41 protein-coding genes and 1 pseudogene are annotated in these 45,381 nt (G+C 64.8%); 25 read left to right on the forward strand and 17 right to left on the reverse strand.

What is annotated here, in order from left to right:
* The coding region (locus AC1DR1_RS18505) for a ferredoxin (RefSeq protein WP_476993057.1) at nucleotides 1–351 on the reverse strand (351 nt) is incomplete at its 3' end.
* A 438-nt stretch (nucleotides 352–789) separates the two neighbouring features.
* On the opposite strand from AC1DR1_RS18505, the gene AC1DR1_RS18510 reads away from it, so the two are divergent.
* The 7 genes from AC1DR1_RS18510 (at nucleotide 790) to AC1DR1_RS18540 (ending at nucleotide 6,045) form a co-directional block, all read left to right on the forward strand.
* Entirely contained in the window at nucleotides 790–1,065 is a 276-nt protein-coding gene (locus AC1DR1_RS18510) for a hypothetical protein (protein ID WP_229993063.1), read from the forward strand.
* Nucleotides 1,066–1,521: 456 nt separating this feature from the next.
* Nucleotides 1,522–1,824 carry a DUF4193 domain-containing protein gene (locus tag AC1DR1_RS18515; RefSeq protein WP_229993062.1) on the forward strand — a complete coding sequence of 101 codons (303 nt, stop codon included), beginning with the start codon at nucleotides 1,522–1,524 and terminating at the stop codon, nucleotides 1,822–1,824.
* 376 nt (nucleotides 1,825–2,200) lie between these two features.
* Complete coding sequence (locus tag AC1DR1_RS18520; RefSeq protein ID WP_229993061.1) at nucleotides 2,201–2,524, forward strand: hypothetical protein; 324 nt, start codon at nucleotides 2,201–2,203, stop codon at nucleotides 2,522–2,524.
* 129 nt (nucleotides 2,525–2,653) lie between these two features.
* Complete coding sequence (locus AC1DR1_RS18525; RefSeq protein ID WP_476993058.1) at nucleotides 2,654–2,920, forward strand: DUF1876 domain-containing protein; 267 nt, start codon at nucleotides 2,654–2,656, stop codon at nucleotides 2,918–2,920.
* Nucleotides 2,921–3,147: 227 nt separating this feature from the next.
* The gene (locus AC1DR1_RS18530) at nucleotides 3,148–4,611 is read left to right on the forward strand and encodes a protein adenylyltransferase SelO (protein WP_229993059.1); all 1,464 of its coding nucleotides are present in this window, start codon (nucleotides 3,148–3,150) and stop codon (nucleotides 4,609–4,611) included.
* Nucleotides 4,612–4,727: 116 nt separating this feature from the next.
* The gene (locus AC1DR1_RS18535; protein ID WP_229993058.1) at nucleotides 4,728–5,144 is read left to right on the forward strand and encodes a hypothetical protein; all 417 of its coding nucleotides are present in this window, start codon (nucleotides 4,728–4,730) and stop codon (nucleotides 5,142–5,144) included.
* Between the two features lie 76 nt (nucleotides 5,145–5,220).
* Nucleotides 5,221–6,045: a VOC family protein gene (locus tag AC1DR1_RS18540; protein WP_476993059.1), complete on the forward strand. Its 825-nt coding sequence runs from the start codon at nucleotides 5,221–5,223 to the stop codon at nucleotides 6,043–6,045.
* Between the two features lie 27 nt (nucleotides 6,046–6,072).
* Here the strand turns inward: AC1DR1_RS18540 and AC1DR1_RS18545 are convergent, their stop codons facing one another.
* Nucleotides 6,073–6,885: an alpha/beta fold hydrolase gene (locus AC1DR1_RS18545; protein ID WP_229993056.1), complete on the reverse strand. Its 813-nt coding sequence runs from the start codon at nucleotides 6,883–6,885 to the stop codon at nucleotides 6,073–6,075.
* Nucleotides 6,886–7,034: 149 nt separating this feature from the next.
* Nucleotides 7,035–7,916 carry a LysR family transcriptional regulator gene (locus tag AC1DR1_RS18550; RefSeq protein ID WP_476993060.1) on the reverse strand — a complete coding sequence of 294 codons (882 nt, stop codon included), beginning with the start codon at nucleotides 7,914–7,916 and terminating at the stop codon, nucleotides 7,035–7,037.
* 69 nt (nucleotides 7,917–7,985) lie between these two features.
* On the opposite strand from AC1DR1_RS18550, the gene AC1DR1_RS18555 reads away from it, so the two are divergent.
* Nucleotides 7,986–8,969, forward strand: a complete 984-nt coding sequence (locus AC1DR1_RS18555; RefSeq protein ID WP_356815702.1) for an EamA family transporter — start codon at nucleotides 7,986–7,988, stop codon at nucleotides 8,967–8,969.
* On the opposite strand, the gene AC1DR1_RS18560 is transcribed toward AC1DR1_RS18555, so the two are convergent.
* On the reverse strand, nucleotides 8,966–9,304 hold the full coding sequence (locus AC1DR1_RS18560; protein WP_229993054.1) for a hypothetical protein: 339 nt from the start codon (nucleotides 9,302–9,304) through the stop codon (nucleotides 8,966–8,968). The genes AC1DR1_RS18555 and AC1DR1_RS18560 overlap by 4 nt on opposite strands.
* Before the next feature lie 124 nt (nucleotides 9,305–9,428).
* On the opposite strand from AC1DR1_RS18560, the gene AC1DR1_RS18565 reads away from it, so the two are divergent.
* The 7 genes from AC1DR1_RS18565 to AC1DR1_RS18595 all read left to right on the forward strand — a co-directional run bounded on the left by AC1DR1_RS18565 (nucleotide 9,429) and on the right by AC1DR1_RS18595 (nucleotide 19,067).
* Nucleotides 9,429–10,247 (forward strand): pyruvate, water dikinase regulatory protein, encoded by an 819-nt coding sequence (locus AC1DR1_RS18565; RefSeq protein ID WP_229993053.1) that lies wholly within the window; start codon nucleotides 9,429–9,431, stop codon nucleotides 10,245–10,247.
* 151 nt (nucleotides 10,248–10,398) lie between these two features.
* Nucleotides 10,399–12,804 carry a phosphoenolpyruvate synthase gene (gene ppsA, locus AC1DR1_RS18570; RefSeq protein ID WP_229993052.1) on the forward strand — a complete coding sequence of 802 codons (2,406 nt, stop codon included), beginning with the start codon at nucleotides 10,399–10,401 and terminating at the stop codon, nucleotides 12,802–12,804.
* Between the two features lie 241 nt (nucleotides 12,805–13,045).
* On the forward strand, nucleotides 13,046–13,465 hold the full coding sequence (locus AC1DR1_RS18575; protein WP_229993051.1) for a YciI family protein: 420 nt from the start codon (nucleotides 13,046–13,048) through the stop codon (nucleotides 13,463–13,465).
* A 7-nt stretch (nucleotides 13,466–13,472) separates the two neighbouring features.
* A complete protein-coding gene (locus AC1DR1_RS18580) occupies nucleotides 13,473–14,726 on the forward strand; it encodes an RNA polymerase sigma factor (protein WP_476993067.1) in 1,254 nt (417 codons plus the stop codon).
* Nucleotides 14,727–14,971: 245 nt separating this feature from the next.
* Nucleotides 14,972–16,096 carry an S-(hydroxymethyl)mycothiol dehydrogenase gene (locus AC1DR1_RS18585; protein ID WP_229993050.1) on the forward strand — a complete coding sequence of 375 codons (1,125 nt, stop codon included), beginning with the start codon at nucleotides 14,972–14,974 and terminating at the stop codon, nucleotides 16,094–16,096.
* Entirely contained in the window at nucleotides 16,093–16,713 is a 621-nt protein-coding gene (locus AC1DR1_RS18590; RefSeq protein ID WP_229993049.1) for an MBL fold metallo-hydrolase, read from the forward strand. Before AC1DR1_RS18585 ends, AC1DR1_RS18590 begins: the two co-directional genes overlap by 4 nt.
* Nucleotides 16,710–19,067, forward strand: a complete 2,358-nt coding sequence (locus AC1DR1_RS18595) for an FdhF/YdeP family oxidoreductase (RefSeq protein WP_229993048.1) — start codon at nucleotides 16,710–16,712, stop codon at nucleotides 19,065–19,067. Before AC1DR1_RS18590 ends, AC1DR1_RS18595 begins: the two co-directional genes overlap by 4 nt.
* Before the next feature lie 223 nt (nucleotides 19,068–19,290).
* On the opposite strand, the gene AC1DR1_RS18600 is transcribed toward AC1DR1_RS18595, so the two are convergent.
* The 4 genes and pseudogenes from AC1DR1_RS18600 to AC1DR1_RS18615 form a co-directional block, all read right to left on the reverse strand.
* Nucleotides 19,291–21,798, reverse strand: coding sequence for a GcvT family protein (locus tag AC1DR1_RS18600; protein WP_229993047.1), 2,508 nt, complete (start codon nucleotides 21,796–21,798; stop codon nucleotides 19,291–19,293).
* A gap of 20 nt (nucleotides 21,799–21,818) precedes the next feature.
* A pseudogene (gene purU, locus AC1DR1_RS18605) lies at nucleotides 21,819–22,816 on the reverse strand (formyltetrahydrofolate deformylase).
* Between the two features lie 23 nt (nucleotides 22,817–22,839).
* Nucleotides 22,840–24,783, reverse strand: coding sequence for a BCCT family transporter (locus tag AC1DR1_RS18610; protein WP_476993061.1), 1,944 nt, complete (start codon nucleotides 24,781–24,783; stop codon nucleotides 22,840–22,842).
* Nucleotides 24,784–24,817: 34 nt separating this feature from the next.
* Nucleotides 24,818–25,168 (reverse strand): bifunctional 3-phenylpropionate/cinnamic acid dioxygenase ferredoxin subunit, encoded by a 351-nt coding sequence (locus tag AC1DR1_RS18615; RefSeq protein ID WP_229993045.1) that lies wholly within the window; start codon nucleotides 25,166–25,168, stop codon nucleotides 24,818–24,820.
* 245 nt (nucleotides 25,169–25,413) lie between these two features.
* Between AC1DR1_RS18615 and AC1DR1_RS18620 the strand changes: the two genes are divergently transcribed.
* Entirely contained in the window at nucleotides 25,414–26,649 is a 1,236-nt protein-coding gene (locus tag AC1DR1_RS18620) for an NAD(P)/FAD-dependent oxidoreductase (RefSeq protein WP_476967161.1), read from the forward strand.
* A 77-nt stretch (nucleotides 26,650–26,726) separates the two neighbouring features.
* A complete protein-coding gene (locus AC1DR1_RS18625) occupies nucleotides 26,727–27,863 on the forward strand; it encodes an aromatic ring-hydroxylating oxygenase subunit alpha (protein WP_229993043.1) in 1,137 nt (378 codons plus the stop codon).
* A gap of 193 nt (nucleotides 27,864–28,056) precedes the next feature.
* Here the strand turns inward: AC1DR1_RS18625 and AC1DR1_RS18630 are convergent, their stop codons facing one another.
* From AC1DR1_RS18630 to AC1DR1_RS18640, 3 genes are all read right to left on the reverse strand, one after another.
* Nucleotides 28,057–28,869 carry an IclR family transcriptional regulator gene (locus tag AC1DR1_RS18630; RefSeq protein WP_229993042.1) on the reverse strand — a complete coding sequence of 271 codons (813 nt, stop codon included), beginning with the start codon at nucleotides 28,867–28,869 and terminating at the stop codon, nucleotides 28,057–28,059.
* Nucleotides 28,870–29,017: 148 nt separating this feature from the next.
* Nucleotides 29,018–29,590 carry a GNAT family N-acetyltransferase gene (locus AC1DR1_RS18635; RefSeq protein WP_476993062.1) on the reverse strand — a complete coding sequence of 191 codons (573 nt, stop codon included), beginning with the start codon at nucleotides 29,588–29,590 and terminating at the stop codon, nucleotides 29,018–29,020.
* A 27-nt stretch (nucleotides 29,591–29,617) separates the two neighbouring features.
* Nucleotides 29,618–29,749, reverse strand: a complete 132-nt coding sequence (locus AC1DR1_RS18640) for a hypothetical protein (RefSeq protein ID WP_290369340.1) — start codon at nucleotides 29,747–29,749, stop codon at nucleotides 29,618–29,620.
* Between the two features lie 58 nt (nucleotides 29,750–29,807).
* On the opposite strand from AC1DR1_RS18640, the gene AC1DR1_RS18645 reads away from it, so the two are divergent.
* The 3 genes from AC1DR1_RS18645 to AC1DR1_RS18655 all read left to right on the forward strand — a co-directional run bounded on the left by AC1DR1_RS18645 (nucleotide 29,808) and on the right by AC1DR1_RS18655 (nucleotide 31,613).
* Complete coding sequence (locus AC1DR1_RS18645) at nucleotides 29,808–30,011, forward strand: hypothetical protein (RefSeq protein ID WP_229993040.1); 204 nt, start codon at nucleotides 29,808–29,810, stop codon at nucleotides 30,009–30,011.
* Nucleotides 30,012–30,239: 228 nt separating this feature from the next.
* A complete protein-coding gene (locus AC1DR1_RS18650; RefSeq protein ID WP_229993039.1) occupies nucleotides 30,240–30,845 on the forward strand; it encodes a DUF1326 domain-containing protein in 606 nt (201 codons plus the stop codon).
* Between the two features lie 105 nt (nucleotides 30,846–30,950).
* Complete coding sequence (locus AC1DR1_RS18655; RefSeq protein ID WP_476993063.1) at nucleotides 30,951–31,613, forward strand: DUF2182 domain-containing protein; 663 nt, start codon at nucleotides 30,951–30,953, stop codon at nucleotides 31,611–31,613.
* A 107-nt stretch (nucleotides 31,614–31,720) separates the two neighbouring features.
* Here AC1DR1_RS18655 and AC1DR1_RS18660 read toward each other — a convergent pair whose 3' ends face one another.
* The gene (locus AC1DR1_RS18660) at nucleotides 31,721–32,350 is read right to left on the reverse strand and encodes a TetR/AcrR family transcriptional regulator (RefSeq protein ID WP_476993064.1); all 630 of its coding nucleotides are present in this window, start codon (nucleotides 32,348–32,350) and stop codon (nucleotides 31,721–31,723) included.
* 138 nt (nucleotides 32,351–32,488) lie between these two features.
* On the opposite strand from AC1DR1_RS18660, the gene AC1DR1_RS18665 reads away from it, so the two are divergent.
* Together AC1DR1_RS18665 and AC1DR1_RS18670 are read left to right on the forward strand one after the other, a co-directional pair.
* Nucleotides 32,489–32,902 (forward strand): carboxymuconolactone decarboxylase family protein, encoded by a 414-nt coding sequence (locus tag AC1DR1_RS18665; RefSeq protein WP_229993036.1) that lies wholly within the window; start codon nucleotides 32,489–32,491, stop codon nucleotides 32,900–32,902.
* Nucleotides 32,903–33,024: 122 nt separating this feature from the next.
* Nucleotides 33,025–33,816 carry an NAD(P)-dependent oxidoreductase gene (locus tag AC1DR1_RS18670; RefSeq protein ID WP_476967157.1) on the forward strand — a complete coding sequence of 264 codons (792 nt, stop codon included), beginning with the start codon at nucleotides 33,025–33,027 and terminating at the stop codon, nucleotides 33,814–33,816.
* A gap of 42 nt (nucleotides 33,817–33,858) precedes the next feature.
* Here the strand turns inward: AC1DR1_RS18670 and AC1DR1_RS18675 are convergent, their stop codons facing one another.
* From AC1DR1_RS18675 to AC1DR1_RS18685, 3 genes are all read right to left on the reverse strand, one after another.
* Nucleotides 33,859–35,205, reverse strand: coding sequence for an MFS transporter (locus AC1DR1_RS18675; RefSeq protein WP_476967156.1), 1,347 nt, complete (start codon nucleotides 35,203–35,205; stop codon nucleotides 33,859–33,861).
* Between the two features lie 296 nt (nucleotides 35,206–35,501).
* The gene (locus tag AC1DR1_RS18680; protein WP_476967155.1) at nucleotides 35,502–36,701 is read right to left on the reverse strand and encodes an acyl-CoA dehydrogenase family protein; all 1,200 of its coding nucleotides are present in this window, start codon (nucleotides 36,699–36,701) and stop codon (nucleotides 35,502–35,504) included.
* A complete protein-coding gene (locus AC1DR1_RS18685) occupies nucleotides 36,701–37,948 on the reverse strand; it encodes a CaiB/BaiF CoA transferase family protein (RefSeq protein WP_229993032.1) in 1,248 nt (415 codons plus the stop codon). The genes AC1DR1_RS18680 and AC1DR1_RS18685 overlap by 1 nt, the downstream gene beginning before the upstream one ends.
* 111 nt (nucleotides 37,949–38,059) lie before the next feature.
* Here AC1DR1_RS18685 and AC1DR1_RS18690 point away from each other — a divergent pair, with 111 nt between their 5' ends.
* Nucleotides 38,060–38,956 carry a LysR family transcriptional regulator gene (locus AC1DR1_RS18690; RefSeq protein ID WP_229993031.1) on the forward strand — a complete coding sequence of 299 codons (897 nt, stop codon included), beginning with the start codon at nucleotides 38,060–38,062 and terminating at the stop codon, nucleotides 38,954–38,956.
* Nucleotides 38,957–38,960: 4 nt separating this feature from the next.
* Here the strand turns inward: AC1DR1_RS18690 and AC1DR1_RS18695 are convergent, their stop codons facing one another.
* Together AC1DR1_RS18695 and AC1DR1_RS18700 are read right to left on the reverse strand one after the other, a co-directional pair.
* Entirely contained in the window at nucleotides 38,961–40,787 is a 1,827-nt protein-coding gene (locus AC1DR1_RS18695) for a sigma-54-dependent Fis family transcriptional regulator (protein WP_229993030.1), read from the reverse strand.
* Nucleotides 40,788–40,793: 6 nt separating this feature from the next.
* On the reverse strand, nucleotides 40,794–41,870 hold the full coding sequence (locus AC1DR1_RS18700) for an alcohol dehydrogenase (RefSeq protein WP_476967154.1): 1,077 nt from the start codon (nucleotides 41,868–41,870) through the stop codon (nucleotides 40,794–40,796).
* Between the two features lie 530 nt (nucleotides 41,871–42,400).
* Between AC1DR1_RS18700 and AC1DR1_RS18705 the strand changes: the two genes are divergently transcribed.
* Both AC1DR1_RS18705 and AC1DR1_RS18710 read left to right on the forward strand, forming a co-directional pair.
* Nucleotides 42,401–43,327 (forward strand): alpha/beta hydrolase, encoded by a 927-nt coding sequence (locus tag AC1DR1_RS18705; protein WP_476993065.1) that lies wholly within the window; start codon nucleotides 42,401–42,403, stop codon nucleotides 43,325–43,327.
* 60 nt (nucleotides 43,328–43,387) lie between these two features.
* A complete protein-coding gene (locus tag AC1DR1_RS18710) occupies nucleotides 43,388–45,022 on the forward strand; it encodes a flavin-containing monooxygenase (RefSeq protein ID WP_476993066.1) in 1,635 nt (544 codons plus the stop codon).
* Nucleotides 45,023–45,381: the final 359 nt, after the last annotated feature.

Below are 45,381 nucleotides of genomic sequence, written 5' to 3' on the forward strand. Positions count from 1 at the left end.
GGTGAACCCTTCCTCGCGCAACCGCTCCGCCGCGCGCAGCCCCGCCATCGATGCCCCCACGATGACGATCCGTCCAGTCCTCTTAAAAGTTCTCCCGCTGTCTTCGACCGGAGTAGCCGTCGCCGGTCGTGGGGCCGGGTGCAGCGACGTGTCCTGCCCGTCCGGCTGTTCAAGCCGGATGGCCTGAACCGGACACGCAGCGGCGGCCCGCCGAAGCCTCGTGAGATGCGCCCCGTCAGGGTGCGGGTTGTAGGTCAGTGCCTCGTCCCCCTGAATCGTGAAGACGTCCGGGGCGAGGAAGGCGCACTGGGCGTAGCCCTGGCATTTAGTGAGATCGACGAGGATCCTCATGCCGCACTTCTCCCTTTTAGCGCGCTTGCGTCGGCCGTCCGCCAACCAGTCGGCGCCTCTTCCGATCCAACCGGGCGGCCCCGGGCCTGTCAAAACTTCCGCTCCCCAAAGCTGGGCAGCGGAACGGAGCCTGCACTCGATTCGATTTCAAGAGTGTAGGCCCCGTGGGCACGCGGCGGAAGAGGCCTGCGACCGGACAGGGCGGGGCAGGGTCTGCGGCTGAATCCGGTCGCGAACGTTCCGACGTCAAGGCGATCGTTGACCAGTCGGCAGATCGTCAGGTGCCCGGGCAGCCCGGTTTCGCGCTCAAGGTAGCGGGGCGACTATTCCTGCGCCGTGATTCTGGACTCGTTGGCTGCTGACGAGGAATAGCCGGCGCTGCAGAGGTCTTGTCTAGATTGGGGCGTCGATGAACGGCTGCCTCGTGAAAGGACCTCCTTGCCCACTCCCTTTATCCCGTTCACCATGCGCGCTACCGTCCGCGAAGACCACAGGCGTTCCTTCCGCACGGATATAGAACGTCTTACAGGCGGCCACCGCGGGTGGGCGCCGCTGGACGTCGTCAAGTCCACCGACACCCAGGCGGTGCTGTGCGGAGCGATCGCGCAAAGCGTGCACACCGCCACCGACGCGAGCCTTGCCCGCTACCTCCAGGACCGCTTTGTCGCCGATAACGACATCTATCTGGATCTCACTGTCAGCATCGGGCGCTAACAGACGCCCAGGCAAGCCCCGGACCATGCTGGTCCGGGCTTTTCCATGCGACCAGCGGCCGCCCTTTATCGGTCGATCAACCGGCCAGGGACTATATCTTCTGGTCGAGGACGTCGATGGATTTCATCAGAAGGCCCGAGCCGCGGGCGGAACCTCCGTGATCGAGCCCGAAGACACGCAACCGGGCACGTGGCCGTGCGCGGCACACGGGGGGAGCGATGGCGATACGCTGGCACTGCGGCGACTGCGGCCGCGGCACAGGCAACACCGCCTTGGTGCGCGAGTCCGCATATCGATCGCTCTCCCACATCTGCAGGGTCGCATCTGGGGCGGGTCGGGCCAGCGAGTCGCCGGGCTGCAGGACGCGGCATGTCGGTCCCGCGACCCGGGAATAGGGGAGCCGTGGTGTGCGTTAAAGTCTGGTCAGAGAAGAACACCCGAAAAGAGAAGACTCAAGTGGCAACCGATTACGACGAAGTCCGGTCCGACGTCAAGGAATCACAGGACCGGTCCCTGGAGGCGTTGCAGTCCGCTAACGCACCGGATGCCCGCAGCGTCGTCCGTGAGCTGGACGAGTCCGACGCGCTGGATGAGGCCATGACCCCTGGCGGGGAGTTTGTCGCCGAGGAACTGACCGTTCAGGTCATTCCCCAGGCCGAGGACGAGTTCACCTGCTACTCCTGTTTCCTGGTCCGGCACCGGTCCCAGCTGGCGCGCGAAAAAGACGGCCACTCGTACTGCCTCGAGTGCGAAAGCTAGGACGCCCTCGCTCCAGATGACGGGACGCAACAGCGGCCTCAACAGCGTGACTTGATCCGCCCTACCGCAGTATTCGAAACGGAGAAGAGCGGAGCAGCAAGCGTGCGCGGAACGCGGCTGTCATTGCTGACTCGTTGGAACCAATGCGCCAAAAGCGTTGGCCGCATGAGGTTGGCGGTCATGAATATATTGATTAGGGACAGCGAAGTCACGGGGGTGACAGGATGGGCATGCCAGGGCTTTGTCATTTTCAGCAGACCATTGCACTGGTTGATTCAAAGCCTGCGGCACAGCTGACTTTAGGACGAGCCCCATAAGCTGGTCCGCAGGCATAATCCACGACAGAACGCTTTCTTCCAACGCCGGGGAGCTCAGCATGGACACCGAATTCGCTGATGTCATAGATCATGACGTCACCACCATCACCTGCGTATGCGGCAATACCGTCAGCAACGAGGGATTGATTCAGGCCAACTCACAAGGCATCCCCGTTCACATCGGCGGAAACGCGCCAGCGCCCGCAGGACTGGCTACGTGGCCTGACGACGAGGATCTCTACACCCTGTGTCCCTCATGCGGCCGCGTTTACCATGACGTGGTCATCGAAGAGACAGGGACCGCGCCCGTTGCTTTCCGAGTCGATATCACTGCTGGACCGATTGCAGAGGCGATCCGTGTCCACTGGGACCTCAACACGTAGTCCTGTGACCCTGTCCCACGTATGCCGGGGACCGGTGCGGGGGAACCCCCTCCACAGGGGAAGTTTGTGTACCTTGACGGCCGGCCTCGAGCTTGGCATCGTGGAAGTCGGATCGGGGAGGCGAGCACCATGCAAGAGAAGAGTTGGTCGGTGAACATCGTTATCGACGAACATGAAAACCAAACGCGGGCCACGGCACGATTGAGGGCCGAGAACCGGGCCGAACTGGAAGGTGTCGGGTTGGCCAGGCTGAATCCGATAGACTCCGATGTCCCGGAGATCGGGGACGAGTTGGCGACCGCACGCGCCCTGGCCGACTTGGCGCATCAGCTGATCGAAGTCACCGCGGCCGATATCGAGAAAATTACCAAAGAACCTCCGCATCTCCGCGCTTAGCCCTGCTTTGCTGAGCGCTGGTCCTGCTGGCCAGCTGGAATCCCCGTGATGAACTCGGCGACGCACCCGGCGATCCTGCTGACGACTGGGACATCGACCCCGCGATCGTGAACCGGCGCGGCGGCACAATCGCGTCGGCCTCGTTGGCGGTTCTCTCCTGTCAGGATCCCGGGCGAGTGGAGGTGGCCAAGCGACATTGCTGACGGCGTCGCCCGTATCCTTGATAGATGAGTGACATCGCGCATTCAACCGCCACATTTGATGGCCGCTTCGCCCGGGAGTTCAAGGAGATGGCCATTCCTTGGCGCGCGGAGGAAGCTCCCGACCCGCACCTTCTGGTGCTCAACGAGCGCCTCGCCACCGAGCTAGGTCTCGATCCGGCTTTTCTCCGGAGCCCTGAGGGTCTGCTTCTGCTGATCGGCAACGCCATCCCTGCGGAGGCCCGCCCGGTGGCGCAGGCCTACGCCGGCCACCAGTTTGGCTGGTACGCACCCCGTCTGGGCGACGGGCGCGCACTCCTGCTCGGCGAAATCGGCCACGCGGACGGGCAGCTCCGCGACATCCACCTCAAGGGATCAGGGCGCACGCCGTTTGCGCGAAACGGCGACGGCCAGGCAGTGGTCGGCCCTATGCTGCGCGAATATATCGTGAGTGAGTCGATGCACGCGCTGAATATCCCCACCACACGATCCCTCGCCGTCGTCGCGACGGGGCGTCCGGTGCAGCGCGAGACGCTCCTGCCAGGCGCCGTTCTTACCCGGGTTGCCAGCAGCCACCTGCGCGTGGGCAGCTTCCAGTACGCCCGGTCCACGGGCGACATCGGCCTTCTTCGCCGCCTCGCGGAATACGCAATTTCCCGTCACCACCGGGCCGCCGCGGAGGCCGAGAACCGTTATCTCGCACTATTCCAGGCGGTCATATCAGCCCAGGCTTCACTGGTGGCCCGGTGGATGCTCGTAGGGTTCGTTCACGGGGTCATGAATACCGACAACATGACGATTTCGGGTGAAACCCTCGACTACGGGCCGTGTGCCTTCATGGAAGGCTTTGACCCTGCCGCCGTCTACAGTTCGATCGACGAGACCGGACGCTACGCCTACCGCAATCAGCCGGTGGTGGCGGAGTGGAACCTTGCCCGGCTCGCGGAGTCCCTCCTGCCTCTGCTTCACGATGACCAGGAGCAGGCGGTGGACCTCGCGGTGGAAGCGCTCAGTGAGTTCCGCCTGCAGTACAGTGCGGCCTGGTCGGCAGGCATGAAGGCCAAGCTTGGGTTCCGTGAAGGGCCCGACGACGAAGTGACGTCGCCTCTTGTGGACGAACTTGTGGCCCTGATTCAGGAGTCACGGGCGGACTACACATCGTTCTTCCGGCACCTCGGCAAAGCCGCCCGCGGCCAGGCTGAACCTGCGCGGGGCCAGGTTCTGGACCCGGCAGGGTTCGATGCCTGGGTAAGGCGCTGGCGCGCCTTGGCGCCAGATGCTGACGCCATGGACGGAGTCAACCCCGTCTACATCCCGCGGAACCATCTGGTGGAGGAAGCCCTGACCGCCGCTACCGGCGGGAACACGGGTCCGCTGGAACGGTTGATGGACGCGGTAGCCTTACCCTTCGACGAGCGGCCCGGTCTCGAGCATTACGCCGCTGCCGCCCCGGAAAGCTTTGGCCCTTACCGGACCTTCTGCGGAACCTGAATGCTGAGGCAGGCAAATTACTCCAGTCCTCCCTTCCGGCAGACCCCATGGATGACCAGAGCTCAGGAGGCCCTGTGGCCCTACTCCAAGGGGACGCCAATAAATAGCATGGCGTCATGGAACAGCTGCAGGACACGGGTGCTGAAGAACCGCCGTTGTCTGCCACCACCGTTTTCGCCAGTCTCGCGGAGTTGAGGGACGCCCCTGGCTATAGCCCGGCAGCAATAGCCGAACGGCTAGTAAACTCGCTGGGCATGGATGCTGCGGCACCCCTGCTGGGCGTCGATGTGGAACTTCTGGATCGCTGGACATCGGGCCAGGATGCGCCGAATGCGGTTGGCCGGCTCCAGCTTGCGGACCTGGACGCCCTCATAGGGCACCTCCACTGTGCTTTCACGCCGGCCCAGGCCATGCTCTGGATGTGCAGCCCCAACGTGCAGCTTGGCTCCAGACCAATCGATGTTTACCGCACGCAGGGATCGGCGCCGGTGATCGGCGCCATCCGGGCCCATGTGCAGGAGGCCTTCGGCTGATCCGCTCACCAGATGGCGGGTGGGTACCCGGCCGGATCGTGGCTCGCTAGGCTTTGTCCATGGACGGGAGCGAGACATGACCCAACGGACCTACCCGCAGGGCGTTCCGTGTTGGATCGACACCGGGCAGCCTGACGTCGAGGCGGCCGCCGTGTTCTACGCCGGAATTTTTGGCTGGACGTTCGAGGACGCCATGCCGGCGGGAGCGCCGGGCCGTTACTTGATAGCAAAGCTCGACGGCCAGGACGTCGCTGGGGTGGCCAGCACTCAAGGTGCCGCGGCGTGGAGTACCTACGTATCCGTCGAGGACGCGGATGTCGCAGTGCAGCGACTGGTCGCTGCCGGCGCTGCGGTGCGAACGGCGCCTGCTGATGCGGGAGAGGGCGGCCGCAGTGCGGCGCTGACCGATCCGGAGGGCGCCGAGTTCCGCATCTGGCAGGCCAGGCGACGCTTCGGGGCACAAGTGGTCAATCAGCCAGGGGCCTGGAATTTCAGCGATCTCCACACGCCAACCCCCGGCGCGGCCATAAAGTTTTACGAGGACGCGTTCGGCTGGCAGGTCGACGACCTCGGCTTTGCGATGATGATCCGCAGGCCCGGTTATGGTGATCACCTTGAGGCGACAGTCGATCCGGGCATCAGGGCCAGACAGTCAGGGCTGGCCGCCCCGCCTGGCTTCGAGGATGCGATCGCCTGGATCGCGACCACCGCCCCCGCGGAACTGTCGCGCTGGCACGTCTCCTTCACCGTTGCCGACCGGGACCAGACGGTGGTTGATGCGGAGCGACTCGGCGCCCAAGTCCTTAGCCAAAACGACACCGAGTGGACGCGCACGGCACTGATCCGGGACCCCCAGGGAGCGGAGTTTACCGCCAGCCAGTTCACGCCCCCGTCGGGATGAGCGATCCTTGACGGCCGGCCGACTACTTCACGTCGTGGAGTGCTCCCGCACGCGCGCGAGCCATTCGACCACTAGGGCCTGCGTGAGGGCGGGCTGCTCGTGGAACAGAGCGTGGCCGGCGCGATCGAGTACAGCAAAGGTGGCGCGGGGGTAGTGCTCGGTCAGCTCCCACGGACCCGTGTGCCCGGCAGTTGCATCCTGTCGCCCTGCAAGTATTAAGACAGGATGAGGATAAGTAGTCGCCGCGTCCGGGCGATCCTGTAGCTCCCAGTTCGAAAAGATTCGCATCAGGCCCGATTCGTCAACGAGTGACGCTGCGGGAGCCACTAACTCCTGGAACCGGCTCAGCGTTTCAGACGTCTGCACCACGAAGTAGTTACGGTAAGAGGCCTCGAGCTCCGGGCCCAGTTCGCCGGTCGGGTCGGCCGCCGAAACAAGAACCTCGTGCTCAGGCACGTTGCCCGTATGCGCGCCCACCGGGCAGATTAACGCCAGTCCCACAACCTGCTCGGGTCGCCGATCGGCAATCGCACGGGCTAAGTACCCACCGTACGACTGGCCCATCACAAGCAACGGTTCGTCACCAATGGTGCTATCGATCAGGCCGAGCAGAATGTCCAGGACGTCATCGTTGCTCGTGATCGTCTCGGGCGCCGGGGTTCGGCCCATCCCCGGCAGGTCCGGATACAGCCGCCGAAAGCCGGGAACGTTGCAGAATATCGGTTCAAGAGCGCCGGCGATCTCGCGATGATCCACCCCCGCGCCGTGCAGGGCGAGAACCGGCGTGCCCCTGCCGTACTCGGCATATTGCACAGGCACTCCGCCGACCGTAGCTTCCATCCAGATAGTGTAGATCGCGCCGGCCCGCTAACCAGAGGGGTTTGAGAACATGGCGGGTACCGGTACAGAAGCGTCGGCGTCGAATGCCCAGGGACTGGCTACCCGCGCGTCGAATTTTTGCATGTTCGGGCCTTGCCCGGCTGACGGTCCTAGTCCGCTGCGAGGTCCGGCGGCACTTCGTTCACCATGAACTTCACGAACTCCGGCACCGCCGTGTGGGGCACCGGTTCCAGCCATGCCAGTGACACGGTGACCGGTGGCGCGTCGACAAGCGGCCGGTACACCACCCCAGGGTGCTGGTAGGTTTCCGCAGTCGAGATGCCGCTGATGCCAATGCCACGGCCGGAGGAAATCGCGAGCAGCCAGTCGTCAGTATTGTCCGTGGCCACCGTGTGCTTCGGACGTATCCCCACCGGCCACAGGTCCAGCCTTGTGAGCCCGGTGAGCGTATTGACGACCACAACCTCGTGGGACAGGTCAGCCAGGCGCACCTCGTCGCGGCCGGCCAGTTCGTGGTCGGCAGGCAGGACAGCGAAGCGGGGCTCCTCGGCCAGTTCGCATTGCCGCATGCCGGCCGGGCCCCCGGCCACGGGTGTATCCCCCCGTATCAGGGCGACGTCGGCACGCCCGGAGGCCAGACCGCCGAACCGGTCATCCACGCGGTGCAATTCCACCGGCGTTCCAGGGTGCAGTTCGCGCCAGCGGCGTAGCAGGGGTCCAGTCCGGCGGCCGAGCGCGGACCACGGATACCCCAGCAGCATCGGCCGGACAGGTGTCCCTGCGGGGTCCAGTGCCGCGTCGAGGGCGGCGATCGCGGCGGCGGCGCGCGGACGCAGGGCCTCGCCGGCAGGGGTGATGGCGACGTGTTGGGTCGAGCGGTCAAACAGAGTGGCGCCAAGGTGTGCTTCCAGTTGCCGCAGCGTCCGGGACAGCGCTGGCTGGCTGACCCGCAACACGGCCGCAGCGGAACTGAATCCGCCCTCTTCGGCGATTGCCAGGAATGCCCTCAAGTGCCGCGCCTCAACGCTCATGCGTCTAGGTTATAACAGCAACTCAAATGGCATTTCCCGCCGCCTGCTGACTTTCCTAACGTTGGAACCATGCAAATGACGACTTCCCGGGCCTTGCCCGGCACGCCGGCCCCCGGTTACGCCCCGGCGACCGTGCTGGTGATGGCCGCGGTGCTATGCCAGCAGCTCGGTGCAGCGGTGGCTGTGCTCGTCTTTCCCGCAGCCGGGCCGTTAGGCATCGTGACGCTGCGCCTGGCGTTCTCGGCCATCATCCTTCTTGCTGTTGCCCGGCCTAGGCTGCACGGGCACAGTGGAAGGGCCTGGCGGGCTGCAATCGGGCTCGGAGTGACCATGGCAGCGATGAACTCACTGTTCTACGAAGCCATCGCACGGCTGCCCCTGGGCACGGCAGTCACCATCGAAGTGCTGGGCCCGCTGGTCCTATCCGTCGTGGCCAGCCGACGCGCCAAATCCATGCTGTGGGCGGCGCTGGCCTTCATCGGGGTCGCCCTGCTGGGACAGGAAGGGCTGGCCGATCTCGACGTCGCCGGTGTCTGCTTCGCCCTCGGTGCGGCGGCGTGCTGGGCCTTATTCATCCTGTGCAACGCCAGAACCGGAGCAACGTTCCCACGGCTCGGCGGCCTGGCCCTCGGAATGGCCGTCGGGGCGATCGTCTCGCTGCCTGGCGCGATGCTAACGGCGGGGACTGCCCTGTTGGAGCCGGCGATCCTTGGCCTTGGCCTCGGCGTCGCGCTGCTCTCGACGGCTGTCCCATACTCCTTCGAGCTCATGGCCCTGCGCCGAATCCCGGCCGCCACGTTCTCGGTGCTGACCTGCACGGCACCGGCCGTGGCGGCGCTGGCAGGCTTTGTGGTTCTCGGGCAGCAGTTCGGATATATCGACGTCATAGCGGTTGCCCTTGTAGTGGCTGCCAGCATAGGCGCCGTCCGGTCAGCAGGGCCGATCAAAGCTCCTGGGCCCGCCGAGACATGTTCACCGCAGCAGCATTCCGGCAAGGCGCCGGTTCGAAGGGACCGCGCGGACCAGAGAAAGGCCACACGGAAGGATCCCTAGACGGCGTCGGGCCGCTGGTCTCCCTTGTGGCTGCGCAGATTCTCCTGCACCTTGCCAAACAAGTCCTTGATGGTCGACTCCGTATTGGTGAGCATGTCCGGCTGGACGTAGACCTGTTGGGCGGGAGGCAGACTGAAGTGGGAAGGCAGGCCACCCGTGCCGTCCACTCCTGCAAGCGCGATGGTCACGCCGCCCTCCTTGCGCGCAATGGCGCCGATCCGGCCGAAGACCACGGTGAATTCGTCCGGCTGGAAGCTCACGGTCAGTCCGATATGTGTCCGGTTAAGGTCGCTTGCTGCGACGGCCTTCTCGTTACCGGTGCCCGCATAGCTCATGTCCATCTCCTGCGACAGTTGGTGGCGTTGTACGCGAGCAGTCTACGTCTGTGTCCGGAAGCCGGGTAGGGACCCGCCGGCTGCCCGATGCCGGGCGGGACCGTTCCTGGTGGAGAATGCGTTCATGACCAATGACGATCTTCGGCCCGTCTACTTCCTTTCGGACAGTACCGGCATCACCGCGGAAACGCTCGGCAACACCTTGTTGACGCAGTTCCCCGCTAATAACTTTGACCGCATTACGGTCCCCTTCATCACGACGGTCGAACAGGCCAAGACCGTGGTAGGTACCATCGACACGCTGGCCGCAACCGGCCCGCGGCCGATCGTCTTTTCCACGGCTGTCAGCAGCGACATCCGCCATGTCCTGGCGACGTGCCAGGGGATTATCGTGGATCTCATCGGGACCCATGTCGGACAGCTGGAGCAGGCCCTCGGCTCACTGGCCAGCGGGGAACCCGGCAGGGCCCACGGCCTCGGCAATGCCGAGCGGTATCAATCCCGGATGGCCGCCGTCGAGTACGCCATGGAGCACGACGACGGCCAGAGCCTGCGCGCGCTGGAAAAGGCCCAAGTCATCTTGGTGGCACCCTCCCGCTGCGGCAAAACACCCACCACCATGTACCTGGCGCTGCAACACGGAATCTTCGCCGCGAACTTCCCGCTGGTGGACGAGGACTTTGAGCGGGAGGGGCTCCCCAAGCCGCTGAGGCCTTTCGTTGAGAAATGTTTCGGTCTCTCCTCCAACCCCCTGCGCCTGAGCCAAATCCGCACCGAACGGCGCCGCGGCTCACCCTACGCGTCGCTGCGGCAGTGCGGCTTTGAGCTTCGCAGCGCCGAGCAGCTGTACGTCTCCCATAGGATTCCGTACCTGAATTCAGCCACGGTGTCCGTGGAGGAAATGGCCGCGACCATCTTGCAGCGGATGAATCTCAAGCATTAGGGAAAAGTTTCACAAACCCAGTGTGGCGCACGTCATATGGAAAGAGCGCTGGATACCTGTCAGTGTGGACAGGACTTGCGCCCAGCAACCGGCCATCGCCGCGAGCGGGGCGGCGCACTTGCGTGCCATCATCTGCAAAGGAGCAGTAACTATGACGACAGACATCCTGTGGTTCTCAGAACTCGGACTCAAGGACCTGGACCGGGTGGGCGGAAAGAACGCTTCCCTTGGTGAGATGGTGCAAAATCTGACCTCTGCCGGCGTCCAGGTTCCCGACGGCTTCGCCACCACCGCGGATGCCTACCGCAACTTCCTGGCAGATTCCGGCCTGGACCAGAAGATCGCCGACCGGCTGGTCGGCCTGGACACCGATGATGTCACCGCCCTGGCCGCGGCAGGGCAGGAAATTCGGGCCCTCATGCGCGAGACGCCCTTCCTGCCGGACTTTGAAGCGCAGATCCGGGACTCCTACCGGAAGCTGGTGGACAAGCACGGCGGTTCTGAGGACCTCTCCTGGGCCGTCCGTTCCAGCGCTACCGCGGAAGACCTTCCCGATGCCTCCTTTGCCGGGCAGCAGGAAACCTTCCTGAACGTCCGCGGCATCGAGAACATCCTGCTCGCCATCAAGGACGTGTTCGCGTCCCTCTACAACGACCGGGCCATCGCTTACCGCGTGCACCACAAGTTCGAGCACGCCGAGGTGGCGCTGTCGGCCGGCATCCAGCGCATGGTGCGATCGGACGTCGGGGCCTCCGGCGTCATGTTCACCATGGACACGGAGTCCGGGTTCCAGGATGCCGTGTTCGTCACGTCCTCCTACGGCCTGGGCGAGGCGGTCGTCCAGGGCGCCGTGAACCCGGACGAGTTTTACGTCTACAAGCCCGCGCTGCAGGCCGGCCGGCCCGCCATTCTCAAGCGCGGTCTGGGCGAGAAGGCCCTCCAGATGACCTACACGAGCAGCCGCGAGATCGGCCGCACCATTGACTTTGTGCCGGTTGAGGCCTCGTTGCGGAACCGCTTCAGCCTCAGCGACGACGACGTCGAGCAGCTCGCCCGGCACGCCGTCGCCATCGAGAACCACTATGGCCGCCCGATGGACATCGAATGGGGCAAGGACGGGATCGACGGCGGCCTGTACATTCTGCAGGCGCGCCCTGAGACCGTGCAGTCGCGCCGGGCCCCCGGCAGCCTGAGCCGCTTCCGCCTCAACGGAACCGGCCGGGTGCTGGTCGAGGGACGCGCCATCGGCCAGCGCATCGGCGCCGGCAGCGTCCGCATCCTCACGGCCATCGACCAGATGGCCGCCTTCAAGACCGGCGATGTCCTCGTCGCCGACATGACCGACCCGGACTGGGAACCGATCATGAAGCGTGCCTCCGCCATCGTGACCAACCGCGGCGGACGCACCTGCCACGCGGCCATCATTGCCCGGGAACTGGGGATTCCGGCCGTCGTCGGCACCGGGGACGCCACGGACGCCCTCTCCGACGGCCTCGACGTGACCGTCTCCTGCGCCGACGGCGAGACCGGCACCATCTACGAAGGGCTCCTGGACTTCAGCGTCGAGGAAACCGAGATCACCCAGCTGCCCGAGGCCCCCGTCAAGGTCATGATGAATGTCGGGACACCGGAGCAGGCGTTCACCTTCGCGCAGCTGCCCAACCACGGAGTGGGCCTGGCCCGGCTGGAATTCATCATCAACCGCCAGATCGGCATCCACCCCAAGGCACTGCTGAACCTGGACGAGCAGCCGGCAGACGTCGCCGCGGACATCCGTGAGCGGATTGCCGCGTACGACAGCCCGCGCGATTACTACATCAAGCGACTGGCCGAAGGCGTGGCCACCATCGCGGCGGCCTTCGCGCCGGAACCCGTGATTGTGCGCATGTCCGACTTCAAGTCCAACGAGTACGCCAACCTGATTGGCGGACCCGCCTACGAGCCGCACGAAGAGAACCCGATGCTCGGCTTCCGCGGGGCCTCACGGTACCTGGAGCCGTCCTTCCGGGACTGCTTCGACCTTGAGTGCGAAGCCCTGTCCTTCGTCCGCAACGAAATGGGGCTGACCAACGTCAAGCTGATGATCCCGTTCGTGCGGACCCTGGACGAGGCCCGCGGCGTCATCGAACTGTTGGCGGAAAACGGCCTCAACCGCGGCGAGAACGGGCTCGAGGTGATCATGATGTGTGAGATTCCGTCCAACGCGCTGCTCGCCGATGAGTTCCTGGACTACTTCGACGGATTCTCCATCGGCTCCAATGACATGACCCAGCTGGCCCTCGGCCTGGACCGGGATTCCGCGATTGTCTCCGGCGGCTTCGACGAACGCGACCCCGCCGTCAAGAAGCTCCTGAGTATGGCCATCAAGGCCTGCAGGGCGCGAGGCAAATATGTGGGCATCTGCGGCCAAGGTCCCAGCGACCACGAGGACTTCGCCGAGTGGCTGGTCGAGGAAGGCATCGATTCCGTCTCCTTGAACCCCGACACCGTGGTGGATACCTGGCTCCGGCTCGCCGGTGCGGCCGTCGGGGCAGGGGTCGGCGCCGAGGCGAACTGACAGCACGGCGCCGAGGAAAGGACAGCAGGACACCCGACGGGCAGCACGGTCTCGAATTCCGGACCGTGCTGCTGGGGCCGCATCGGCCGCTGGGCGGGGGAGYGCACACGTGGCATTAGGCCGCCTGGCTCCATTGGCCACAGTCAATGAAGTTTCGCGGCCTGTGTCGATTAACCCTCCCGTTGTTCGACCTGTGGGTGGGAAGGTCGGAGGGCGACCTTCCAAAACCTAGGAGATTGAAATGGCAAAGTACATGTTGATCATGCGCGGAACCGACGAGTCGTACGCCAATCTTGAGAAAGCCGACTTCAACGAAATCCTCGAGACCATGGGCAAATTCAACGACGAATTGATCCGCGCCGGAGTCCTGCTGGCAGCCGAGGGCCTGGATGATCCGAAAGAGGGCGTCGTGGTGGACTTTACCGGCGAAACCCCGGTGGTCACTGACGGACCCTACGGCGAAACCAAGGAACTGTTCGGCGGCTACTACATCCTCGATGTCGCATCCAAGCAGGAAGCCATCGAGTGGGCCAAACGGGCTCCCCTCACGGCGGGAACCAAGACCGAGATCCGCCGTGTGCCCGCCATCGACGAGTTCCCGCAGGACAACGAATGGATCCAGAAGGAACGCGCGTGGCGTGAGCAGACCGGCCAGCTCTGAACCGGCAGTGAGCAGCAACGAGGCAAGGGCCGCCGTCGAAGCGGTGTGGCGCATGGAGTCCGCCCGCGTCGTCGGCGCCCTTGCCCGCTATACGGGCGATTTCCTGTTGGCCGAGGACCTGGCACAGGAGGCGCTGGCCGAGGCCCTCGTGTCCTGGTCGGTGAACGGGATCCCCGCGGAGCCGGTGGGCTGGCTGCTGACCACCGGCCGGCGCCGAGCGGTGGACACCTTCCGGCGCCGTGCCGCCCGGGACGAAAAGTACGCCCTGCTGGCCCGCGACCTCTCCGAGGAGCTTCCGGGAGCCGATTCCCTGTTCGACCCCGACGCGATCGACGACGACGTGCTGGCGCTGATGTTTATCTCCTGCCATCCGGTGTTGTCCAGGGAAGCGCGGATCGCCTTGACGCTGCGCGTGGTGGGCGGCATGGGCACCGACGAGATCGCGAGGGCGTTTCTGGTTCCGGTGCCGACCATCCAGGCACGGATCACCCGGGCCAAGAAGACCCTGGCGGCCGCCCACATTCCGTTCGCCGTGCCAGAAACGCGCGACGTGCCAGAACGGCTGGGGTCGGTACTCCAAGTCGTGTACCTGATCTTCACGGAGGGTTCCTTCGCGTCCGGCGGTGACTCCTGGATGCGCACGGACCTGGCCGGCGAAGCGCGCCGCCTGGCCCGCGTGCTCACGCGGCTCACGCCGGAACCCGAAGTGTTCGGCCTGCTGGCCCTGATGGAACTGACAGCCGCGCGCTTCCCCGCGAGGCTCGATACGTCCGGCCGGCCGGTCCTCCTGGAGGACCAGGACCGACGGTTGTGGGACCAGTCGGCGATCCGGCGCGGCCGCGCCGCGCTGGCGAAGGCTGTGGCTGCCGGCCGCGGGCTCGGCGCATACGGGCTGCAGGCTTCGATCGCCGAATGCCACGCGGTGGCCCCGTCCGTTGCGGAAACGGACTGGCAGCGGATCGTCATCCTGTACGAGGCCCTGGGAAGGCTGGCGCCGTCGCCGGTCGTCGAACTGAACCGCGCCGTGGCCGTGGCCATGGCATCGGGCCCGGCGGCCGGGCTGGAACTGGTCGACGCGATCGCATCCCGGGGCGAACTCAACGGCTCGCACCTGCTGCCTGGGGTCAGGGGCGAGTTGCTGACACGGCTCGGCCGGCTTGGGGAGGCGGAGTCCGCCCTGCAGCAGGCGGTCGCACTGTGCACGAACGCGGCCGAACGCGCTGCGCTGGAACGAAAGATCGACGAGCTTGCCCGCCCGTAGTCCCGATGTGGGCATCTATTGACACCCCGATGTCGTGACTGCCATATTTCAAGTACGCGCTATGTGAATCGCGTTGTGTAATACGCAATTCACGAAGGCGTATGCGGGACGTGCCGTCACCCTCGAAGCCTAAAGCTTCGAGCGACGGGCAGAGGATTCCGAACCGCAACGAGTCGGCCAGACTGGCAACGCGTGTCCGTCGCCAAAGAGTCCCCCCGGGGACTCAGGAAAGGAACACAGGAACTATGGTTCACAAAGTAAGAGCGGTCATCGCCAAGGAAAAGAATGCCCCTGTTTCGGTCGAGAACATTCTCGTGCCGGATCCCGGACCCGGTGAGGCGCTCGTGGACATTCTGACCTGCGGCGTCTGCCACACTGACCTCCACTATAAGCAGGGCGGAATCACCGATGATTTCCCCATCCTGCTGGGCCATGAGGCCACCGGCGTGGTCAGCGCCGTCGGCCCAGACGTCACCGAAGTCGCCCCCGGGGACCGCGTGATCCTGAACTGGCGCGCCGTGTGCGGCGAATGCCGCGCCTGCGCCAAGGGGCAGCCGCAATACTGCTTCAACACCCACAATGCAACGCAGAAAATGACCCTTGAGGACGGCACGGAACTCTCGCCCGCGCTCGGCATCGGGGCCTTCGCCGAGAAGACGCTCGTCGCCGCCGGGCAGTGCACAAAGGTTGACGAGGACGCCGATCCCGCCGCCGTCGGGCTGCTCGGCTGCGGTGTGATGGCAGGCATCGGCGCCGCCATCAACACCGGTGAGGTCAAGCGCGGCGAATCCGTCGCCGTCATCGGCTGCGGCGGCGTGGGCATCGCCGCGATCGCCGGCGCGAAGCTGGCCGGCGCCACGACGATCATCGCGGTGGATATCGACGCCAACAAGGTGGAAATGGCCAAGTCCCTCGGTGCCACTCACGGCGTGGACTCCAGCAAGGAAGACCCGATCGAAGCCATCCGGGCGCTGACCGGCGGCAACGGTGCCGACGTCGTGATCGAGGCGGTGGGACGCCCCGAAACGTACAAGCAGGCGTTCTACGCCAGGGACCTCGCCGGTCGCGTGGTGCTGGTGGGCGTGCCGACGCCGGAGATGAAGCTTGAGCTGCCGCTGCTGGATGTCTTTGGCCGCGGCGGGTCCCTGAAGTCCTCCTGGTACGGCGACTGCCTGCCGTCCCGCGACTTCCCAATGCTCGTGGCGCAATACAAACTGGGCAATCTGGACCTGGACGCCTTCGTCACCGAGCGCATCACCATCGACCAGGTAGAAGAGGCCTTTGGCAAAATGCACGAGGGCAAGGTGCTGCGTTCCGTGGTTGAAATAGGCCCGGCCGTTGCCGGCGCGGACGGGGCGGCGTCCGCATGAGCGTCGTCATCGAGAACCTGGTCACCTCGGGCACGTTTTCGCTCGACGGCGGCACCTGGGACGTGGACAACAACGTCTGGATCGTGGGAAACGACGACGAATGCGTGATCATCGACTCCCCGCACGACGCGGAACCGATCATCCGCCAGGTCCGCGGCCGGAAGGTCCTGGCCATCCTGCTCACGCACGCGCACAACGACCACATCGGCGCGGCCCGGGCTGTGGCGGAGGCCGTGAAGGCACCGATCTACCTGCACCCCGACGACCTGGTGCTCTGGGAACAGGTCTATCCCGGCGTCAACCCGGACCGGTACCTCGCCGACGGCGACGTGTTCCAGGTGGGCGGGGCTACCCTGCGCGCCATCCACACCCCCGGCCACTCGCCGGGATCCACGTGCTTCCACCTCGAGGACGAAGGGACGGTCTTCACCGGCGACACCCTGTTCAACGGCGGCCCGGGCGCCACCGGCAGGTCCTACAGCGACTACCCGACCATCCTCACTTCCATCCGCGAACGGCTGCTGACGCTGCCTGCAACGACCGTGGTGCGCACCGGCCACGGGGACAGCACCACCATCGGGGCGGAGCGGGACACGCTGGCCAAGGTCAGCCAATGAAGGGCGTTCCCAAGCTCGGCCGGCAGCCCGCTCCCGTCGCGGACATCAACGAGGACGAGCTCGAAGTCCACGCACCGAAGAAGCAAGCCGCTGGCGTCAAGGCGGTGATGGTGGCGCTGGAGCGCGCCGTGGCCCAGGCCGGGGTATCCCGGACGGCCCAGTCGCTGCTGCGGCTGAACCAGCGCGGCGGGTTCGACTGCCCGGGCTGCGCGTGGCCGGAATCGGACAGGAAGCGCAAGACAGCCGAGTTCTGCGAGAACGGCGCCAAGGCGGTGGCCGAGGAAAACACCCTGCGTACCGTCGGGGCGGAGTTCTGGGCCCGGCATTCCATCGCCGAGCTGGCGGGGAAGACCGAATACTGGCTGGGTAACCAGGGCCGGCTCAGCGAGCCCGTGGTGATCCGCGAAGGGGAGACGCACTACTCGCCGATCTCCTGGGCCGACGCGTTCGACCTCATCGGCGAGCACATCCGGGCCAGCACGCCGGACCGCTGCGTCTTCTACACCTCGGGCCGCACGGCCAATGAGACCGCGTTCATGTACCAGCTGTTCGCGCGGGCCCTGGGCACCAACAACCTGCCGGACTGCTCCAACATGTGCCACGAATCTTCCGGCTCCGCGCTGAACCCCACCATCGGCATCGGCAAGGGCACCGTGTCCCTGGACGATATCCACGACTCGGAGCTCATCTTCGTCGTCGGGCAGAACCCCGGCACCAACCATCCCCGGATGCTGTCGGCGCTGAAGGAATGCAAGGACAACGGCGGGAAGGTGGTGGCGGTGAACCCGCTGCCCGAGGCCGGACTGTTCAACTTCAAGGATCCGCAGACCTTCTCCGGGGTGCTCGGAAACGGCACACCTCTGGCCGACGAGTACCTGCAGATCAAGGTCGGCGGGGACCTGGCCTTGTTCCAGGCCCTGGGCCACCTGCTGCTGGCGGAGGAAGAGCGGAACCCCGGCACCGTGGTGGACGCCGCGTTTATCGAGGCGCAGACGGACGGCTTCGACGCCTACCGAACCGCCCGCCGGGAGCTGGACTGGGCGGAGACCGAGCAGGCCACCGGCCTGGCCCGGGCCCAGATCGAGGACGTCGCCGGAATGCTCATCCGGTCCAAGGCCACAATCTTCTGCTGGGCCCTGGGCGTTACGCAGCAGCCGCACTCGGTGGACACCATCAAGGAAATGGTCAACGTCCTGCTCCTGCAGGGCAACTTCGGCAAACCCGGGGCCGGCGCCTGCCCGGTCCGCGGGCACTCCAACGTCCAGGGCGACAGGACCATGGGCATCTGGGAGAAGCCCAAGGAATGGCTGCTCGAAGCCCTGGACAAGGAATTCGGGATCACCTCACCGCGCGGCCACGGATTCGACGCCGTGGAGGCCATGGAGGCCTTCGAACGCAACGACGTGGATGTCTTTGTGTCCATGGGCGGCAACTTCTCCCTCGCGTGTTCGGACACGGAGACCTTGGAAGCCGGGATGCAGCGGATCGGGTTGACGGTGCACGTGTCCACCAAGCCGAACCGTTCGCACGTGGTGCACGGGCGCACCTCGCTCATCCTGCCCACCCTGGGCCGGACGGACAAGGACGACAAGCACGCCAACGGCGCCCAGTTCCTGTCCGTGGAGGACTCCATGTCCGTGGTCCACTCCACGCAGGGCCGGCTCCAGCCGGTATCCGAGCACCTGCTCGCCGAGCCGGTGATCATCGCCCGAATGGCCGACGCCACGTTCGGCGAGGACCATCCGGTCAACTGGAAGGCCATGGCCGGGGACTACGACGTGGTCCGGGACCACATCTCCCGCGTCATCCCGGGCTTCCAGGACTTCAACGCCCGGGTCCGGACCAGGAACGGCTTCGTGCTGCCCAACCCGCCGCGGGATACCCGGTCCTTCAAGACGGACATCGGCCGCGGCCGGTTCACGGTCAGCCCGCTGGAGTACCTGACTGCGCCGGACGGCCACCTGGTCCTCCAGACCATCCGCAGCCACGACCAGTACAACACCACGTTCTACGGCGTGGATGACCGCTACCGCGGGATCTCGGAGGGACGCCGGGTGATCCTGGTGCATCCGGAGGACCTGGCCGAACTCGGCTTCCGCGACCGGGACCTGGTGGACGTGGTGAGCACGTTCCGCGGACACGACCGGCAGGCGGACAAGTTCCGGCTGGTGGCCTACCCGACGGCCAAGGGCTGCGCCGCGGCCTATTTCCCGGAAGCCAACGCCCTGGTCCACAAGGAGAACGTGGCCAGGGAATCGAACACCCCCGGCTTCAAGGCGATGTTCGTCCGGTTCGTGCCGCATCCTGCGGAAGCTGAGGCCGCCGGCGTGCTCGGGGCGGCCACGGTGGGCTAGGCACTACCAGAGCGGCCCCGCTTCCCGGTTGGAATCCAGTCCGGGAGGCGGGGCCATTCTGTTGCGCTTCTTTTGCTCCAGGTGGCAGATGACGGCAGTGTCCGACGCCGGGACTGCCGTCAAGTGCCATCTGGCGGCGGGAAGCGGGGCCTTTGCCTGTTCGCGCGAACGGCCCGCCGGCCTGGGGGTTGCCGGTCTTCTAGCCGGCAACCCCCGGTTCGCGTCAGCCGCGGAGCCGCTCCATGCCGGGATCGAAGAGCGGCTCGGCCGTGACGGTCGCCGCGATGCGCTTGCCGAAGTACTCAACTTCCACGGAATCACCGATCCCCACGGCGGCAGGCAGCCAGGCGTAGGCGATCGGCTTGCGCACCGAGTAGCCGTACGCCGCGCTCGTGACGTATCCGGCGGCTTCACCGTTGACGTACACCGGTTCCTTGCCCAGCACCACCGACGTGCCGTCGTCCACGGTCAGGCACCGAAGCGCCCTGGTGGCCGGCTGTTCCTTGCGGGCGGCCAGCGCCTCGCATCCCACGAAGCCTTCCTTGTCCTTGGCGATAGAGAAGCCCAGGCCGGCCTCGTGAGGGTGGTGCTGGGAGGTCATGTCCGTGCCCCACAGTCGGTAGCCTTTCTCGAGCCGCATGCTGTTGAACGCGCCGCGCCCGGCCGCGATGATGCCGTGCTCCTTTCCGGCCTCGAAGAGGAGATCCCAGAGCTTCAGCCCGTAGTCCGCCGTGGTGTAGAGCTCCCAGCCGAGCTCGCCGACATAGGAGAGCCGCATGGCCGTGACCGGGAGGCCGCCCACCGAAATCTCCTTGGTCCGGAAGTATTTCAGGCCGTCGTTGCTGAGGTCGTCCCCGCTGACCTTGCCGATCACCTCACGGGCCAGCGGGCCCCACAGCCCGATGCAGCACGTGCTGCCCGTGATGTCGGATACGTGCACCCACCGGGCCGGATCCGCTGACGATTGCTTCCTGGCTTCGACGCGCAGGTAGTCGAAGTCCACATTGCTGTTCGCGCCCAGCTGGAATTTTTCCTCCGCGAGGCGGGCAACGGTCACGTCGCTGCGGATGCCGCCGTCGTCCGCCAGCAGGAGGCAGTACGTCACGGCACCCGGCTTTTTGGCGATGTTGCCAGTGCTGAGCCGCTGCAGCAGGCCCATGGCCCCGGGGCCGGTGACCTCGAGCCGCTTCAGCGGCGTCATGTCATAGAGGCCGACGGCGGTGCGCGTCTTCCACGCTTCAGCCGCCGAGATGGGGGAGTGGAACATGGCGGACCACTCGTCCCGCTCCGGTGCCTGCCATTGCGGCGGCAGCTCATCGAGCAGGCCGCGGTTGGCCTCGAACCAGTGCGGGCGTTCCCAACCGGCGGACTCCAGGAAGAACGCTCCCAGCTCCTTCTGCCGGACGTTGAAAGGGCTGACGCGCAGGTCACGGGGGGATTCCTTGGGCTGCAGCGGATGCAGGATGTCGTAGATCTCCACGAAGTTTTGCTGGGACGTTTCGCTGACGTACTGGTCGCTGGTCTGGACCTTTTCGAAGCGCGTGAGCTCGCAGCCGTGCAGGTCGGTGCGGGACTGTCCCTCGATGAGCAACTCGGCCATTGCCCTGGCGACACCGGCCGAATGCGTGACCCAGACGGCCTCTGCCACGAAGAAGCCCTCGACGTCGGGGGACTCGCCCATGAGTGGCCCGCCGTCGGGAGTGAAGGAGAAGATGCCGTTGAAGCCGTCGTCGATCTGCACCCCGCGGAGGGCGGGAAGGAGGTCCTTGCTGTCCTCCCACGCCGGCAGGAAGTCCTCCATGGTGAAGTCCAGGCGGGAGGGCATGCGGTGATCGGACATCTCCTCCGCGCCGACGCGGGGCAGCTGTTCCATGTCCACGGGCATGGGGCGGTGCGCGTAGCTGCCGATGCCGATCCGGTCGCCGTGCTCGCGGTAGTACAGGTCCTTGTCCTGGTAGCGCAGGATGGGCAGGCGGGCGCCGTTGGGCAGTTCGTTCCGGCCCTCCAGCTCCGGAAGTGACGTGGTCTTCACATACTGGTGCGCCAGCGGCAGCAGCGGCACCTTCAGGCCCACCATCTTGCCGAGTTCGCGGCCCCAGAATCCGGCGCAGGACACGACGATGTCCGCCGGGATGACGCCGTCGGCCGTTTCGACGCCCGTGACCTTGCCTGCGGTCTGTTCGATGCCCGTCACGGTGGTGGAGCCGAGGTACGTCACGCCGGCTTCGCGGGTGCGGCTGATCAGCAGCTGGACGGCGCGGGCCGCGGAGGCCAGGCCGTCCGTGGGGACGTAGAGGCCGCCGAGGACCTTGTTGCCGCCGGAAAAGCTGCCGGTGTTCAACAGCGGGTAGTGCTTCTCGCACTCGTCGGGGTCGATGATCCGGCCTTCGATGCCCCAGGAAGTGGCGTACCCCAACTTGCGCTTGAGGTCCTGCAGCCGCGCCTCGGTGGTGGCCAGCTCGAGCCCGCCCAGCTGGTTGAAGCAGGACTCTCCGCCGGCGCTGAGGGAGAGCAGCTTGTCCACCGTGTAGCTGGCGAACTCCGTCATGGTCTTGGAGGGGTTGGTCTGGAAGACCAGGCCCGGGGCGTGCGAGGTGGAACCGCCGGCCAGTTCCAGCGGCCCCTGTTCGACCACCGTGATGTTGTTCCAGCCTCGGCTGGCGAGTTCATCCGCAAGGTTGGTGCCGACGATGCCGGCGCCGATGATGACGACGCGTGGTGATGCGCTCATAGTGTTTCTCCTGGTTCGCGTTAGCGGAATACGACGGTGCGGGTGTTGTTGAGCAGGACACGGTGCTGGCAATGCCACTTGACCGCCCGGGACAGAGCCTGTGATTCAGCGTCCCGGCCCACCGTCACCAAGGCATCGGGGTCCAGGCTGTGGTCCACGCGGAAGACCTCCTGCTCGATGATCGGGCCTTCATCGAGGTCTGGCGTCACGTAGTGCGCGGTGGCCCCGACCAGCTTCACACCGCGGTCATAGGCCTGGTGGTACGGCTTGGCGCCCTTGAATCCGGGCAGGAAAGAATGGTGGATGTTGATGGCCCGGCCGCGCAGGCTAGTGCACAGATCGTTCGACAGCACCTGCATGTAACGTGCCAGGACCACCAGGTCGGCGCCGTACTCGGCGACGAGTTCCAGCAGCCGCGCCTCGGCTTCCGGTTTGGTTCCGGGCGTCACCGGAACGTGGATGAAGGGCAGCCCCGCGTTTTCGGCCATTGACCGCAGGTCCTCGTGGTTGGAAACCACGACGGCGATCTCCGCACCCAGGCTGCCCGCCCGCCAGCGGAAGATCAGGTCGTTCAGGCAGTGGCCGAACTTGGAGACCATGACCAGCAGCCGCTTGGGCCGGCCGTCGTGGAAACTGAAATCCATGCCAAACTCGTCGGCCGTCGCCCCGAAATCGGCCGTGAGGAGTTCCACGTCCTTGTTGTCGGGCTTGTAGTCGAGACCGTCGAAACCGGGCTCACGACGGACCCGATCACCGTTGCCGGAACCCCTCCAGTGAAGGCCGTGCGCAGGAAGAGGTTCCCGCTGACGTGGTCATCGAACTGCTGATGCTCCACGATGTCGAAGCCGCGGTCGGCCAGGAAACCGGTGACTGCCCGGACGATGCCGGGTCTCTCCGGGCAGGCCAGGGTGAGGACGAAATCGGCCGTGCGGGTCCCGCGTGCTGAGCGGGCGGCAGCGGCCTCGGCCGTCACGGGGGGAATGGCGCCGGCTTGGCGGCTTTCAAGAATTGTGGTCACGATTGACTCCTAGTTGGTGTCGACTAGTTGGTGGCGCCGGCGGATTCGCTGCGCTGGGCCTCGTTGACTTGGGCCTCGTTGACTTTGGCCTCGCCGGGGCAGCGCGTGTCCTCGGCACACCGTCCGTCGCATTCATGCTTGGTCACCAGATCGAACTGCACGCCTCCGTGCTGTTCCACGCCGGTACGGATGGCGCGTTCGACGACGGTTGTGGCGAGCCGCTGTCGCAAGGCCAGCGGATCGCGGCGCAGGTCACGGGCCAGGGCGATGCAAAGCAGCAGCATGACCACCACGAAGGGCAGGGCGGCTACGATCGTGATGCGCTGCAGGCCGGACAACGCTTCGGACGGTTCATCTCCGCCGGCAAGGAGCATCACTGCGGCCACCCCACCGGTCAGCAGGCCCCAGAAGATCACCAGCCCGCGGCGGGGTTCGCTGGATCCGTTGGAGCTCAGGGAAGCCATGATGATGGAGGCTGAGTCCGCTCCGGTGATGAAGAAGATCGCCACCAGGACCATGGCCAGGACGATGACTGCAGCGGTGGCCCAGCCGGGCATGTTCAGGTTCTTGATCAAGTCAAAGAGGGCGCCATCGAAGGATATGGAGGGTGCGCCGTCGACCATTTTGACGAGGCCGTCGGCGGGGTTCTCCGTCTTGTCGGCTTGCTGCTGGATGCCAAAGGCAGTGCCGCCGAAGATGCCGAACCAGATCACGCTGACAATGCTGGGAACCAGCAGTACTCCGGTGACAAACTGCCGGATGGTGCGGCCCCGGCTGATGCGGGCGATGAACATGCCAACGAACGGTGTCCATGACAGCCACCAGGCCCAGTAGAAGATGGTCCAGCTGGACATCCAGCTCCGCAGTGCCTCGTCTCCCACAGCCTCGGTCCGGGAGGACATTTCCGCCAGGTCCCTGGCGTAGTCTCCCACCRCGGCGGGGATCAGGTTCAGGATGAAGAGGGTGGGGCCGGCAACAAAGACGATGAGGGCCAGGACGACGGCCAGGACCATGTTGATGTTGGACAGCCACTGGATGCCGCGGCTGATGCCGGATACCGCAGAGGCCACGAAGCAGGAAGTCAGGATGGCGACGATCACCACGAGCACAGGGGTACCGATTTCCCCGACCCAGCCGTTGGACGTCAGGCCGCTGCCGATCTGGAGAGCGCCAAGGCCCAACGAGGCAGCGGTGCCGAACAGCGTGGCGAAGATGGCCAGGATGTTGATGAACTTGCCGACAGGGCCTTCAACCATCCTGATGCCAAAGAGCGAGGTGAAGGCCGCGGAGATGAGCTGCTTGCGGCCCAGGCGGTAGGTGCCGTAGGCCATGGCGATGCCCACCACGGCGTACATGGCCCACGGGTGCAGGGTCCAGTGGAAGATGGAGGTGGCCATGGCGGTCTGGATGGCTGCGGGGGTCCGTCCATCCACGGTTCCGGGCGGCGGCGAAACGTAGTGGTAGAGGGGTTCGGCCACGCCGTAGAACATGAGCCCGATGCCCATGCCGGCGGCAAACATCATGGCTACCCAGGAGATGGTGCGGAATTCGGGTTTTTCGCCGTCTTTGCCCAGCGGGATGTTGCCGAACTTGCCGAGGGCCAGCCACAGGACAAAGACCACGAAGAGCGAGGCCAGGACCATGAAGAGCCAGCCTGTGTACTCCATGACCCAGTCAAGAACGCCTTGCGATGTGGCAGAGAGGCTGTCCCTTCCGAGGAAGCCCCACAGCACGAAGGCGACGGCGCACGCTCCCGTGATTCCGAAAGTGACCTTGTCGAGGGTGAGCTTGCGGTTCCGGCGTTCCGTCACCGCCCGCTCGGTCTTGGTATGACRCAGCTCCTGCAGGAGCTGCTCACAGTCTTCCGTGTCCAGGGTTGCGGGAGGGAGGAGGGCGGGGGCGTTGGTGCCGGTGTCCGCGTCGATGTCGATGTCGCTGTCTATGCCGATGTCACTGTTCAATGCCATGAGGAAGTCCTTTGTTCGGATTCATGGGCTGGTGCTAGACGTGGCCGTCCACGGTCAGGCCAGGAGGGAGGTTGGGAACCTCGTCGGATTCGGTGATCATGATGTCGCCGTCGATCACGCTGACTTCGTGCCGGCGGACGGGCAGTTTGGCGGGCGGGGCGTCCACCCCGCCTGTGCGCAAATTGAACCTGGAGGCGTGCAGCGGGCATTCGACCCAGCAGTCCTCCACCCAGCCGTCGGCCAGGGAGGCGTCCTGGTGGGTGCACGTGTCGTCGAGGGCAAAAAGTTCGCCGTCTTCCGTGTGGAACACCGCGATGGGCGGCGACGTGTTTAGGCGGAGCGCTTCCCCGGGTGCCAGTTCGCTGAGCGGGCATGCCTTGTGCATGGATGGACCTCTTTTCCGGTAGGGGGATCCTGGGCAACCGCCGGAGCGTTGTTCCGCAGGGATCAACAGCGATCGCAATAAGCAACAGAGTGCGGTAGGTCACAGGGGTTGTCAAGACTTTTCCTCTCTATTGCGGACCCTTGTCTTCTCGGCAGGAAGACCCTTGACAGTGCCCGTGGCATAGATCACTCTGTTGCATATAGCGATTCTTGTTGCGTAAGAAGCAATTGAAAGGAGGCGTCGAAGTGCAGACGCTTGCGATTGTGGGAGCCTCCCTGGCAGGCCTTTCGGCCGCACGGGCAGCCCGCGCCCAAGGCTTCACCGGACGGCTGGTCATCATCGGCGATGAGCCGCACCGTCCGTATGACCGGCCGCCGCTGTCCAAGGACTTCCTACTCGGTGCCATCACTGCCGCGGACCTCTTCCTGGAATCCGACGCCGACGAGCTTCAGGCTGAATGGCTGCTCGGTGCCGAGGCCGTGTCCCTGGATTCCTCCTCTCGGACCATCGTCCTTAAGGACGGCCGCACCGTTGAGGCCGACGGCATCGTCATTGCCACCGGCGCGAGGGCCAGGCAGCTGCCCACCCTGGCCGGACTGAGCAATGTGTTCACGCTGCGCACGCTCGCGGACGCGCAGAGCCTCGCCCCGGAGCTCGTGCCCGGCAGCAGGATGGCCGTGATCGGCGCCGGCTTCATCGGCGCGGAAGTTGCATCGGCCGCCGCATCGCGTGGCATGGAAGTCACCATGATCGACACCAAGCCGGTTCCGTTCGCGGCCCAACTCGGCACAGAGATGGGCGGCGCCGTGGCCGGGCTGCACGCCGCCAACGGCGTGGAACTCATTTCCTCCGCCGTTATAGAGGACTTCCATAGCGGCGAAAGCAACGTCACCGGACTCCGGCTGGCCGGCGGACGCTATGTGGCCGCCGACGTCGTCGTGGTGGGCATCGGCGCCGAACCGAACACCAGCTGGCTGGACGGTTCGGGAATTGCGCTCGACGGCGGCGTTCTGTGTGACTCAATGGGCCGCACCAATATTCCGGGAATCGTGGCCGTAGGGGACTGCGCCGCCTGGTTCGACCAAGTAGCGGGCACTCACCGCCGGGTGGAGCACTGGACCGGCGCCCTGGAACGTGCGGCCCTGGCCGTTGAGGCGCTGCTGGACGCTGACGCCGCGCCGAAGCCGGCCAAGCCACACTATTTCTGGTCCGACCAGTATGGCGTCAAGCTGCAGTTCGCAGGCCACTGCGCCGGCTACGACCGTCTGGAGGTCGAAGTCGGCGACGTCCTGACGCACAGCTGTCTTGCCGTGTATTACCGCGGTGATGTCCCGGTGGCGGTCCTCGGGATGAACCAGCCGCGGCTGTTCACCAAGTGGCGGCGCCTGCTCGCTGCACCCGTCCGGCCGCTCGGCCCGCCCAGCGGGCAAGCTGCCTGTGCGGACGCCTCCGCGCTGGTGGGGGCCGCCGTCGTGTCCTGAATACCGTGTTCCTGAGACCTGTCCCTACAATTTCCGCTGCGTTGTTTCGTTGATCTTTTGTTCGTTAGGAGGACATATTGTCTGTTGAGGTAAGTGCCCCGAGTCTGATTCCCACGCTGCCCGGTTACACCTACGTGGATGAGGCCGTGTTCCGGGCCGAGCAGGAGCGGATCTTTGAGCAGATGTGGTTCTGCGCCGTGCGGTCCGCCGACCTGGACAAGGCAGGCGCCTGGCGGACAGTCCAGATCGGGCGGGAGAGCGTGCTGATCAGCCGCACCCGCAAGGGCGGAATCCGTGCCTTCTACAACATCTGCCGGCACCGGGGCGTCAAGCTGTGCATGGAAGAGCAAGGCGAAGCCGCACGCTCGTTCCAGTGCCCATACCACGCCTGGACCTATGACTTCGAGGGCAAGCTCATCGCGGCCCCCAACCTGACCAAGATGCCGGACATCGACCGGGACGAGTACGGCCTGGTGAAGGTCCATATCCGTGAATACCTGGGTTACGTATGGGTGTGCCTGGCCGATGAGCCGCCGTCATTCGAAGAAGAGGTTATGGGTGCCATCGAGGAACGGCTCGGTGACCTCAAGGCGATCGAAGGCTACGACGTGGCCAACCTCAGCCTGGGCCGCCGCATCCGCTATGACGTGAAGGCGAACTGGAAGCTCATCATCGAGAACTTCATGGAGTGCTACCACTGCGCCACTATCCACCCGGAGCTGACGGAGGTCCTGCCGGAATTCGCTGACGGCCTGGCTGCGCAGTACTTCGTGGGCCACGGGGCCGAATTCGGCGAGGATGTCAAGGGCTTCACGGTGGACGGTTCGGAAGGGCTGGACCTGATTCCCGGGGTGAGCGAGGACCAGGACCGCCGGTACTACGCCATCACCATCAAGCCCACAGTGTTCGTGAACCTGGTCCCGGACCACGTGATCATCCACCGCATGTTCCCCATGGCCGCGGACCACACGATCGTGGAGTGCGACTGGCTGTACGTGCCCAGCGTTGTGGAGAGCGGCAAGGACGTCAGCGCTTCTGTGGAGCTGTTCCACCGCGTCAACCAGCAGGATTTCGACGCCTGCGAGCGGTGCCAGCCGGCCATGGGCTCGAAAGTCTACGCCAAGGGCGGGGTGCTGGTCCCGAGCGAGCACCACATCGGCGCCTTCCATGACTGGGTGCAGGAGAAGGTGGGGGACATCGTGCCCCGTTCCTGAAGCTTCACCGGGTTGCGGCGCTTCGCCGTCGCTTAGCGCGGAAGTCCCTCCCCGACACTGGCAAGCTCGCGTCGGGGCCCTCGGGACGCCGCTTCGGCCGAAAGGCGTCACGAAGGTCGCTGGGCGACCTTCGTGGCGCGTTCGACCGCGATGCGCTCCTACGCGAAGGACCGCAACCCGGCTTGGGGCTCGATCACCGATGCCCGGTGTAGCCCATCTTCGCGCTGATCTGCAGCCCCGCCTGTTTCAGCGCTTCGAGGAGTCCCGGCGCCGTCTCCGGATCAAAACGGAAGGCCGGCCCGGAAATGCTGACTGCGCCGATCACGGCCCCCACATGGTTGTACACCGGCACAGACATCGAGTTGAGCCCGATTTCGAACTCCTCCCGGACCACTCCGTAGCCGTCTCGGGCCACGTCCAGGAGCTGGGTTTCGAGCTTGTTCCTGTTGGTGATGGTCCGCGGCGTCCGGGCCGGAAGCCCGGTCTCCTTCAGGACGCGGTCCCGCTCGTCCGCGGACAGTGCTGCCAGCAGGACCTTTCCGCTGGAGGTCGCGTGGAGCGGCGTCAGGCTGCCCACCCAGTCGTAGGTGGCTAGTGTTGACGGGCCCATGGCCTGGTCCACGTTGACGGCGTAGTTGGAGCGCAAGACGGCGAGGTTCACGGTCTCCTTGAATTCCTCAGCCAGGCTTTCCAGTATGGGACGCGCCTCGCGGACCAGGCTGAGCCGCCCGGGAATCGAGCTTGCCAGCCTCAGGATGCCGAAGCCCAGCTGGTACTTTCCGCGCTCAGTGTTCTGGTGGACCATTTCCCTGCTCACCAGCGAACCCAGCAGCCGGGAGACTGTGGACTTGTGGATGCCCATCTCGTCGGCGATTTCGCTCACGCCCGCATGGCCGTCCCGCGCCAGGATTTCCAGGACCATAAGGGCCCGGTCCACCGACTGGACGCCGCCGTGCTGGCCTGACTCCCCATCGATGTCGGATTCGGGGTCATTTTTCGAAGCCATGATCCATACTCTCAAGTAGTTTCTGCGGCTTGCTTACCCGCCACAAGGCCGCCTGTAGCGTCCTCTCGGTTAGTTCCACAGTTTCGATCCTATGCCGTGAGGTGTGACGGGGCCGACATTGCGTTAAGTGGATTGACGCGTCCTGCAATCAAGGCAGTTCCAGGTGCATGAGCACGCGGGGAAACCCATTAATCACGGAGTCGGTGTCGGCAGCCTTCGTGAACCCGGCCCGTTCGAAGAGCTTCCGGGTGCCAACGTAGGCCATGGTCAGGTCGACGTGGCTGCCCTGGTTGTCGACGGGGTAGCCCTCGATGGCAGGCGCACCGTGGCTGCGGGCAAAGTCGACCGCACCGTGTAGCAGCTGATGGGCGATTCCCTCGCCGCGGTGCCCGGGCCGCACCCGGATGCACCACACCGACCACACGTCGAGGTCGTCCACGTGGGGGATTTTGCGGTTGCGGGCAAAGTTGGTGTCGGAGCGTGGATGGACGCCGGCCCAGCCCACCACGTCGTCGCCGTCGTACGCGAGTACCCCGGGCGGCGGATCCTGTCCCACGAGTTGCTTCATGAGCGCGCCGCGCTCCGTGCCATGCAACTGCACGTTCTGCTTGGAAGGGATGCGGTAGCTCAGGCACCAGCACACGGTCGCATCGGGCCGCTTGGGTCCAACCACTGTTCGTACGTCCTCGAACTGCGTCGCCGGACGAATCTCGATTGCCAATATCGTGGATGCCTCCCGGTCCCGGGCCTAACGCAGGCCGTCGCTGTGGGCCATCGCGATGGCTTCGGTGCGGGAGGTGGCGCCATGCATCCCCTGCAACAGGTCCTCGCGCAGGCGTTGGAAGGCGGTGGCGGTGGATGCGTCGGTAAGGATTACCACCTGCCCAGTTTATGCATTCTCAGGAGTAGGGTTTGCCTTGGCAGACGAGGGGGTCCAAATGAGCTATAAATATCGAACCGTCCGGGTTCGCGGCACCGACTTGATTGGAACCATTGCGCGAAAGCACGGGAGCGCGCCCGAGATCTACGAGACCTCGAAGGACGCGAACACTTCAGTAGTTCCAGTGTTTTTCCAGGCGACGGGCGAGCTCCGTTTCTTCGACAGGTCAGTGCTGGAGGACGTCGTGACGCCGGCCAGTTAGCCGCGGTGGCGCATCGTTGGAACTGACCGAGAGGGTCGAAACCCGGGTCAGTCGGTGCCGGTTTCCGGGGGAGCGATGCCCCGGTATCTTGTGGCTCGTCGCACCCCTCCGTTCGAAGCGCAGGGCGGCCCAGAATGGCCTTTTGCATAGGCCGCCGCCCAGCGTTGACACTGCTCAGGGCCGCGAGGAGACTTTCTTTTGGGGGTGCCACTTCGAAAGGAGCCCCAAATGCCGTGGCATGTCGAGGGTACATATTTTGAGAATTGCAATTGCGACATGGTCTGCCCGTGTTCGACTTCAGGGCTGACCGCACCGGCGGATAACGAACGCTGCAACGTGGCTTTGGCCTTCCACGTGGAAACGGGCGAAGTAAACGGTGTCGACGTCGGCGGTCTGACAGTCTGYGTCGTAGCCGATACTCCGGCCGTGATGAGTGACGGGGGCTGGAAAGTCGGAGTTCTGATGGATGCCGCTGCCTCAGCTGAGCAGGCCGAAGCGCTCGGTGGAGTCTTCGGTGGTCAGCTCGGCGGACCCATGGAGGGCCTCGCCCCTTTGATCGGTGAAATGGCGGGAATGGAGTCCCTGGAAATGGCCTACGCCGACGACGGGCGTATCCACCAGGTCCGTATTGGCAGCGCCGTCGACATGGCGGTCGAGGACTTCGTGTCTCCCCTGGATCCCACAGGACGAGGAGTGAAAGTCAGCGGGATCGGATTCCCGGCCGACACTCTGGCAGCCGGCACATCCAGCACCGCCCGCGTCGACGTGTTCGGGATGACTTGGGATAATGCCGGGAAGAACTCTTTCTCGGCTCCCTTCGCCTGGTCCGCTTAGGTGGCGGGCAGGAGTGGCCTGACAGTTAGCCACCATGCCGGTGAGTTGGCGTTGATCGGGTGCGCTGCACTGGCGTGGTACCTCACTTTCGTAGGCCTCGCCGACATGTCCACAGGCCCGGGAACCATGGGACTGAGGCTCTGGGGTTTCCTGGGCGTGTGGGCGCTGATGATGGCAGCCATGATGTTGCCGGCGCTGGCACCTCTCACTTCGGCGTACCTCAGGTCCATCCGTGCCGTACGCAGCAGCAGGGTCAGGGCCATCCGGACAACTGCCTTGGTCGGCGGTTATCTTCTGACATGGATCGGATTTGGAGTCGTTGCCTACGCGGCCGCGGCGTTGTCTGCGCTGCTGGCTGAGGATGCGCCGGATCTAGCACCTTGGGTGGGGGCTGGAGTGCTGGTGGCGGCGGGCGTGTACCAGCTGACCCCGCTGAAGGATTTCTGTCTCCGGCACTGCCGGTCGCCCATAGCATTCCTGTTGCACGTATCCGGATACAAGGGCCGCCTGCGGGATGTCCGCGTGGGCGTGTACCACGGCGTGTACTGCGTCGGATGTTGTTGGGGGCTGATGGTCGTGCTGATCGCTGTCGGCGTGATGAACCTGGCATGGATGGCGGCGATCACGGTGGTCATCTTCCTGGAGAAGACGTGGAAATACGGACCCGCCTTCAGCCGGATCACTGGAGTCTCGCTGATCGTCTTCGCGTTCTTCGTCCCGGCGCACCCTGAGCTGCTGCCCGGGCTCCACATGGCTGCGCCCATGTGAGAGGGAGGCGGCGGGGGAGCGTGTCAGGTGATCTGAGTGGTGGGCCCCTTTCGAAGGGAGGACACCGTCGACGTCGGCCTCGCCCCCGCACCATCGGCGAATCTCAGCTATGCACCCTGGGCGGGGCCGCGCGAAAACAGCGTGCTGACGAGCCGGACCCCAAAGCTTTCATCCAGCGGTGAACCACTCAGGAAGAATCGATAGTAGATCGGCCCCAGCAGGAGATCGGTGAGCATCTCGGCGTCGACGTCCGGCCCCAGGTCTCCCCGGGAGATGCCCCGCTCCACCAGACGGCGCACATCCGCCACCCGGCGGTTCACCACCCGCTCCCGGTAAGCAAGGGCGAGCTCAGGGTCCGCAGCGATCTCCGATACGAGGCCCTGCATGATGCGGCCTATCAGGGTGGAGCTAAGAAGCTCGATGGTGCGGTCAACTACTTCCGCCAGTTCGGCGTAGGTATCCCCAACATCCGGCGTGGTCCCCAGGTATTCGACCGAGTCAAGCAGGACGGCCAGGGCGAGGTCGGTTTTTGACCGATACCGGCGGTAGATGGTCGTCTTGGCCACGCCGGAACGGTTCGCCACGCCCTCGACAGTCAGGCCGTTGACTCCGACCTCCGCGAGCATCTCCCGCGTGGCGTCAAGAATCAACTTCTCCGTCCGTGCGCGCCGACCCGTGTCTGCGGGTCGGGCGGCCTCGACGATTCCGTCTTCGCCCGCCCCTGTGGGACTAGCCACATCCACGCCCCTTCCAGTTGTGCGCCTGAAGCGCTAAAGTTAATACTAACGCTACGCAACGTAGCGTTGCTAAATTGGTTGAAGCAGGCCGGCACCCGACACGCCCACAACCACCCTACGCAATTTAGGAGCACCGACATGGCCACAGATCGATACCAGCGCGGACTCGACCGCATGATGGAGCTCGTCTCCTCCGAGCACACCAACACCTTCGACCACGTCAAGCTCGTGGAGTCTTACAAGAGCTTGGACGAGGACCTGTCTGACTACATCGTCTCCTTCGCCTTCGGAGACATCTACTCCCGGACCGGCCTGACCCAGCAGGAGCAGACGATGGTGACCATCTCCACGCTGGTCGCCCTGGGCACCGAGCCCCAGTTGAAGCTGCACATCAACACCGGCTTCAACGTGGGCCTGACAAAAGAGAAGATCGTTGGTGCCCTGATCCACTGCATCCCCTACATCGGGTTCCCGCGCGTGCTCAACGCCCTGACCCTCGTCAAGGAAGTCATGGCAGAGCGCGGCCTGACCCCGGAGACCCCCACGGACTGAGGCGGTTCCCCCGCTCCGACGTCCTCATGACACCCGCCGATCCAGCTGGCAACCTGGATAACCCGTCAGTCCGGCCCGGCATCCCCCCGCACAACCTCAACTCCCACACATAAGGAACGCTCATGCATCTGGTAATTGGACTCGGACCCATCGGTGGAAACATCGGCGCACACCTCGCCGAACTGGGACAGACGGTCTACGGCTACGACTTCAACCAGGACCGCATCCGCGAGTGGTCGGAGGAGAACAAATCGCCGGCCGGCAGTGACCTGGCGGCTGTGGACTGGCCGTCCGTGGACAGTGTCCACATTGCGGTGCGGTTGGCGGACCAGGTCTCGTCCGTGTTCGAGGCCCTCCAGGCCCACACCGAGCGGCCACTGACCGTCTTCGTCCACACAACGCTCGCGCCGGCGGACGCCCGCAGGATCTTCTCCTCGGCCCCCGGCTCCTGGCGCGCGTTCGAGGCCCCGGTCTCAGGCGGCCCCCAGGGGGCACGCCACGGCACGATGACCATCTTCCTCGCAGGACCCGCCCCCACTGAGGCCGAGGACAAACTGCTGGCCGACATCTCCGGCCGTGTCTTCCGGATGCAGTCCTACGGCCAGCCCGCACTGGTGAAACTCCTCAACAACGCCCTGGCCACCTACAACCTGGCCGCCACCGCACGGATGCTCAACCTCGCAGCCGAGCACGGAGTACCCGCCTCGGACCTCTTCGAGGTGGTAGGCGTGTCGACCGGACAGAGCTGGATGAGCGATAACCTCGTCGACGTCCAGTACGATCTGCTGCTCAAGGATGTCGGGCTGCTCCGCGGTGAACTCGGCTCACTGCCCACCGGAGACCTCAACGACGACGTCGAACAGGCAATCCTCCAGGCGCGTTCACTGCTGGGAACCGATTCTGCAGACGGGTGAGCCGGATGATGGCCAGCGGGGACACGCCGCGGGGGAGCGGGATCAGGAGGCTGTGGCGGAGTCCAATTGACGCGCGTGGTCCGCCGCTCGTGGGCCACCGAGCAGTTCCGTCGGGGTCTTGGACGTCTCGCGCAGTCCGATCACCGCGATCGCGGCGATTCCGGCGGCTACGGCGCCAAAAATTGCCACCGGAAGCCAGCCCGACGGGCCAGGCTTAAGGAGAATTGCAGCGACCATCGGAGCGAAGCCGGCCAGGAGGTTGCCGAGCTGGTTGCTGACGGCCATGCCAGTGAACCGAACGGGTGCCGGGAATTGCTCGGCGAAGAACGACGTCCACACGCCGTTATAGCAGCTAAAGAACAGTGACATGTTGAGGAACGCGAAAATCGCGATCAGCAAGATATCCGTCGTCGAGATCGCCCAAAGATACCCGAAGATCGTGAGCGAACAGCCCGCAGAGGCGATCAGCATGGTTCGCTTCCGGCCGATGACGTCGGAGAGGTAGCCGGCCGCCGGGATGGTGACAATCGACAGGGCAATTGCTCCGGAGATGATGGCGAGCATCGCGCTCCGGTCCACCCCGACTGAAGTTGCGTACGAAAGGCTGAACACAGCGAACAAAGTCTGCATCGCTGCCATCAGTGATGCTCCGGCGACACGGATCACGTCGCGCCAGTGATGCTTGAACACGTCGTTCAGCGGCAGCTTGCGAACAGCGCTTTCTTCCTTCGCCTCGGCGAACACCGGCGTTTCGTCCAGGTGGCTCCGCACGTAGTAGGTAATAACGACGACGACGGCGCTGAGCCAGAACGGAATCCTCCAGCCCCAGCTGTAGAGCTGTTCGGCGGGCAGGAGCGCCACCGGCAGGAATACGATGGTCGCCAGCGAGCAGCCGACTGCGTAGCCAACCATAACGAAACTGGTGAAGAACCCACGGCGCCCGACCGGGGAATGTTCAACGGTCAATGTTGAGGCTCCCGCCGACTCGGCCCCCGCGGAGAAGCCTTGAACCACGCGCAGGACCACCAGCAGTGCCGGAGCCAACAGGCCTACCTGGTCGTACGTCGGGAGACAGCCGATGGCGAAGGATGCGATGCCCATCATGACGACTGTGGCAAGCATGACGCGTTTGCGGCCGATTCGATCGCCGAAGTGTCCCATCACCACCGCACCGACAGGCCGTGCCACGTAGCCCACCGCGAAGGTGGCGAACGATGCGATCAGCGCAACGGTGGGGTCGCCGGATGGAAAGAACAGCACGTTGAAGACGAGGGCGGCCGCGGCGCCGTACACGAAAAAGTCGTAGTACTCGAGGGCGCTGCCGAGGAGCGCGGCTATCGCTGCTCGGCGGGGAGTCATCGCGGGCCGCGATGCTGTTGTGCTTGTCATTTGCTTCTCCTTTGAAACAGAACCGTTGGGGGGAATTGCCGGCCAGTGTGGCCTCGTGCCTTTGGGGGAGCGCACGACGCAGGCGTCGTTTGCGCGGTGTTTCGTGCGGCAGCGGGCTCTGGTGTAACCGCCGCGCTGTGCCTTCTTCCACCATAGAAGTGTGGTGTAGCTCACAGGTGTTCCACTTTGAAACACCGGCGGCATCCAGGCCTGCTTACAACCCGTGAGCCCTTAACGACAAAGCACGGCCATCCAGTGCGGATGGCCGTGCTTTGTTCTAGAGAAAACGAAACAGATCAGGAGAAGGCCGAGACGCCTGTGATTTCCCGCCCCAGGATCAGTGACTGGATGGAGTCGGTACCTTCGTAGGTATGGACCACTTCCATGTCGGTCAGGTGGCGGGCCACATGGTTTTCCAGCAGGATTCCATTCCCGCCGAACATGTCCCGGGCATCCCGGCAGAGCGTTCGTGCCTTGTCCCCGGTGAACATCTTGGCCAGGGAAGCCTGCTCGTTGCTGAGCCGGCCCTCGTCCTGAAGCGCCGCCGTGCGGAAGCAGATCAGCTGCATGGCTGTGAGGTCCGCGAGCATGTTGGCGAGTTTGTTCTGCACCAGCTGGTAGCTGGCAATCGGGTGACCGAACTGGACGCGTTCCCGGGCGTATTTGACCGCCATCTCGTAGGCGGCAGTGGCATGGCCGAGCGATTCCCAGGCCACGGTGCTGCGGGTGGTGTTGAGCACCGCTCCGACGTCGCGGAAGGACTTCGACTTGGCCAGCAGGTTTTCCGCAGGGATCCGCAGGCCCTCGATCTCGATCTGTGCCTGCTGGATGGCCCGCTTCGCCATCTTTCCCGTGATGGCCTCGGCGTGGTAGCCGGCGGGGTAGGTGCCGTCGTCGTTCTTTTCCAGGACGAACGCCTTCACCTTCTGGTCCGCGGTGTCCCGGGCCCAGATGATGACGAGGTCCGCAACATGGCCCAGCCCGATCCAGCGTTTGGATCCGTTGATGACGTAATGGTCGCCGTCCAGCCGCGCTGAGGTTTCCAGCGCCACAGAGTCCGAGCCGTGCGCCGGTTCCGTCAGCGCGAATGCGCCCAGCTTTTCCAGTTTGGCCATGGGCGGCAGCCAGCGCTGTTTCTGCTCGTCGCTGCCGAGCAGGTTGATGCTGCCCATCGCCAGGCCTGAATGGACCGCGTTGAAGGTGTTGATGCTCCCGTCCCCGCGGGAGAGTTCCATCGCGACGAGGCCGGTCTGCAGCCGGGTGAGGCCCGGGCAGCCGTAGCCCTGGATGGCGGTGCCGATGATGCCCAGCTCCGCGAACTTTGGTACCAGCTGATACGGGAAGTCCGCTTTCTCCCAGTATTCGTTGATGATGGGGGTGACGTCCTGCTCGACAAAGGAACGGACCCGGGCGATCAGGGCACGGTCTGTGTCGTTGAGGTAGTCGTCCAAGACATAGAAATCGGAATTGACGGACAGGTCCGTTGCGGTGGTCATCAGTGCTCCTGTGGGGATCGTGTGGGAGTGCCGGCAATGGCGCCGGCCAAAACGTGTTCGTCCGCGCCGAGCCAGGTCCGCACCAGCTCCGCGCCGCTGTCCAGGTCGGGCGGTGTGAGGTCGTAGCTCACCGGGGTCTTGGACAGCCGGATGGGGTTGCGCACGCCGGGCTGCGCATTCTCTCCGTGGCCCACCGTCACAACGGGCTCAAGGCCGATCCGCTCGGCGAACTCGATCCCGGCCTTCAGATCCTGGATCGGTGCGCAGGGCAGTTTCGCTTCGGTGAGGATGTCGAACCACTCGGAGGCGGTCCGGGTGGAGAGGCACTCCACCAGGAGCGGCCGCAGTTCCGTTCGGTTGGCGCTGCGCAGCGGCGCCTTCTCGAAACGCGGATCCACGGCCAGCTCCGGCCGGCCGATGGTGGCACAGAAGGTGCGGTACTGGGAGTCGTTGCCGATCGCAATGACAAGCTTCCCGTCGCCGGTGTCGAAAGGTTCGTACGGGTAGATGCTTGGGTGTTCGTTGCCCAGCCTGGCCGGAGCGGTTCCACCCAGCACCACTGCCGCTGTCTGGTTCACCATGCCGGAGAGCGCGGAGGACATCAGGTTCATTTCCACCAGCTGGCCTTCCCCGATGCGGTCCCGGTGCCGCAGGGCAGCGAGGATGCCGATGCAGGCATGAAGGCCGGTGATGACGTCGAACACCGCAACTCCGGATCGGAAGGGCTCGGTGTCCGGCGCCCCGGTGAGGTCCATCAGTCCGGACAGCGCCTGGATCAGCAGGTCGTAGCCGGGGAGCTGTGCGCCGCCGGCGGTCCCGAAGCCCGTGATCGAGGCGTAGACAACGTCCTTATTGGTCGCGGCGACGGTGTCGTAGTCCAGCCCGTAGCGCACCAGGTCACCTGGCTTGAAGTTTTCGACCACGACGTCGGCCCGTTCCGCGATGCGCTGGGCCGTCCTGCGGTCGTCCGGATCGCGAAGGTCGAGCTTGATCGAGGTCTTGTTGCGGTTGATCGAGAGGAAGTACGTCGAGTCATTTCCGCGGGTGGGCGGGCGCCATGCCCGGGTCTCGTCACCGGCCGGGCTCTCAATCTTGATGACGGTGGCGCCGAGATCGGCCAGCAGCATGGTGCAGTACGGCCCGGCCAGCACCCTGCCGAAATCTGCGATCAGGATGCCGCTGAGCGGACCATCTGAACTGCGGCCGAATGCCGACGTCTCAGAGGTGGCGGAGTGTTGGCTGTCCATCAATGGGCTCCTCGCATAGTGTTCTCTCCATCCACCATGACGGACGGCATTGCTATCCGTCCAATACTTATTAATGGCCCTTTTGTTGCGTCAGGTGCAATAATCACTTGCATGGAAATCCAACAGATCCGCGCCTTCCTGGCGGTGGCAGAAGAGCTGCACTTCGGCCGTGCCGCAGAAAAACTGCACATGGCGCAACCTCCGGTCAGCCGCAGTATCCAGCAGCTGGAACGTGAGCTGGGAACCCGCCTGTTCGACCGAAGCACCCGCAGCGTCAAGCTCACGGGCGCCGGAGAAGCGTTCATCGGACCGGCAACGGAGATCATCGATGCCACGCGCCGGGCGAGCATCGCGGTCCGTGCCGCGGACAAGGGAGAAGTCGGGCGCGTCCGGGTTGCCTATGCCGGCGCCTCTACCCACACCCTCGTGGGCCGGCTCGCCCGGGAGGTCCGGCGCGACCACCCGGGTATCCAGATCGAGCTCTTCAGCCAGAATTTTGCGCAGCCCGCCATGGACCGTGTCCTCAGTGGCGACATGGACATCGCCCTCGGACGCTGGGACTACATTGCTGCCGGTATCGAAACGCGGCTGCTTGCGGCGGAGGACCTCGTCGTCGCCGTACCGGCAAGCCACCGCCTGGCCGATGCCGCCGAGGCCCGGATGGCTGACTTCCAAGGCGACACCTTTGTTTCGCTGCCGCCGCATGCAGGGGCCGTGTTGAACGACCGGCTCCGCCGGCTTACGCACGCCGCCGGGTTCGAGCTCGACATCGTTCAGATAGTCCCGGATTCCTGGACGGCACTCTCACTGGTAGCGGCGGAGGTGGGCTGCACGCTCACGCTGTCCTCCGTGGCTGAATCGGTGACGGATTCCCATGTGCGTTTCGTGAAGCTTGTGGACAAGACGATTCCGGTGGAGCTGCGTATGGCCTGGCGCCGGGATAACTCCAGCCCTGCCTTGCGGGCGGTCCTGGAGTTGGCTGAGAGGATCCTGCCCCGCGCCGGATGACACGTCAGGTCGCCATGGACTCGGGTGTCTCGATCCCCAGAACGCGGAGTTTCCGGTAAAGCGTGGTTCGGCCCATGCCTAAGGATTCCGCGGCGACCGAGCGGTTCCCCCCGCTGTGTTCGAGTGCGGCTACGATCGCGTCGCGCTCAAGGGATTCGAGTTTGGAGAGCTTGCGCCTGCCCGTGTTCCTGAGATGTTCAGGGAGGTCATTGGCTTGCAGTACGCGTCCGGGATGTGCTCGCGACAGCGACTCGAGGGTGGCTCGCAGTTCGGCAACATTCCCAGGCCACCGCCAGCGCATGAGTCCCTGCAGTGCCACTGCGGAGAGTGTGGACCTGTCTGCAGGTGCGGCCGCGTCCAGGAAATGTGCTGCCAGCACGGGGATGCGTTCCTTGGTCGCGGATAGGGACGGCACATCCACACGCGCAGCGATTTGGGACACCACGTCCGAGACGAAGTCCGGGCACGCCTCGGGATTCATAGTAAGAACCAGGCGGGCCGGAGAAGGAGCGGCAGTGGCTGTCGGCGGCCCATCCGGCCGCTGGCGCACCGCCGCATCCAGGGCCTTGAGCCTGTTCAGCTCGCTCCGGGGAAGATCCTCAAGGTGCCGCAGGACAACGCTTCGGCCTACTGCGATGGCCTCGCGGCAGTCAGAGAACCAGGTGGCGTCCTTTTCCCCGGGAAGCAGGCAGGCATCGAGGATGAGCGGGTTCGGACCGGAGTCCTGCCCATTGAGCCAGGCGAGTGTGTGGTGGAGCTTGCCGGAGCCGCCCTGCCCGCAGACGGCAATCGCCCCGGGCCCCTGACCTGCCCGGTCAAAGGCATTGCGCATGACGTGTGGAAACGCTGCTCCCACGCCCGAGGAATTGCCGCCGGACCCTTCTGGCTCGGCCTTCCGCGGATTACTGGCGGCGTCCGGAATGCGGGAGAGCTCCAGGGCGAAGGCCGAACTCCCGCCGGAATCGTCAATTCGCTGGACCGTGGCATCCACGTTCAGGGACGGAATTTCGATGGTTTGTTTGGCGCCGGTCCACTCAAGGCCACGCAATTGTTCCCACAAGGTGGTGTGCAGTTCGCTGCTCATAACGGCCAGGCCGGAGACGTTGGTCATGACTGCCTGGGCGTCGAGCATGATGACCGGGGCCGTGGAGGAGCTCAGACGCAGTTGCGACATCCCCAGGGCGAGTCCCGTTGCGCTGCCGAGATCGAGCAATCGACGTTCGATCTGGCTGCCGGCCTCCCGGGCCATGGCCAGCATGAGCGGGTTGTCCAAACCGGTATCGCAGGCGAAGGAAATGGACCCGATCACCCGGCGTGTGACGGGGTGCAGGATCGGTGCCCCGGAACACGACAGGGGTGCCAGTGCCTCGTTGAAATGCTCGGCTCCGCGGACAAACACGGCTTGGCGCCCTTCGATGGGGGTACCCAGCCCATTCGTGCCGACAGAGCGTTCCGAGAAACTGAATCCTTCGGCGGCAAATGCCTCGTCGAACCGGTTGCCGTGCGCCCTGTCACCGAGCCTGCGGGCAATTATCTGACCGGACTGGTCACTGAGGAATAGGGAAATGCCCATACCGTTGAGGCTTTCCAGCCAGTGGTCCATCACGCTCTTGGCCGCCCGGATAAGGATTCCGTCCGGATCGAAATCGTTGACGAACAGGAATGCCTCAGGCCTTGCCGAAGCCTCCACACCGATAGAGCGGCGCCAGCTGTTTTCAATATCAGGGGAGACGATTTCCGTCAGCTGGATCCCATCCCGGAGGCCACGGCGGATGAGATGTTCCCGGGCAACGCGCAGGGCATCATCGGGCACCTTCCGGGGATTTTGCATGGCTGGTCAGCCCCGGGCTCCGACTGCCGCACGCAGCACAACGCGTCCGGGGACGCTACCGTGCGTCAGCTTGTCCAGGCTCTCGCCAACAGATTCGGCGGAGAGCTCGGCATCGATGATCGGGATGTGGGGAATGGCGTCCTGCTTGGCCAGGGCGATGAGCTGGTTCAGCTCCTCCGGGGTCCCCACGAAGCTGCCCTGGATCGTGAGCATCTTGAGGGCCATGAGCGCGGTGGGTACCGTCAGTTCTCCGCCGAAGAGCCCGACCTGGATCAGCCGGCCGCCCTTGCGCAGGGAGTCGAAGGCTACCGGTGCCGTCTGGCTGTTGTTCACGAAGTCAATCACCGCTGCCACGGGGCCGTCGGTGGCCGCGACGATCTTCGCGCTGAGGCCTTGATCTGTGGTTTGGACCGTGATCGTGGCGCCAACCTGCCGCGCCAGCTCGAGATTCCGTTCGGAAAGGTCGACGGCGCAAATGGCCTTGTGGCCCAGCGCGCTGAGGGTCGCGATGGCAGTGAGCCCCACTCCGCCGGCGCCGATCACCACGACGGGTTCGTCGGGTCCAAGCGGAAGGACCTTGTTCACGGCGCTGAAGGCCGTCAGCCCGGAGCAGGCCAGCGTGGCCGCCCAGCTGAGGTCCAGGCCCTCGATATCCACCAGGTACTTTTCGTCGCGGACCAGGATCTTCTCGGCGTAGCCTCCGTGCTCCGCGACTCCGAGGTTGCGACCGTTGGCGCAGACGTTGTCGCGGCCGGCAAGGCAATCCCGGCAATGGCCGCAGCCGATCCACGGATAGACCAGCCTGATGTCCCCGGCTTTGGACCCGTGCACGCTGTCCCCGACCTGCTCGACGACGCCGACGACTTCGTGCCCCATGACCAGCGGGTAGGTGACGCCGCGGTCAACCAGCTTCAGGGCCCCCCGGCTGCCTAGATCGTAGGAGCCCTCGCGAAGGTGGGTGTCCGTGTGGCACACGCCGGAACGGATGACCCTCAAGAGGACTTCGGTTCCTGTCGGCACGGGGTCCGGCAGTTCGATGTCCTGGATCTCGGGGCTGTCTTGGAAAACGGCAAAAGCGTGCATGGTGACCTCGCATCGTTGCGCAGACTGTATTGATTCAAGAATGACACCGGTTCTGATAAGTATCCAATACTAAATCGCGGCCCCTTTTATGCGCAGGCGGCAATAGTCCATGGGCAGGTCGCACGCACTTCTCGTCGGTACCGAAGAGGCTGCTAGTCGCCGCCGAAGAGGCCAAAGTCGTTGTCACCGACGTCAGGGAAGCCGCCGGGAAGGCAGTGGCCGAGGAGATCAGCGGACGCCGGAGGTTCCGCTCACTTCATCACGCATGACGTCACCCGGTCAGCCGACTGGCAGCAGCCATCTACGGGCTCATTGGGGCACCCGGTACAGCGGCTTCCCAGGCTTCCAAGGGCGCAGTGCGCCTGCTCTCCACGGGCTGCAACCGTTGACCCGGCCCGGTGTTTCAAAGTGGAACACTGAGCCGGCACAGATGTGATCCACGCTATATCTAGCGGCAAATCGCACCAGGATTCCGATCCACTTCACCTCCGGGCCACTCCCGGGATGTTTTCCATACGAAGGAGTATGAGATGTCAATCTCAACCGACGCAGACGTCACTGAAACAGTTCAGGCGACCGACCCCCTCCGTGACCTGTACGCCGACTGGTCCGAAATCATGGCCACCACCCCGGATCTGACCATGCGGCTTTTCCGCAGCATGTTCGACGAGTGGCACCAGCCCACCCGGGAACCCGAAGCGGTCACGTACAAGGAAGACGTCGTCGGCGGCGTTCCGGGCATCTGGGCATTCCCGGAAGGCGCGGACCGAACGAAGGTGCTGCTTTACACCCATGGCGGCGGCTTCGCGGTCGGGTCCGCCGCAAGCCACCGCAAGCTGGCCGGCCACGTTGCCAAGGCAGTCGGCGTCGTCACGTTTGTCCTTGACTACCGCCGTGCACCCGAGCACCCGCACCCGGCCCAGGTTGAAGACGGCGTGGCCGTGTTCAAGGCCCTCGTCGAGAGCGGAATCCACCCGCAAGACATCACCACAGTCGGCGACTCTGCCGGAGGCAACCTGGCGATCGCCATTGCGTTGGCGCTCAAGGAGCAGGGCGAACCGCTTCCCGGCCAGGTCATCGCTTTCTCACCATGGCTGGACATGGAGAACAAGGGCGAAACGTTGGTCACCAACGACGCCACGGACGCACTGATTAGTGCTCCGCTGCTCGAGGGCATGATTGCCGGTGTCCTGGGAGCTTCCGTGAGCCCGCAGAACCCTCTGGCCAACCCTCTCTATGCCGACTTCACCGGGTTCCCCCGCCTGTACCTGACCGCAGGCTCGGCCGAATCCCTCCTCGACAACGCCACCCGGCTGAACGCACTGGCCGAAGCGGCCGGCGTCGACGTGACCCTCTCCATCGGCGAAGGCCAGCAGCACGTCTACCCGTTCCTGGCCGGTAACTCCGGAGTCGCCGACGCCGAACTCGCCCGCATCGCCGGCTGGCACAAGTACTGAACCGTACTGAGCCCGGCCACTTCACAACACAAGACTTGAAACACAAAGGAGTATTTCATCATGGCTGAAGAGCAGGGGCGCACTGCCCCCAGCACTGAACTCGACGCCGTCGTCGTTGGCGCAGGCTTTGGCGGCATCTATATGCTGCACAAGTTGCGCAACGAACTGGGCCTCAGCGTCCGCGCCTTCGACCGCGCCGGTGGCGTGGGCGGCACCTGGTACTGGAACCGGTACCCGGGTGCCCTGTCGGACACCGAGAGCTTCGTGTATCGCTACTCGTTCGACGACGAACTGCTGAACGAATGGAACTGGAGCCACAAGTATGTGACCCAGCCGGAAATCCTCAAGTATCTGGAACACGTCGTGGACCGGTACGAACTGCGCAAGGACATCCAGCTCAATACCGGAATCACTTCGGCCCGGTACGACGAATCGACTAACCGATGGGTGATCGGCACCGACACCGGCGAAACCATCACCGCGAAGTACATTGTCAACGGCCTCGGCCTGCTCTCGGCCACCAATGTTCCCAAGATCCCGGGCATCGACTCGTTTGAGGGCAAGATCTACCACTCAGGTGCGTGGCCCGAAGGAGTGGACCTTACAGGCAAGCGGGTCGGAGTCATGGGCACCGGATCCACCGGCCTGCAAATCATCACCGCAATCGCGCCCAAGGTGGGACACCTCACTGTCTTCCAGCGCTCCCCGCAGTACAGTGTGCCGGTCGGCAATACCCTTGTCACGCAGGAGTACGTCGATTCCGTCAAGAAGGACTACGGAAAAATCTGGGAGCAGGTCCGAGGTTCCGGCGTCGCCTTCGGATTCGAGGAAAGCACCGTGCCGGCCATGAGCGTCTCCGAAACAGACCGCCGGGCCGTCTTCCAGAAAGCCTGGGAAGAAGGCGGCGGGTTCCGCTTCATGTTCAACACGTTCGGCGACATCGCCACGGACCGGGAAGCCAACGAAGCCGCCGCATCATTTGTCCGCGGCAAGATCGCCGAGATCGTCAAGGACCCGGAGACGGCCCGCAAGCTTACTCCCACCGATCTTTACGCCAAGCGCCCCCTCTGCGACAGCGGCTACTACGCCACGTTCAACCGGGACAACGTCGAGTTGGTATCGGTGAAGGAGACGCCGATCGTCGAGCTGACGCCCAAGGGCATCAGGACCTCGGACGGGGTGGAGCACGAGCTCGATGTGCTGATCTTTGCCACCGGCTTCGACGCCGTCGACGGAAACTACACGCGGATGGACATCCGTGGCCGCAATGGTGAGACCATCCAGGAGCACTGGAAGGACGGTCCCACCAGCTACCTCGGTGTCACCACCGCAGGATTCCCGAACATGTTTATGATCCTGGGCCCCAACGGCCCCTTCACCAACCTGCCGCCGAGCATCGAGGCCCAGGTTGAGTGGATCTCCCAGCTGATCAACGACGCCGAAACCGGCCAGGTGGCGTCCGTGGAGCCGACGGCCGAGGCCGAAGAAGCCTGGACCGTCACCTGCCAGCAGATTGCCGACATGACGCTCTTCCCGAAGGCCGACTCCTGGATCTTCGGTGCCAACATCCCGGGCAAGAAGAAGACCGTCATGTTCTACCTCGGCGGCCTTGGCAACTACCGGAACAAGCTTGCCGAAGTCCGCGACGCGGGCTACGAAGGCTTCGATCTGAAGGTGCTCGTTCCGTCGGAGTAACCACAATCAAACGCTAGCGACGGCGGCTGCCACACCTTGGGGGAGTGGTGGCCGCCGTTCTGCGTTGGGCGCTACCTCCGATAGGCATTTCCCGGATCTGCCGGATCATGACGGGGAGCTCAGCGACCCGGCCTCAGCCTCTAGACCGTAAACCAGTCTCGGTGCCTTGGCCGGGGCCGGCGTCGCGCTGCATTGCAGACAGTGTCATCTTTATTGTCGGTGCGTCCTGAGATGCTGTGGGTATGGACAGCAGGACAGCTCACAGCAGGACAGCTCACAGCAGGACAGCATGGAGTGCGGAGAGCAGGGCGGCCGTGGAGGCCGTCGCCGCGTCCGCTGCCGCGCTTGCTGGCCTGATC

The sequence above is a fragment of the Arthrobacter sp. P4_F10 genome (genome assembly GCF_056401435.1).

What these genes read in the sequence shown, in the direction of transcription:
- AC1DR1_RS18705 (WP_476993065.1), top strand. Translation starts at nt 42,401, where the DNA reads ATGTCAATCTCAACCGACGCAGACGTCACTGAAACAGTTCAGGCGACC.
- AC1DR1_RS18520 (WP_229993061.1), top strand. Translation starts at nt 2,201, where the DNA reads ATGGACACCGAATTCGCTGATGTCATAGATCATGACGTCACCACCATC.
- AC1DR1_RS18565 (WP_229993053.1), top strand. Translation starts at nt 9,429, where the DNA reads ATGACCAATGACGATCTTCGGCCCGTCTACTTCCTTTCGGACAGTACC.
- AC1DR1_RS18590 (WP_229993049.1), top strand. Translation starts at nt 16,093, where the DNA reads ATGAGCGTCGTCATCGAGAACCTGGTCACCTCGGGCACGTTTTCGCTC.
- AC1DR1_RS18710 (WP_476993066.1), top strand. Translation starts at nt 43,388, where the DNA reads ATGGCTGAAGAGCAGGGGCGCACTGCCCCCAGCACTGAACTCGACGCC.
- AC1DR1_RS18700 (WP_476967154.1), bottom strand. Translation starts at nt 41,870, where the DNA reads ATGCACGCTTTTGCCGTTTTCCAAGACAGCCCCGAGATCCAGGACATC.
- AC1DR1_RS18555 (WP_356815702.1), top strand. Translation starts at nt 7,986, where the DNA reads ATGCAAATGACGACTTCCCGGGCCTTGCCCGGCACGCCGGCCCCCGGT.
- AC1DR1_RS18535 (WP_229993058.1), top strand. Translation starts at nt 4,728, where the DNA reads ATGGAACAGCTGCAGGACACGGGTGCTGAAGAACCGCCGTTGTCTGCC.
- ppsA (WP_229993052.1), top strand. Translation starts at nt 10,399, where the DNA reads ATGACGACAGACATCCTGTGGTTCTCAGAACTCGGACTCAAGGACCTG.
- AC1DR1_RS18575 (WP_229993051.1), top strand. Translation starts at nt 13,046, where the DNA reads ATGGCAAAGTACATGTTGATCATGCGCGGAACCGACGAGTCGTACGCC.
- AC1DR1_RS18560 (WP_229993054.1), bottom strand. Translation starts at nt 9,304, where the DNA reads ATGAGCTATGCGGGCACCGGTAACGAGAAGGCCGTCGCAGCAAGCGAC.
- AC1DR1_RS18525 (WP_476993058.1), top strand. Translation starts at nt 2,654, where the DNA reads ATGCAAGAGAAGAGTTGGTCGGTGAACATCGTTATCGACGAACATGAA.
- AC1DR1_RS18690 (WP_229993031.1), top strand. Translation starts at nt 38,060, where the DNA reads ATGGAAATCCAACAGATCCGCGCCTTCCTGGCGGTGGCAGAAGAGCTG.
- AC1DR1_RS18585 (WP_229993050.1), top strand. Translation starts at nt 14,972, where the DNA reads ATGGTTCACAAAGTAAGAGCGGTCATCGCCAAGGAAAAGAATGCCCCT.
- AC1DR1_RS18675 (WP_476967156.1), bottom strand. Translation starts at nt 35,205, where the DNA reads ATGACAAGCACAACAGCATCGCGGCCCGCGATGACTCCCCGCCGAGCA.
- AC1DR1_RS18680 (WP_476967155.1), bottom strand. Translation starts at nt 36,701, where the DNA reads ATGACCACCGCAACGGACCTGTCCGTCAATTCCGATTTCTATGTCTTG.
- AC1DR1_RS18665 (WP_229993036.1), top strand. Translation starts at nt 32,489, where the DNA reads ATGGCCACAGATCGATACCAGCGCGGACTCGACCGCATGATGGAGCTC.
- AC1DR1_RS18670 (WP_476967157.1), top strand. Translation starts at nt 33,025, where the DNA reads ATGCATCTGGTAATTGGACTCGGACCCATCGGTGGAAACATCGGCGCA.
- AC1DR1_RS18545 (WP_229993056.1), bottom strand. Translation starts at nt 6,885, where the DNA reads ATGGAAGCTACGGTCGGCGGAGTGCCTGTGCAATATGCCGAGTACGGC.
- AC1DR1_RS18530 (WP_229993059.1), top strand. Translation starts at nt 3,148, where the DNA reads ATGAGTGACATCGCGCATTCAACCGCCACATTTGATGGCCGCTTCGCC.
- AC1DR1_RS18595 (WP_229993048.1), top strand. Translation starts at nt 16,710, where the DNA reads ATGAAGGGCGTTCCCAAGCTCGGCCGGCAGCCCGCTCCCGTCGCGGAC.
- AC1DR1_RS18685 (WP_229993032.1), bottom strand. Translation starts at nt 37,948, where the DNA reads ATGGACAGCCAACACTCCGCCACCTCTGAGACGTCGGCATTCGGCCGC.
- AC1DR1_RS18645 (WP_229993040.1), top strand. Translation starts at nt 29,808, where the DNA reads ATGAGCTATAAATATCGAACCGTCCGGGTTCGCGGCACCGACTTGATT.
- AC1DR1_RS18630 (WP_229993042.1), bottom strand. Translation starts at nt 28,869, where the DNA reads ATGGCTTCGAAAAATGACCCCGAATCCGACATCGATGGGGAGTCAGGC.
- AC1DR1_RS18655 (WP_476993063.1), top strand. Translation starts at nt 30,951, where the DNA reads ATGTCCACAGGCCCGGGAACCATGGGACTGAGGCTCTGGGGTTTCCTG.
- AC1DR1_RS18600 (WP_229993047.1), bottom strand. Translation starts at nt 21,798, where the DNA reads ATGAGCGCATCACCACGCGTCGTCATCATCGGCGCCGGCATCGTCGGC.
- AC1DR1_RS18695 (WP_229993030.1), bottom strand. Translation starts at nt 40,787, where the DNA reads ATGCAAAATCCCCGGAAGGTGCCCGATGATGCCCTGCGCGTTGCCCGG.
- AC1DR1_RS18540 (WP_476993059.1), top strand. Translation starts at nt 5,221, where the DNA reads ATGACCCAACGGACCTACCCGCAGGGCGTTCCGTGTTGGATCGACACC.
- AC1DR1_RS18615 (WP_229993045.1), bottom strand. Translation starts at nt 25,168, where the DNA reads ATGCACAAGGCATGCCCGCTCAGCGAACTGGCACCCGGGGAAGCGCTC.
- AC1DR1_RS18550 (WP_476993060.1), bottom strand. Translation starts at nt 7,916, where the DNA reads ATGAGCGTTGAGGCGCGGCACTTGAGGGCATTCCTGGCAATCGCCGAA.